Source organism: Paenibacillus sp. FSL H7-0326 (genome assembly GCF_001955535.1).
GTDB lineage: Bacteria > Bacillota > Bacilli > Paenibacillales > Paenibacillaceae > Paenibacillus > Paenibacillus shunpengii.
Map to the genome: position 1 here is coordinate 1 of NZ_MPVN01000013.1, position 48,672 is coordinate 48,672.

At 45.5% G+C, this 48,672-nt stretch carries 45 protein-coding genes, 1 tRNA gene, 3 rRNA genes, 1 other RNA gene and 1 riboswitch; of the genes, 11 read left to right on the top strand and 39 right to left on the bottom strand.

The window, feature by feature from the left end; translation table 11 throughout:
• The 14 genes from BK126_RS28010 to rpoE all read right to left on the bottom strand — a co-directional run.
• A 16S ribosomal RNA gene (locus tag BK126_RS28010) occupies nt 1-225 on the bottom strand; the annotation flags it as partial.
• Nucleotides 226-561: 336 nt separating this feature from the next.
• Nucleotides 562-828 carry a pro-sigmaK processing inhibitor BofA family protein gene (locus tag BK126_RS28015; protein ID WP_076315719.1) on the bottom strand — a complete coding sequence of 89 codons (267 nt, stop codon included), beginning with the start codon at nt 826-828 and terminating at the stop codon, nt 562-564.
• Nucleotides 828-1,094 (bottom strand): DUF2508 family protein, encoded by a 267-nt coding sequence (locus BK126_RS28020; protein WP_083656275.1) that lies wholly within the window; start codon nt 1,092-1,094, stop codon nt 828-830. Before BK126_RS28020 ends, BK126_RS28015 begins: the two co-directional genes overlap by 1 nt.
• A gap of 335 nt (nt 1,095-1,429) precedes the next feature.
• Nucleotides 1,430-2,029, bottom strand: a complete 600-nt coding sequence (gene recR / locus BK126_RS28025) for a recombination mediator RecR (protein ID WP_076315721.1) — start codon at nt 2,027-2,029, stop codon at nt 1,430-1,432.
• 24 nt (nt 2,030-2,053) lie between these two features.
• Nucleotides 2,054-2,365: a YbaB/EbfC family nucleoid-associated protein gene (locus tag BK126_RS28030; RefSeq protein ID WP_047914323.1), complete on the bottom strand. Its 312-nt coding sequence runs from the start codon at nt 2,363-2,365 to the stop codon at nt 2,054-2,056.
• A 45-nt stretch (nt 2,366-2,410) separates the two neighbouring features.
• On the bottom strand, nt 2,411-4,156 hold the full coding sequence (gene dnaX, locus BK126_RS28035; protein WP_076315722.1) for a DNA polymerase III subunit gamma/tau: 1,746 nt from the start codon (nt 4,154-4,156) through the stop codon (nt 2,411-2,413).
• 311 nt (nt 4,157-4,467) lie between these two features.
• Nucleotides 4,468-4,734: signal recognition particle sRNA large type (ffs, locus tag BK126_RS28040), an RNA gene on the bottom strand.
• Nucleotides 4,735-4,926: 192 nt separating this feature from the next.
• A complete protein-coding gene (gene rpmE / locus BK126_RS28045; protein ID WP_076315723.1) occupies nt 4,927-5,124 on the bottom strand; it encodes a 50S ribosomal protein L31 in 198 nt (65 codons plus the stop codon).
• Nucleotides 5,125-5,318: 194 nt separating this feature from the next.
• Nucleotides 5,319-6,668, bottom strand: a complete 1,350-nt coding sequence (rho, locus tag BK126_RS28050) for a transcription termination factor Rho (RefSeq protein WP_076315724.1) — start codon at nt 6,666-6,668, stop codon at nt 5,319-5,321.
• A gap of 302 nt (nt 6,669-6,970) precedes the next feature.
• Nucleotides 6,971-8,224 (bottom strand): UDP-N-acetylglucosamine 1-carboxyvinyltransferase, encoded by a 1,254-nt coding sequence (locus BK126_RS28055; RefSeq protein ID WP_076315725.1) that lies wholly within the window; start codon nt 8,222-8,224, stop codon nt 6,971-6,973.
• Between the two features lie 193 nt (nt 8,225-8,417).
• Nucleotides 8,418-9,272 carry a class II fructose-1,6-bisphosphate aldolase gene (gene fba / locus BK126_RS28060; protein WP_076315726.1) on the bottom strand — a complete coding sequence of 285 codons (855 nt, stop codon included), beginning with the start codon at nt 9,270-9,272 and terminating at the stop codon, nt 8,418-8,420.
• 232 nt (nt 9,273-9,504) lie between these two features.
• Nucleotides 9,505-9,885, bottom strand: a complete 381-nt coding sequence (locus tag BK126_RS28065) for a response regulator (protein WP_076315727.1) — start codon at nt 9,883-9,885, stop codon at nt 9,505-9,507.
• Nucleotides 9,886-10,092: 207 nt separating this feature from the next.
• Nucleotides 10,093-11,703 carry a CTP synthase gene (locus BK126_RS28070; RefSeq protein WP_076315728.1) on the bottom strand — a complete coding sequence of 537 codons (1,611 nt, stop codon included), beginning with the start codon at nt 11,701-11,703 and terminating at the stop codon, nt 10,093-10,095.
• A 333-nt stretch (nt 11,704-12,036) separates the two neighbouring features.
• Nucleotides 12,037-12,579 carry a DNA-directed RNA polymerase subunit delta gene (gene rpoE / locus BK126_RS28075; protein ID WP_076315729.1) on the bottom strand — a complete coding sequence of 181 codons (543 nt, stop codon included), beginning with the start codon at nt 12,577-12,579 and terminating at the stop codon, nt 12,037-12,039.
• Nucleotides 12,580-13,126: 547 nt separating this feature from the next.
• Between rpoE and BK126_RS28080 the strand changes: the two genes are divergently transcribed.
• On the top strand, nt 13,127-14,293 hold the full coding sequence (locus tag BK126_RS28080; protein WP_076315730.1) for a S8 family peptidase: 1,167 nt from the start codon (nt 13,127-13,129) through the stop codon (nt 14,291-14,293).
• 146 nt (nt 14,294-14,439) lie between these two features.
• Here the strand turns inward: BK126_RS28080 and argS are convergent, their stop codons facing one another.
• The 10 genes from argS to BK126_RS28130 form a co-directional block, all read right to left on the bottom strand.
• The gene (argS, locus tag BK126_RS28085; RefSeq protein WP_076315731.1) at nt 14,440-16,119 is read right to left on the bottom strand and encodes an arginine--tRNA ligase; all 1,680 of its coding nucleotides are present in this window, start codon (nt 16,117-16,119) and stop codon (nt 14,440-14,442) included.
• Nucleotides 16,120-16,122: 3 nt separating this feature from the next.
• Nucleotides 16,123-16,542, bottom strand: a complete 420-nt coding sequence (locus BK126_RS28090; RefSeq protein ID WP_076315732.1) for a YwiB family protein — start codon at nt 16,540-16,542, stop codon at nt 16,123-16,125.
• Between the two features lie 232 nt (nt 16,543-16,774).
• Entirely contained in the window at nt 16,775-17,644 is an 870-nt protein-coding gene (gene speB / locus BK126_RS28095; protein ID WP_076315733.1) for an agmatinase, read from the bottom strand.
• A 16-nt stretch (nt 17,645-17,660) separates the two neighbouring features.
• Nucleotides 17,661-18,488, bottom strand: a complete 828-nt coding sequence (gene speE / locus BK126_RS28100; RefSeq protein WP_076315734.1) for a polyamine aminopropyltransferase — start codon at nt 18,486-18,488, stop codon at nt 17,661-17,663.
• Nucleotides 18,489-18,699: 211 nt separating this feature from the next.
• Nucleotides 18,700-19,128, bottom strand: a complete 429-nt coding sequence (gene mnhG, locus BK126_RS28105) for a monovalent cation/H(+) antiporter subunit G (RefSeq protein WP_076315735.1) — start codon at nt 19,126-19,128, stop codon at nt 18,700-18,702.
• Nucleotides 19,112-19,396, bottom strand: a complete 285-nt coding sequence (locus tag BK126_RS28110) for a Na(+)/H(+) antiporter subunit F1 (RefSeq protein ID WP_083656271.1) — start codon at nt 19,394-19,396, stop codon at nt 19,112-19,114. Before BK126_RS28110 ends, mnhG begins: the two co-directional genes overlap by 17 nt.
• Nucleotides 19,396-19,872: a Na+/H+ antiporter subunit E gene (locus BK126_RS28115; RefSeq protein ID WP_076315736.1), complete on the bottom strand. Its 477-nt coding sequence runs from the start codon at nt 19,870-19,872 to the stop codon at nt 19,396-19,398. Before BK126_RS28115 ends, BK126_RS28110 begins: the two co-directional genes overlap by 1 nt.
• A gap of 4 nt (nt 19,873-19,876) precedes the next feature.
• A complete protein-coding gene (locus tag BK126_RS28120) occupies nt 19,877-21,361 on the bottom strand; it encodes a Na+/H+ antiporter subunit D (RefSeq protein ID WP_076315737.1) in 1,485 nt (494 codons plus the stop codon).
• Complete coding sequence (locus BK126_RS28125) at nt 21,354-21,692, bottom strand: Na(+)/H(+) antiporter subunit C (protein WP_047914341.1); 339 nt, start codon at nt 21,690-21,692, stop codon at nt 21,354-21,356. The genes BK126_RS28120 and BK126_RS28125 overlap by 8 nt, the downstream gene beginning before the upstream one ends.
• Nucleotides 21,693-21,694: 2 nt before the next feature.
• Nucleotides 21,695-24,610 carry a Na+/H+ antiporter subunit A gene (locus tag BK126_RS28130; protein WP_076315738.1) on the bottom strand — a complete coding sequence of 972 codons (2,916 nt, stop codon included), beginning with the start codon at nt 24,608-24,610 and terminating at the stop codon, nt 21,695-21,697.
• 151 nt (nt 24,611-24,761) lie between these two features.
• On the opposite strand from BK126_RS28130, the gene BK126_RS28135 reads away from it, so the two are divergent.
• Nucleotides 24,762-26,819, top strand: coding sequence for a transglycosylase domain-containing protein (locus BK126_RS28135; RefSeq protein WP_445321907.1), 2,058 nt, complete (start codon nt 24,762-24,764; stop codon nt 26,817-26,819).
• Between the two features lie 128 nt (nt 26,820-26,947).
• Here BK126_RS28135 and BK126_RS28140 read toward each other — a convergent pair whose 3' ends face one another.
• Entirely contained in the window at nt 26,948-27,454 is a 507-nt protein-coding gene (locus tag BK126_RS28140; RefSeq protein ID WP_076315739.1) for a YwhD family protein, read from the bottom strand.
• 103 nt (nt 27,455-27,557) lie between these two features.
• Between BK126_RS28140 and BK126_RS28145 the strand changes: the two genes are divergently transcribed.
• The 5 genes from BK126_RS28145 to BK126_RS28165 all read left to right on the top strand — a co-directional run bounded on the left by BK126_RS28145 (nt 27,558) and on the right by BK126_RS28165 (nt 32,395).
• The gene (locus BK126_RS28145; protein ID WP_076315740.1) at nt 27,558-29,540 is read left to right on the top strand and encodes a M1 family metallopeptidase; all 1,983 of its coding nucleotides are present in this window, start codon (nt 27,558-27,560) and stop codon (nt 29,538-29,540) included.
• A gap of 12 nt (nt 29,541-29,552) precedes the next feature.
• Nucleotides 29,553-30,374: a hypothetical protein gene (locus BK126_RS28150; RefSeq protein ID WP_076315741.1), complete on the top strand. Its 822-nt coding sequence runs from the start codon at nt 29,553-29,555 to the stop codon at nt 30,372-30,374.
• Between the two features lie 306 nt (nt 30,375-30,680).
• Nucleotides 30,681-30,822, top strand: a riboswitch (cyclic di-AMP (ydaO/yuaA leader).
• Between the two features lie 6 nt (nt 30,823-30,828).
• The gene (locus BK126_RS28155; protein WP_076315742.1) at nt 30,829-31,296 is read left to right on the top strand and encodes a C40 family peptidase; all 468 of its coding nucleotides are present in this window, start codon (nt 30,829-30,831) and stop codon (nt 31,294-31,296) included.
• Between the two features lie 125 nt (nt 31,297-31,421).
• Nucleotides 31,422-31,919 (top strand): GNAT family N-acetyltransferase, encoded by a 498-nt coding sequence (locus tag BK126_RS28160; RefSeq protein ID WP_076315755.1) that lies wholly within the window; start codon nt 31,422-31,424, stop codon nt 31,917-31,919.
• 113 nt (nt 31,920-32,032) lie between these two features.
• Nucleotides 32,033-32,395: a c-type cytochrome gene (locus BK126_RS28165; protein WP_047914349.1), complete on the top strand. Its 363-nt coding sequence runs from the start codon at nt 32,033-32,035 to the stop codon at nt 32,393-32,395.
• Nucleotides 32,396-32,488: 93 nt separating this feature from the next.
• On the opposite strand, the gene BK126_RS28170 is transcribed toward BK126_RS28165, so the two are convergent.
• Together BK126_RS28170 and BK126_RS28175 are read right to left on the bottom strand one after the other, a co-directional pair.
• Nucleotides 32,489-32,785 (bottom strand): 4a-hydroxytetrahydrobiopterin dehydratase, encoded by a 297-nt coding sequence (locus BK126_RS28170; protein WP_047914350.1) that lies wholly within the window; start codon nt 32,783-32,785, stop codon nt 32,489-32,491.
• 241 nt (nt 32,786-33,026) lie between these two features.
• Nucleotides 33,027-33,320, bottom strand: coding sequence for a hypothetical protein (locus BK126_RS28175; protein ID WP_076315743.1), 294 nt, complete (start codon nt 33,318-33,320; stop codon nt 33,027-33,029).
• Between the two features lie 147 nt (nt 33,321-33,467).
• Here BK126_RS28175 and motA point away from each other — a divergent pair, with 147 nt between their 5' ends.
• Both motA and motB read left to right on the top strand, forming a co-directional pair.
• Nucleotides 33,468-34,268, top strand: a complete 801-nt coding sequence (gene motA / locus BK126_RS28180; RefSeq protein WP_047914352.1) for a flagellar motor stator protein MotA — start codon at nt 33,468-33,470, stop codon at nt 34,266-34,268.
• Nucleotides 34,255-35,049, top strand: coding sequence for a flagellar motor protein MotB (gene motB, locus BK126_RS28185; RefSeq protein WP_076315744.1), 795 nt, complete (start codon nt 34,255-34,257; stop codon nt 35,047-35,049). The genes motA and motB overlap by 14 nt, the downstream gene beginning before the upstream one ends.
• A 90-nt stretch (nt 35,050-35,139) precedes the next feature.
• On the opposite strand, the gene BK126_RS28190 is transcribed toward motB, so the two are convergent.
• Both BK126_RS28190 and BK126_RS28195 read right to left on the bottom strand, forming a co-directional pair.
• Nucleotides 35,140-35,841 (bottom strand): pseudouridine synthase, encoded by a 702-nt coding sequence (locus tag BK126_RS28190; RefSeq protein ID WP_076315745.1) that lies wholly within the window; start codon nt 35,839-35,841, stop codon nt 35,140-35,142.
• 34 nt (nt 35,842-35,875) lie between these two features.
• A complete protein-coding gene (locus BK126_RS28195; RefSeq protein ID WP_076315746.1) occupies nt 35,876-38,179 on the bottom strand; it encodes a PAS domain S-box protein in 2,304 nt (767 codons plus the stop codon).
• 387 nt (nt 38,180-38,566) lie between these two features.
• On the opposite strand from BK126_RS28195, the gene tadA reads away from it, so the two are divergent.
• Both tadA and BK126_RS28205 read left to right on the top strand, forming a co-directional pair.
• Entirely contained in the window at nt 38,567-39,082 is a 516-nt protein-coding gene (gene tadA / locus BK126_RS28200) for a tRNA adenosine(34) deaminase TadA (protein ID WP_076315747.1), read from the top strand.
• Between the two features lie 3 nt (nt 39,083-39,085).
• Nucleotides 39,086-39,649 carry a GNAT family N-acetyltransferase gene (locus BK126_RS28205; protein ID WP_256703085.1) on the top strand — a complete coding sequence of 188 codons (564 nt, stop codon included), beginning with the start codon at nt 39,086-39,088 and terminating at the stop codon, nt 39,647-39,649.
• A 147-nt stretch (nt 39,650-39,796) separates the two neighbouring features.
• Here the strand turns inward: BK126_RS28205 and BK126_RS28210 are convergent, their stop codons facing one another.
• From BK126_RS28210 to BK126_RS28255, 10 genes are all read right to left on the bottom strand, one after another.
• Nucleotides 39,797-40,879 carry a hypothetical protein gene (locus BK126_RS28210; protein ID WP_076315748.1) on the bottom strand — a complete coding sequence of 361 codons (1,083 nt, stop codon included), beginning with the start codon at nt 40,877-40,879 and terminating at the stop codon, nt 39,797-39,799.
• Nucleotides 40,880-41,192: 313 nt separating this feature from the next.
• Complete coding sequence (locus BK126_RS28215) at nt 41,193-41,345, bottom strand: small acid-soluble spore protein P (RefSeq protein WP_047914358.1); 153 nt, start codon at nt 41,343-41,345, stop codon at nt 41,193-41,195.
• A 13-nt stretch (nt 41,346-41,358) separates the two neighbouring features.
• Nucleotides 41,359-41,700: a hypothetical protein gene (locus BK126_RS28220; protein ID WP_076315749.1), complete on the bottom strand. Its 342-nt coding sequence runs from the start codon at nt 41,698-41,700 to the stop codon at nt 41,359-41,361.
• 130 nt (nt 41,701-41,830) lie between these two features.
• Nucleotides 41,831-41,919, bottom strand: a tRNA-Ser gene (locus BK126_RS28225).
• Between the two features lie 134 nt (nt 41,920-42,053).
• Nucleotides 42,054-43,337 carry a serine--tRNA ligase gene (gene serS, locus BK126_RS28230; protein WP_076315750.1) on the bottom strand — a complete coding sequence of 428 codons (1,284 nt, stop codon included), beginning with the start codon at nt 43,335-43,337 and terminating at the stop codon, nt 42,054-42,056.
• Nucleotides 43,338-43,460: 123 nt separating this feature from the next.
• Entirely contained in the window at nt 43,461-44,045 is a 585-nt protein-coding gene (gene pdxT / locus BK126_RS28235) for a pyridoxal 5'-phosphate synthase glutaminase subunit PdxT (RefSeq protein WP_076315751.1), read from the bottom strand.
• A 533-nt stretch (nt 44,046-44,578) separates the two neighbouring features.
• Nucleotides 44,579-46,003 carry a D-alanyl-D-alanine carboxypeptidase family protein gene (locus tag BK126_RS28240; protein WP_445321908.1) on the bottom strand — a complete coding sequence of 475 codons (1,425 nt, stop codon included), beginning with the start codon at nt 46,001-46,003 and terminating at the stop codon, nt 44,579-44,581.
• A gap of 350 nt (nt 46,004-46,353) precedes the next feature.
• Nucleotides 46,354-47,817 carry an IMP dehydrogenase gene (guaB, locus tag BK126_RS28245; protein ID WP_076315752.1) on the bottom strand — a complete coding sequence of 488 codons (1,464 nt, stop codon included), beginning with the start codon at nt 47,815-47,817 and terminating at the stop codon, nt 46,354-46,356.
• Between the two features lie 340 nt (nt 47,818-48,157).
• Nucleotides 48,158-48,274: ribosomal RNA gene (gene rrf / locus BK126_RS28250) — 5S ribosomal RNA — on the bottom strand.
• A gap of 171 nt (nt 48,275-48,445) precedes the next feature.
• Nucleotides 48,446-48,672: ribosomal RNA gene (locus BK126_RS28255) — 23S ribosomal RNA — on the bottom strand; the annotation flags it as partial.

Sequence of the window (48,672 nt, forward strand, 5' to 3'; positions counted from 1 at the left end):
GATTGCTCCGTCTTTCTTTCTCCTCCCATGCGAGAGAAGAACCTATCCGGTATTAGCTACCGTTTCCGGTAGTTATCCCAGTCTTATGGGCAGGTTACCTACGTGTTACTCACCCGTCCGCCGCTAACCATCAGGAGTGCAAGCACTCCATCAAGTCCGCTCGACTTGCATGTATTAGGCACGCCGCCAGCGTTCGTCCTGAGCCAGGATCAAACTCTCCAAAAAAGAGAGCGATTAAGCTCAATTAGAAAAACTGACGAGAACGTAATGTTCTCTTTATTTTGCTCAATCATTCATACGGTCTTGCGACACGTACCGAATGATCTCGCTAAGCATTTTCTTCGAAAATGCTGCTCACTCGTTGTTCAGTTTTCAAAGATCAAATTTCTTTTTTGTTTAATCGCTTTGTTTCAGCGACCTTTATAATATATCATGTTCAGCATCTTGTCGTCAAGAGTTTTTTTAAATTATTTTTTTGTGTGTTATGCACACGAATTAATTTAGTTAGCTCTTAAAAGGGCCGAGATATAATGTACCACATATCTTCAATTTAAGTCAACACTAAAATAAAGTTATTTTTATTCCATACAGCAATGCCACTCCCGGCAGTCCAAGCACCGTAACCGTACCTATTGTAGCAGGGTTTATCGGAATACTCACCTCACCAACTAATCCAGAGTAGTTAACTACATATATACCTAGAGCTGCAAGCACTAAATGAATCCCAAAGGTACTGATCCATTTAAAACCGATTCTTCTTCTGAATAGAATGACGAGAATTAGCAGCAAGGATACGGTAAGCACTCCCCATAGAATGATACTCTTCATTATACCCCTCCTACTTCTTTAGTAAGACTTATTGCATTCATCTCTTTCACAGCATAATGACTTTTTCCATTCAAACCGGCCTGCTTCGCTCTTTTTAAGTGCATCTGGTATTTTCTCTCCGCAGCCTCAAGTGTAAAAATCGCATAATCGATCTGATCCTGCCCTACCGCCTCTTCAAACATATGATGCGCCTGCATCCACTCTTCATGTGCAGTCCGTATGTCATCCAAAATTTCCGTGCCTGCCCGCTTCTCTTGCAATACCATTTTGCTATCCTTTGCACCGAATGCTTTGATCCAACCCGTCACCATTATGTATCCCCTCCCGAAAATTAGCTCTTAACCTCTTTTGAATCCAGAAAGAACCATTTGAAACAGCTCAGTTTATTTAATAGGTAACTCAAAGGCTTGCAAAAAAAGCACAAGCACAGCTGAGCCGTCAGTGCAGTAAATCTTCTGCCTTCTGACTCTGCGCGGTCCATATTAAACTCACTGCGTTATTTCATACATATCGCGAGAGGGACAAACTTAGAACATACAAAAAAAGAAGCCCTGAGAGACTCAGAGCTTCTTACATTTGTACAGTTCGCTTATAAAATGATCTAGTGCAATTGCCGGCGGCCTTCCAGCGCCTTAGATAACGTTACTTCATCCGCATATTCGAGATCCCCGCCTACAGGCAGACCATGGGCAATCCGGCTCACAACCATCTCAAATGGTTTAACCAGTCTCGAGATATACATTGCCGTTGCTTCTCCTTCAATATTCGGATTCGTCGCCAGTATAAGCTCCTTCACCCGCTCATCACTCAAGCGAGTAAGCAGCTCCTTCAGCCGAATATCATCCGGTCCAATTCCTTCCATAGGAGAAATCGCACCTTGGAGAACATGATAATAGCCGTTGAATTCTTTGGTTCGCTCCATAGCCACGAGGTCCTTAGGATCCTGTACAACACAGATCACGGATGCATCCCTCGTCTTATCCTGACAAATGCGGCACGGATCTGTATCTGTAATGTTACAGCACACCGAACAATAGTGAAGATTTCGTTTCACACTTACCAGCGCTTTGGCAAAATCAATCACATCATCTTCTTTCATGTTCAGTACATGGAAGGCAAGGCGAGCGGCCGTTTTGGGACCGATGCCGGGCAGACGTGTGAAAGCATCTATAAGCTTCGCAATCGGTTCCGGATAATACAAGTTAAGAATTCTCCTTCTATTGGCTTAGAACAAGCCAGGGATTTTCATGCCATTCGTAAATTTACCCATGTCCTGGTTCGCCAGTTCATCAGCTTTGCTCATCGCATCGTTCACTGCAGTCATAACAAGATCTTGCAGCATTTCAACATCTTCAGGATCTACCGCTTCAGGCTTAATTGTAATGGAAATCAGTTTCTTGTGACCATTCACTTCAGCCGTTACAACACCGCCGCCAGAAGAACCTTCTACAGTCTTCGTGCCAAGCTCCTCTTGTGCCTTGAGCATTTGCTCCTGCATTTTTTTGACCTGCTTCATCATTTGATTCATATTGTTCATCTGTGTCATCTCCTTAAATTAATATAATGTTAATGTTAAACACGCTTATTCCTTAATGATAACCAAATTCTCGCCAAAAAGCTCGATTGCCTCATCAATCCAAGGCTCCTTCTGATTCCCATCCTGCTCAGGCTCCAGCTTGAACTCCTCTTCCTTCTTCGTCTCCTGCGTACCTTCTATTGCAGTTAACCAATCCCGCTGAAGCATCGTCACCAGTCTTACCGGTCTGCCGAGCTGCTGCTCTAGCACACCCTCGATCACTTCTCTGTTTGCCGGTTTCTCTGTCGTTTCACGGTGAATACTGTTCTTAAAGGCGACAAGCACAGCATCCTCTAAGGCAGATACAGGTTCTCCATCAACAAACCAGGCATGTACCGTCACTTTCTCTTCCTTGACTCGTTGAAGGATCTGTCCCCATTTGCTCGCAATATCGGTAAATTCCTTGCTACCCCTCTGATTAACGTATTGCTCCATGTTAGGAGGGAGCTTGGCAGGTCCAGATATTCTTGGCGCAGCTGTACGCTGATTAGACCTTGCAGAACCACTACCTGAGCCCTGACCTGCACTCGCAGCCCCAACACCGCCGTTCTTCATTGCCTTTTCCAGCTTTTTCTCAAGATCAGCAATTTGACGTTTCATCGCTGCGATCTCAGAGGAGTCAACACTGGACCCTTGGCCCTCGGAAGCTATTGCGGCAGCACCGCCCTGAGGTAGACTGCACAATTTGAGCAATGCGACTTCGAATAAGGTTTGGGGCTGAGCCGCATATTTCATTTCACTTTGATATCGATTGAGCGTATCAATTACGTAAAACAACTGCTCTTTGGAGAAGGCGTCTGCAATTGGCTTAAATGACGCAGGATCAAGGACCCGATCCGTCATCCGATCTGCATTCGGCACCATCTTGATCAGAAGCAGATCACGGAAGTAGTACAGCAGATTCTCCATACTCTTATCCGCACTCTTGCCTTCCTGCATGAATTCTTCAACCGTCTGCAGGACCTCGCCCACTTCTCCTTTAAGGAGGAATCCAGCCAGCTTGCCAAACTTATCTGACGGAAGCCCGCCTGTCATATCCAATGTCTGCTGATAGGAGACATGTCCTCCTGTAAAGGAAGAGACTTGATCAAGAATGCTCAGCGCATCCCTCATCCCTCCATCAGACAAACGCGCAATATATTGAAGAGCTTCGTCTTCTGCTGTAATACCTTCTTCTTTACAAATCGCTGCAAGCCGTCCTGTCTGCTCTTCCAGGGATACCCTGCGAAAATCAAACCGCTGGCAACGAGAAATAATCGTAGCAGGAAGCCGATGCGGCTCTGTTGTTGCGAGTATAAACATTACGTGCGGCGGCGGTTCTTCCAGTGTCTTCAGCAAGGCGTTAAACGCTTCTGTCGTCAGCATGTGAACTTCATCAATGATGTACACTTTATGACGGACTTCGGTAGGGGCATACTTCACTTTTTCGCGTAAATCCCGAATCTCTTCTACCCCGCGATTGGATGCAGCATCAATCTCCTGGACATCCATAACCGAACCAGACGTAATACGCCGGCATGCTTCACACTCGTTGCAAGGCTCTACCTGAGGACCCCGTTCACAGTTGACAGCCTTCGCAAGTATCTTGGCAGCGCTTGTCTTCCCTGTTCCACGCGGACCACTAAACAGATACGCATGCGAAATCCGCTCTTCACGTATGGCATTCTGCAAAGTCTGAATGATATGCTGTTGCCCAACCATGTCTTGAAACGACTGAGGCCGCCAAGCACGGTACAACGCAATATGTTCCACTGTGCTTTACCCTCTTTCCACATGTCTCATGACCTTTGTTTGTGGCTTCATTATACTATATTCCCTCTTGAATCAAAACTTTAAAAGTACATGAGCCGTATTTTCATCCCTATTTATGATTGAGTTCCATTTTGTGAGGTCAAAAGAAATATCCTGTTGAATTGTTCTGTTTTGACCGAGATATAACCAAAGGATCGTTACTTCTGAATTTGATCCTAAAAACCTCTTTAAAACCTCTCGTAAATACAAAAAAATCTTTGCATTTCTAATGCAAAGATATCTGTATGTCATCTATTTATTTAGAGTAAGAACCGTGCACCTGTTATTGATAATTGCGATCCAAGCGGCACCCCTGCATAACAACTCGGGTTAGGCCACCCTCCGGCACAAGAGTGGTCTTGCTTATGGCTGCTTCCTTCCGGACCTGACCAGATTCACAAGTACTCATTGCGGAGGACCCAACCGTCAACATTGCATGCAGGGACCAGCCTCACATCGACAAAACCTCTAACAGGAATTCAACCTCGCTATAGCGGATTGCGAGTTACAGGGCACCGCTACCTCCCCATCTAGCACGGTGAAAATAAGTATATCGCATGCAGTATTAAAATGCAACCGGACTGCAATACTTTCCAGCTGCACCTGTTTAACTAGCTATTCGGATCCACATTTAATTCAAGAACGTCCTGCAAAAAAATAAAACCCTCTGCCACTCAGGCAGAAGGTCAAAAACAAATGAAGCTGACGAAAGCTCGTCAGCTTCATATAAATTACATTCCGTATTTTTTCTTAAATCTATCAACACGGCCACCAGCATCCAGGAATTTCTGTTTACCAGTGAAGAACGGGTGACATGCAGAGCATACCTCTACACGCAGAGATTCTTTAACAGAACCCGTTTCGAACGTGTTACCACATGCACAAGTCGCTGTAGTTACGTGATATTTTGGTTGAATCGCTTCATTCATGACTTTCACCTCTTCTTGCCCTGAGCCGGCTAATGGACCCAGAGTTATTAAGAACACAAAGTTGATTATAACACGCTCTTCTACTCTGCGCAATGCCTATGCAAATAAATGGTAGCCGCAGAAATGAGGAGACTTGTGTTGTTTATAACCTGCTTTTTATACAGATTAGCATTCCAATTCACAATAAGCTGTGATTAGGTTGTCGTAGCGGACGCCGCTGAAGTTCTGTTCGTACGTCTTGCAGGCGCAGAGCTTGAGCCTGATCCAGAAGTACTGCCAGATTGTGTCTGACCCGTATTGCCTGCCACATCCAGTGATGCGAGGAACTCCGCATTCGTCTTGGTATTGCGCAGCTTCTTAAGGAAGCCTTCCACAAAGTCATGACTTTCATTCATATTCTTACGCACAGCCCATATCGCATCCAGTTCATCCTTCGTAAGCAGCACTTCCTCACGACGTGTACCGGAACGGCGAATATCGATGGCTGGGAAGATCCGGCGTTCAGCAAGCTTACGATCAAGATGTAATTCCATATTGCCTGTGCCCTTGAACTCCTCGTATATGATGTCATCCATCCGCGAGCCGGTATCAATAAGTGCTGTAGCTAGAATCGTTAAGCTGCCTCCCTCTTCCACATTCCGGGCCGAGCCAAAGAAACGCTTCGGACGATGAAATGCAGCCGGGTCAATACCACCGCTGAGTGTCCGGCCAGATGGCGGAATTACCAGGTTATATGCACGCGCAAGACGCGTAATGCTGTCCAGCAAAATAACAACATCCTTCTTCGCCTCGACTAGACGAAGCGCACGCTCAAGAACAAGCTCAGCTACTTTAATATGATTTTCCGGAAGCTCATCAAATGTTGAGGCAACAACTTCCCCTTTTACAGAACGCTGCATATCCGTCACTTCCTCAGGACGTTCGTCAATCAGCAGTACAAACAATTCAATCTCCGGATTGTTGGTTGAAATGCTATTTGCTATCTCTTTCAGAAGGAGTGTCTTACCCGCCTTGGGAGGTGCAACAATGAGTCCGCGCTGTCCCAATCCTACGGGAGCAAGCACATCCATAATACGGGTTGATAAATGCGCTGGGGATGTTTCAAGTACTAGCTTTTTCTGTGGGTATAGGGGAGTTAAGGCTGGAAAATGGAGTCTTTCAGCTGCAAGCTCAGGGCTTTGACCATTAACGGCATTGACCTGAAGCAGTCCGAAATATCTTTCATTCTCTTTAGGGGTACGGCACTTGCCGGATACGAGATCCCCAGTCCTTAAATCAAACTTACGAATTTGTGAGGAAGATATATAAATATCTTCTTTACTCGGCAAATAGTTAATGGGGCGGAGAAAGCCATAACCCTCTGGGAGGATTTCGAGTACACCTTCCATGAACATAAGGCCGCTTTGTTCTGCCTGTGCTCGAAGAATGGCAAAGATTAGTTCCCTCTTCTTCAGCTGGCCGTAATAAGGGATCTGGTACTTCTTCGCCAACTTGTATAAGTCAGTCAGCTTCATTTCTTCCAGATCAGATATTTGTAGATCCATGCAATAACCACCTATTCAATTAATAAGTCCGTAAAAATGGGAAGACTGACGGTCCAGTCGTATGTGTGCAAACTAAGTAATGATTATCTTCAATAACACTGCTTAGCATCCATTGTACGGAATTTACCTGTCTGAATGCAAATCGCAGTATATTGGCAGTATGATTGCCGTTGTTATGCAAGAAATCAGTATTAGAATAGGTTTACCCATTTTTCGAAGAGATATTCATATAAATTATAGATCGGATCAAAAGAACTATTCTTTAATATGTTTATCTCTTCGAATATAAAAGTATTATTTCTCTACAGTGTCTGACGCCAAACATCGGCACCCAGCTCGCGCAGATTGGTGACTAAGTTGTCGTATCCACGATCAATAAACTCTACACCACCAACCTCAGTGACCCCTTCTTCCACCGTTAATCCAGCGATGACAAGAGCTGCACCTGCTCGCAGGTCGGCCGCCTTTACCTTGGCCGCATTCAGCGAATGACCCTCGATAATTGCCGATCTTCCTTCTACCCGAATCTTAGCACCCATTCGGATGAGTTCAGGCACATGCTTAAAGCGGTTGCTATACACAAAATCGCTTAGTACACTCACGCCTTGTGCCTGGGTCAGCAAGCTGGTCATTGGAGACTGCAGGTCGGTGGCAAAGCCCGGATATACCAATGCTTTGACATCGACATGTTCATAGCTTGGTTTGCCGATCACTCGAATGCTCTCATCAAGCTCCTCAATGCCAACACCCATTTCAATCAGCTTAGCTGTCAATGCCTCTAAATGCTTGGGAATGACATTATCAATGAGTACATTACCGCGAGTTGCAGCAGCTGCAATCATATATGTACCTGCTTGAATGCGATCAGGAATAATGGAATGTCGGCAGCCATGAAGCTCCGATTTGCCCTCGATACGAATCGTTTCGGTGCCTGCACCTTTTATCGATGCTCCCATGGAATTCAAAAGTGTTGCTACATCTATAATCTCAGGCTCTTTGGCCGCATTTTCAATAATCGTAGAGCCCTTGGCTCTTGTCGCCGCCAGCATAATGTTTATGGTTGCTCCTACACTGACAACATCCAGATAAATTTTGGCACCCTTAAGCTCTTTGGCATGAAGATGGATGGCACCATGCTCATTTGTCACCGTTGCTCCAAGAGCTTCAAAACCCTTGATGTGCTGATCAATAGGCCGAGGTTCAAAGTTGCAGCCCCCTGGCAGTCCAATGGTCGTTTCTTTGAAGCGCCCTAGCAAAGCACCCATCATATAATAAGATGCGCGAAGCTTCTTCACTGGTCCGTTAGGCATAGGCAATGAAATAATATGAGAAGGATCAATCCTCATCGAATTTCCATCCCAAGATACCGTAGCTCCAAGTTCCTCTAGAATTTCGGAATAAACAGCAACATCGCTGAGTAAAGGTAGATTATCAAGAATAACTTCCGACTCGGCAAGAATTGCCGCCGGAATGAGCGCTATGGCACTGTTCTTAGCTCCGCTAATGGTAACCGTGCCTTGGAGTGGCCTTCCACCACTGATCATTAATTTTTCCATAAGGTAAGAGGTCCTCCTAGAAATCACTTCTAGCCGAATTGAATAATTCTTATGGCAATGCATCACTACGGATTTACGGATTATATTATAACGATACTTTCAACTTTAAAATACTTATTATGAAATGGAAAAACACCGACTAAGCGGTGTGATTCCCATTTCATCTATTAAATTGAATCGGTTGTCAAAAAACTTACGCTTGGTTGCTGGAACCAAACTCACGGATTTTGCCGATAACTGTTGCTTTGATCGCGTCACGACCTGGAACGATATATTTACGTGGATCGTATTCATTTGGTTTAGCTGCAAGCACTTCACGAACAGTCTTCGTGAAGGAGATTTGGTTCTCTGTATTCACGTTGATCTTGGAAGTACCCAGGGAGATTGCTTTCTTGATGTCATGAGTCGGGATACCTGTACCACCATGAAGAACAAGTGGAAGTGTAGTTGCGTTACGGATCTCTTCCATTTCTGCAAAACCAAGGTTAGGCTCGCCTTTGTAAGGACCATGAACGGAACCAAGAGCTGGAGCAAGTGTATCGATACCTGTTTCGTTAACGATACGAACACAATCGTCAAGCTTAGCATACATTACTTCACCGACAACATCATCCTCTTGTCCGCCCACGATACCAACTTCAGCTTCAACGGAAACGCCTTTGGAATGTGCGTACTCAACCACTTTTTTAGTGATTTCGATGTTCTCGTCGATTGCATGGTGGGAACCGTCGATCATAACGGAAGTGAAGCCTGCATCAATTGCTTCTTTACATTTATCAAAGCTGGAACCATGATCAAGATGGATGGCTACAGGCACGGTAATTTTCATATCGTGGATGAGGCCCTCAGTCATTTTCACTACAGTGTAGAAGCCGCCCATGTGACGAGCTGCGCCTTCGGATACTCCAAGAATGACTGGAGATTTCTCTTCTTCTGCTGCAGCAAGAATAGCTTGAGTCCACTCAAGGTTGTTGATGTTGAATTGACCAACTGCATACTGACCTTTAAGCGCTTTGTTTAACATGTCTGTCATTGATACTAATGGCATGGTTTAAATCCTCCTAGTGTCTTTGTTTGTCTATGGTTATTAGCCGACATCACATACAGCCATTATTATACCACATCCGATGTTAAATACTAAACAAGGGTTTGAAAAATAAATAAGCTGCGGAAACGTCCTGCCATCTCGAATTCTAGCAGAAGACAAGGCACTGGCAAAGTGATGTCATTTACAGGAGGCTACAAAAAATCCTGCCCGTTAAGACAGGACCCTATACATCCTATATTTCGTTCTTTACCCCGCCAAGCTGCATATTAACCGCGATCCGCATCTCATCAATGTCAAATGGTTTGGTGAAGTGCATTAGCGCTCCCAGCTCGGTAGCTTCTTTTATCATGTCAAGCTCGCCATATGCGGTCATCATAATGACCTTGATTTCAGAGTTCATCTCTTTGATATGCTTCAGTATTTCCAGACCATCCATTCCTGGAATCTTCATATCCAGCAATACAAGATCCGGGGAATGCTTCTGAACAATCTCCAGTGCAATTTTGCCGTTAGCCGCCTGGTATGTTGTATACCCTTCACTGCTGAACACTTCCATAAGCAAAATACGAATTCCATTCTGATCATCAACTATAAGTACTTTTTTGTTATTCAAAGTCTTACCTCCCGCAAATCAATCTACGCAAGCCGCACATGATTGTACCTAATCCAGCGATTTTTAGGTTGTTAGATATAAGATTCTACTTCGCTCAGTTAAATCCTGCTTACTCAAACCATATTACATATAAATGGGACACCATCCAATTTTCATATGTTAAAAAAGATCCCGAGAACGGGATCTTAAGGTTATATAAATTTGAAGTTACATATTCTCTGAATGAGTAAGGGACGCCTTCACAAATTCACGGAACAATGGCTGTGGACGGTTCGGACGAGAAATGAATTCCGGATGGAATTGAACGGACAGGAACCAAGGATGTCCTGGAAGCTCAACAATTTCCACCAAACGTCCATCTGGAGAAGTACCCGAGATAAGCAGGCCCGCCTTCTCAATCACTTCACGGTACTCGTTATTAAATTCATACCGGTGGCGATGTCTCTCGTAGACCAGCTCATCCTGATAGCAAGCTGCTGCAAGGGAGCCTTCCTGCAATTTACAAGGATACAACCCAAGACGCATCGTACCGCCAAGATCCTCGATATCCTTTTGCTCTGGAAGCAGATCAATGACTGGATATTCGGTAGAAGGGTTAATCTCCGAGCTGTTAGCACCTGTGAGACCAACGATAGAACGAGCATACTCAATGACAGATACCTGCATGCCCAAGCAAATGCCGAAGAACGGAATGTTGTTCTCACGCGCATAGCGAATAGCCGACACTTTACCTTCAATACCGCGATCGCCAAAACCGCCAGGTACCAGAATTCCGCCGATTCCGTGCAGCAGCTCATCTACGTTCTCATCCGTGATCTCTTCAGCATTTACCCAGCGGAGCTTCACTTCTGCATTGGCAGCAAAGCCTGCATGAGACAGCGATTCAACCACACTAAGGTAAGCATCATGAAGCGCAACATATTTACCAACAATGGCGATTTCCACTGTTCTCTCCAGCTTGCTGATCCGATCAACAAGACCTTCCCACTCGGTCATGTCCGGCGCAGGTGTTGTCAGCTTCAAATGATTCACTACAATCTCATCCAAGCCTTCATCACGAAGGTTGAGTGGTACCTCATAAAGTGTGCTTGCATCACGGCATTCTACCACAGCATGCGGGTCAATATCACAGAACAGGGCCAGCTTAGCCTTCATATCAGCAGAGAGCTCTTGCTCTGTACGGCACACGATCACATTCGGCTGGATACCGATTCCGCGCAGTTCCTTAACGCTGTGCTGCGTCGGCTTCGTCTTCACTTCACCCGCTGCTTTGATGTAAGGAATCAACGTAACATGAATGTACATTACATTATCCCGGCCTACATCGCTCTTGATCTGACGAATCGCTTCAAGATATGGCAAGCTCTCGATATCACCTACCGTGCCACCAATCTCCGTAATAACAACATCAGACCCGGTTTCACGACCGGCGCGGAATACGCGTTCTTTAATCTCGTTCGTAATATGAGGAATAACCTGAACCGTACCGCCCAAATATTCTCCGCGGCGCTCTTTGCTAATAACCGTAGAGTACACTTTGCCTGTAGTCACATTGCTGTTCTTGGAAAGGTTAATATCAATAAAACGCTCATAATGCCCAAGGTCAAGGTCTGTTTCCGCTCCGTCATCTGTTACAAACACTTCACCATGCTGGTAAGGACTCATCGTTCCTGGATCCACATTAATGTATGGATCGAATTTCTGAATCGTCACCTTAAGCCCTCTGTTCTTCAGCAGTCTTCCCAGAGATGCAGCTGTAATCCCTTTGCCCAGGGAAGACACAACCCCGCCCGTCACGAAAATATACTTTGTTGTCACTTTATAATACCCTCCTACATAAAAGTCCGTAAAATTCAGGCGACATTATGATGTTATCCTAACCCATTTTTCAGGTTATCATCGTCTAAAAAGGGAATAAGCAAAATTTGCTTGTCAAAAAAAACATCCCGCCTCACAGATCAAGGCGGTACATGTTATTTCTATCTATAGTTCCCTATAAAAAAGAAAAAAGCACACCCGAAAAAACGGGGCACTTTTTTATATAAAACACGTGTAATATTCATCGCTCAATCATAAGCCCAAGCAATAGTTTACCTGCTTCAATGAGCTTTTGTCAAGGATGTTCATCGACTTTATACAACCAGTTTTGGACTAGATTTCCTCGTCCTCATCTTCGTCGTCTGACAGCTCATCGTCATCGTCTTCTACGTCTTCTTCATCATCCAGCTCTTCATCACCGATAATCTCATCATCGACATCATCCTCGTCTTCTTCCGAGTCATCATCGAAGAGATCATCATCCTCGTCCTCATCACCAGAATGATCGAAATCTTCATCCTCGTGTTCTTCATCAATGTACTCTTCATCCTCATCATCGTCATCGTTGATGATTCTTGGACGCTTCGTGCCAGTGACAGAATCTTCGGCTTTATCGATCGGATACCAGCGCTTGAGTCCCCACAGATTGGTTCCCACATAGGCAAACCGGCCGTCGATATTAATTTCAGTATATAGCTGTGCAATGACATCGTTGATCTCTTCGTCGCTAAGGCCACGCAGCTTCGCTACTTCATTCATCAGGTCACGATAGTAATAAGGCGTGTTGGCAGCTTTAAGCACCATAAAAGCCAAATCGACCATCGGCATTTCACGGATCCTTTCTGGATCCAATTTTAAATTGAGTGAGGTACTCACTAACGGACACTTCCTCTCACACATTAATTCGCATAACGGTTTATAGAATGACCTAAACACTCCGCTTTAGCTCAATCTATATAACGCTTTAACTATAACTAACATATCCATTAACAAACCTAAGTAAAACCTATTTAGCCTCAAAATGCAAGTTTTATGTGCATAAGTAACGAGATAAATCGAGCAGAAAAATTCCAATCTCTATCTATATAACCCACGATGATGTTCTCTTCAATATGTATTCCCTCAGTATTCCCTCTTCGGCTATAACTCTTCCGTAGCGCTTTCACTTACATTCAGCTGAAAAAATTTAAAAAAGACGGGGGTCCCTCCCCCGCCTTCTGACTGTATCCGCCCTGAAGGATTGCTCCTTCGACGGGTCCCCGCAAGAGCCATGGAGCTCTCTATGTATATTATGAATTTCTACCCCATTTGACACGATTTATCGGGCCTATTTGCAATAAAAAAGGGCTGGTTTCTCATGCCGTATCACCTGCACGTACATACAATACCTCAAGCATGGCATCCAGAGGGGGACTGCCCAAAAATGGATTACTCCGTATTCTTATCCCTGCTGAATGATGAGATGAATCAAGCTTCCCAGACATCCAGCGGACACCAGATCATTCGTTTCGCAAAACCGCAGCAGTATTATGAGTGTTTGCTTGCACTTGCCAAGCTCAAGCCAACCTTAAAAAATCTCCGGCATGTCAGAGCATCCCGCCTGATCAGGGCACTGATCGTTCCTCTAACTCCATCTGCCAGACTTCACAGTTTGAGTAATCCATCCTTAACCATTGAGAACGACAGTAAAATAAAGGTTCACTCCACGATAAAAAACATCAAAACGCCCCCTTCAGGAGGCGGTCACGGCATCCCATGGGGGGTGAGAAAGATTCGTGCTCATAAGGCTTGGTCCAATTCTACAGGACATCGAATCAAAATTGCTGTCATTGACACAGGCGCCGATTATCAGCACCCCGACCTCCGCCATTCCCTCGCCAGAGGCATTAATCTTCTCAACCGAAACATGCTTCCCTTCGATGATAATGGTCATGGCACCCATATTGCAGGCACCATTGCCGCGGCAAACAGCACAGAAGGCATTATTGGCGTTGCCCCTAGATCCATCATATACCCTGTAAAAGCATTCGATCATCAAGGATCAGCCTATGTCTCAGATATCATCCTTGGCATTGATTGGTGTGTCCGGAACCGGGTAGATATCATCAACATGAGCTTCGGCATGCGCACCAAGAGTAAGGCTCTTCTTGATGTCGTCAATAAAGCAAGCAGGGAAGGCATCGTCATCGTCGCCTCTTCGGGAAATGACGGCAAGCGGCGCAGCATTGATTATCCGGCCAGATACGCACAGACCATCTCTGTGGGTGCAACCGATGAGAACAGACGCATCGCTGAGTTCAGCAATCGCGGCCCTTATGTAGATGTGTATGCTCCAGGCAAAAATATATACTCCTGCTGGACTCATGGAAAATATCATGAGATGAGCGGTACCTCTATGGCTACCTCTCATGTCAGTGGTGCGATTGCATTATTGCTGTCAGAACGCCCTGGTTTATCCCCTGAGGAGATCAAGACGCTAATCAAGAAAAGCGCAACCCCCCTTCGTTCCGGAAAGTCAGCCCGTTCCAGCGATCAAGGCGGGGAGCTTCATGCACTGCGATTGCTTCAGGAGGGAACCAAGTCTAGTTAGGCATGCGGTGGTCTCTCTAGTATCGAAAGATCTAGACCTTATTTGTATTTGGGATCTTATCTGAGTAAAGAAGCCTCCCGAGATTATCTTGGGAGGCTTCTGCATTATTTAAGGACAGCCGATTATTCGGCAGCTGCTATGACAAATTACATTTTTTCGGGTGCACTCACGCCGACAAGTCTGAGGCTGGTAGCAATGACTGTGCGAACCGCACCAAGAAGAGCCAGTCTCGCTTGAGTCTGCTCCGCATCATCGGTAATGACACGCTCAGCCTTATAGTAGCTGTGGAACAATGCCGACAACTCATACACATAACGGATAATACGGTGCGGTGCGTATCCATTCGCTGCGGCTGCAACCTCTTCAGGGAACTCGCCCAGCTTGCGCAGAATGTCATATTCATGCTCTGCTGTCAGCTTGGACAGGTTCACATCACGTACAGGATAGATGACGATCCCTTGCTCTTCTGCCTGACGGTATACACTGCATACCCGGGCATGTGCATACTGTACGTAGAACACCGGGTTCTCGTTGCTTGTAGAGATGGCAAGATCCATATCAAAATCAAGATGAGAATCCATGCTGCGCATCGTGAAGAAGTATCGAATCGCGTCTACGCCAACTTCGTCCATCAGATCTTCCATCGTAATGGCTTTGCCCGTACGCTTGGACATCTTCACCTTCTCGCCGTTCTGGAACAAGCTTACCATTTGGGCAATGAGTACAACCAGTTTGTCAGGATCGTTGCCGAGCGCTTCCATAGCAGCCTTCATTCTTGGAATGTAGCCATGGTGGTCTGCACCCCAAATATTGATCATCGTATCGTAGCCGCGGGCATACTTGTCGCGATGGTATGCAATATCCGGTGTCAGATAGGTGTATGTGCCGTCATTTTTAATGAGAACACGGTCCTTATCGTCACCATATTTCGAAGTATGCAGCCAGGTCGCCCCGTCCTTCTCGAAGATCTCGTTTCTTTCCCGCAGCTCGTCAAGCGCGTTCAGAACCGCTCCGTTATCATAAAGTGAGGTTTCACTGAACCAATTATCGAATTCAACACGGAAGCGTCCAAGGTCACGTTTGATCTTATCAAGCTCTTTCTCAAGACCGTAATCTCTAAAGAAGGCTGCACGGTCACCCGGATTGAGCTCAAGCAGGGAGTTCCCCTTCTCAGCAACCAGTTCTCTGGCAAAGCCGCGAATATCCTCGCCATGATAGCCATCCTCCGGCATGTCTACTTCCTGTCCCAGCTCCTGAAGATAACGTGCCTCAATGGATTTACTCAGGTTAAACACTTGATTGCCGGCATCATTAATATAGTACTCACGCGTTACTTCATACCCTGCAAAATCAAGCACGTTGCATAATGCATCGCCAACAGCTGCTCCCCGGGCATGTCCAAGATGAAGGCTTCCGGTCGGGTTCGCACTGACAAACTCCATCTGGATTTTGCGTCCCTCACCCATATTCACACGTCCGTAGTCCTCACCCTGCTCGTGAATGAGTTCAATTACGGGGTACAGATAGCTCTTACTCAGACGGAAATTAATAAAACCTGGGCCTGCGATCTCAGCGGACTCAATTCCAGCCTTCGATAAATCGAGATGTTCAATCATTTGTTCAGCGATCATGCGCGGATTCTTCTTAGCAATCCGAGTCAGCTGCATTGCAGCATTCGTCGCGAGATCCCCGTGACTCTTATCCTTCGGTACTTCCAGCACGATTGCCGGTATCTCTTCCTCAGCCACAATACCTGCTGATATTACAGCTTCTTTAATTGCTGCAGTCACTTGCTCATTAATAAGCTCTAATGGATTGCGTGTCATGAATTAATGTTCCTCCTGTATTTCCATACTGATATCAAAACGTCCTGATTTCTCTTCAAACATATATAGATCATAGCGAAAAGCAAGCTTGGCCGACATTCCTGCGGTGCTAATCTCAAGCTTCTTCGTGTCCGTAGACAAAGCAAACGAAGTGTAGGGTGATTTATAGAATCCGGGCAGCCGTTGGCCCAGCTCAAAATTCTGCTCTGATTCCACTCCGCCATGGCGGATCAGCTTCAAGCTGTGCTCTGTGACCTTAATGGTATTTCGAATCCTGCTCCCCCCGGGAACCTGCTCTTCTTCTTCATATCGTACATAGAGGGCGCTGCCTTTCCTGATCGCCTCTCCGGTAAATGTCTGTATAACCTTCTCGCCGTCAGCCATACTGTAAATATGAACCTTGACGGGATTCCATCCTGACATGATTCTATCGTCCCCTATCTACCTTAAAAAAGCGTTCCTTTCGCTTCTTTCCTTAGTTCATTCTATAGATTTTGGTTCTATTGTTCAAATCAAAATCCTGCCTGTCTATCTAAATGATGCCGTAAAACGGCAGCTCGCATACAAAAGCACCCCAACAGCCCTGATCATATCTTCTTCAATCAGGGGATGAAAGGGTGCTTCACAAACCATAAGCTTGTAATATTGTACAAATCTACTTGACGAAGCCAAGCAGCATTTCACGGATCAGCTTGGATGCAACGATTGGCGTCTGCTGGGTTGGGTCATAGATCGGCGCCACTTCAACGACGTCAAATCCCACGACATTCACACTCGATCTTGCAATCGCATGAACAGCCTCAAGCAATTCCTTCGACGTAATTCCGCCGGCTTCTGCAGTTCCTGTGCCTGGAGCTGCGGAAGGGTCAAGCACGTCGATATCAATCGTCACGTAAACCGGACGGCTGCCCATGGACGGCAATGCTTCCTTCATGGGAGCTGCCACTTCAAATGGATAGAAGTTAATGTTCTCGCGTGCATAGGCAAACTCTTCTCTCGAACCGGAACGGATACCGAATTGATAAATGTTCTTGCCTCCCATCAATTCTGCCGCTTTGCGGATTGGAGTCGAATGGGACAGAGGCTCACCCTCATACTGCTCACGAAGATCGGCATGAGCATCAATATGAATAATCGCAAGATCAGGATATTTCTTGTACATTGCTTCAAGTACTGGCCAAGTGACCAGATGCTCTCCGCCAAGACCAACTGGAATCTTACCGTCAGCCAAGAGACCTTCCACATACTCCCGGATGATATCCAGGCTGCGGCCTGCATTACCGAATGGCAGCAGCAAATCGCCTGCATCGAAATACTTCAGATCCACGATGCTTCTATCCAGGTAAGGACTGTACTCTTCAAGTCCTACAGAAGCCTGGCGAATATGTGCCGGACCGAAACGCGAGCCCGGTCGGAAGCTGACGGTGTAATCCATCGGCATGCCGTAGATCACGGCTTTGGAATTCTCATAATCCTCGGAACTGCAAATAAACACATTTCCAGAGTATGCTTGATCAATTTTCATATTAAGCTAATTCTCCTTATTTAATCAGATCTTCCACGAATCTTGGCAGCACAAACGCTGCTTTGTGAAGACGCGGAGTATAATATTTAGTATCGATTTCTGGGATCGCTGTCTCATCAACTTCGAGCGGATCATACTTCTTGCTTCCCATGGTAAACGTCCACAGACCGCTTGGGTAGGTTGGAATATTCGCTCCATACACACGAACGATCGGGAACACTTCCTTCACGTCTTTGTTCACACTCTGAATCAGATCTGCCTTAAACCAAGGGTTGTCCGTTTGAGCAACAAAAATGCCGTCTTCTCTTAATGCTTCGTAAATTCCTTGGTAGAAGCCGCGTGTGAACAGATTGGCTGCAGGGCCTACCGGCTCAGTGGAATCTACCATGATGACATCATAAGCAGCCTTGTGATCATGAATGTGCATAAAGCCGTCACCTACGAGCACTTCGACCCGAGCATCCTCCAGCTTGCCTGCTATGCTTGGCAAATATTTTTTGGAATACTCGATTACCTTGCCGTCGATATCAACCAGAACCGCCTTTTTCACTTGAGGGTGCTTGAGCACTTCACGGATGACTCCGCCGTCACCGCCGCCAACCACAAGTACATGCTCAGGGTTAGGATGCGTATATAGTACCGGATGCGCAACCATCTCATGGTATACGAATTCGTCTTTTTCTGTCGTCATTACCATACCATCAAGGAGCAGCATATTGCCGAACTCCTCGGTTTTGACCATAGCCAGATCTTGAAATTCCGTCTGTTCATTCACATAAGTTTCGTGAATCTTCATTGTAATGCCGAAATTCTCGGTTTGTTTCTCCGTAAACCACAATTCCATCGTTATTACCTTCTCTCGATTAGAATAAGTGTTCAGCCGGCAGCTTTCACCTGGATTTCTATCTAAACAGCATATACAAGCGAAGAGGAGCTTCAGATTTTCCGTCTATATTGCACTAAACCCATGGCACAAATTGACGCACTTTTGCATTATACGTTAAATCTGAAATCGCTGTAAAGATACTGTTCTATTGCGTTATTTTCAGGATAGCTCACTCATGCTTGGTATGATTTCTATTCGGCTCCGGCTCAAGTGAATCTACAGAAATTTCCTCGTTCTCGGGGATATGTCGTTTCTTCCCTTTAAGAGCCTTTGCCAGTTCATCAAGCGAGCTCCCCTTCCATAATGGAACATCGGTACGATAAGCAGCACGACCATTCAAATGCCCTGCAACAGGAGCGGTCAAAAAAACAAACAGAATGCCAAGAAGCAGCCTTGCACTCACATAGCCGTCATACACGATAAAAAACAAGAAACTGCCGGACAGGATACATAAAATGCCAAGCGTATTACTCTTTGTTGCTGCGTGCGCTCGGAGGTATACATCCGGAAGCCGGATGAGTCCGTAGGCACTCAGCACACTCAGAATCGCACCAAACAAGACAAGGAGCCCAACGATTACACTAAAGATCATCGTCATTTTCGAGTACGAGCCCCCTTTCAATAAATCTGGCAAAGGCAACTGTACTGATAAACGCCAAGATGCCAATTAAGAGGATGATATCCACATAAGCCTGAGTATGAAGCAGCATAGACAATACAGCTACACTTCCAATCAAGTGAATACCAATCGTATCGAGTGCCGTGATGCGGTCAGCCATGGAAGGCCCCTTCAGGACCCGATACAGACACCCGAGAATGGCGATACCCAGCAGCAACAGCGACATGCTAAGAACAATGGTCAGCATTATCTCGTCACCTCCATAATCGCTTTCTCAAATGTATTCTTGATACCCTCTGCAATCTTCCCTTCGTCCGGGATATGGAACGCGTGAATGTATATGGTTCTCTTGTTTCTGGAAATCTCAAGGGGCATCGTGCCTGGCGTCAGTGAGATGAACAGAAACAGCAGCATAATCTCGAATTCGGAACGAAGATCCGTCTCATATTTAAAAATTCCGGGCGAAATGTCGAGCTTCGGCTTTACAATATGGGAAATAACTTCAAACGAGGAACGAAAGAGCTCTACAATAAGCAGCTTGATCAGCTTTAAGGTGGCCCATAGCTTTTTTAAATAGAAGGGCTCAGGGAAGAACCTACGGAATGCAAAAATGATCAGCAAACCAAGGGTGTACCCTACAAAGAAGCTGGCTCCGCTCCATGAATGATTGAGCATCATCCATAGAAAAGTGATGAGTAGATTGAGAATAATCTGCCTGGACATTCAATCACCACCCCTTTAATACCTTATTGACATACAGGCTGGGATCAATCAGTACATGTGCCGCCGTCGAAAAGGAAGGATACAGCACCTCTGCAAACAGCCCCATACCGATCACAATAACAAACAGCCCCCCTGCCGGAATGAGCATCCGGTTAATGGAGTAATGAGCTTCATCCGAATGGATGGTCTGCCCCTTTCCCCAGAAAGCATAAATGAAGATTCGCAGAAGCGAGTACAGCATCAGGAAGCTGGCAATTACCGCAATTGTGGTCAGCCCGTACAGCCCCGCGGCAATGCCCCCTTCAAAAAGCATCAGCTTACCCGGGAATCCGCTTAGCGGAGGAACACCTGCCAGAGCAAGTGCAGCTACGAAGAACATCCAGCCGAGCAGCGGGTAGCTGCGGATGAGCCCGCCCATATTGTTAAGACTTGCGGTCCCGGCAGCGGCAATTAATGCTCCGCCTAGCAGGAACAAGAGTGTTTTGATAATCATGTCGTGCAATAGATAGAACATAAGCCCTTCAAGCGCGAGCTTGTTATCTGCTGCCATCCCAAAGGCCACAAAGCCTACCCCTGCCACAACGTTGTACACCAAAATCTTATTTACGTTCTTATAGGCAATAGCACCGATTACCCCTAGTATCATGGTAGCGCCTGCCATCCAGCCAATGATCTGACGAGTAAACTCTGGATCGTGATAGAACACAAGTGTGAACATCCGCACAATGGCGTATAAACCCACCTTCGTCAGAAGACCGGCAAACAGTGCGGTTACGATGGCCGGCGGAGCAGCATAAGAACCGGATAGCCAGAAGAACAAGAACAGCCCGGCTTTGATGCTGAAGATAAGCAGGAATAGGACCGAGATGACTCCCAGAATACCATCCTGCCCTACCTCAGCCACCCTCACCGATAAGTGAGCCAGGTTGACGGTTCCTACAACGGAATACAGGTAACCTATGCCAACAACAAAGAAGGAGGAGGATACCATATTGATCAGCACATATTTTAACGACTCCATCAGCTGTCTTTCCGTATTCCCCAGCACCAGCAGTGCATAAGAAGAAATCAGCATCAGCTCAAAGCAAACGAATAGATTGAACAGATCTCCGGTTAGGAAGGAGCCGTTGACGCCAGCCATCAGAAATTGAAAGAACACGTAAAAGTGGTATTTCTCTCTCTCTTCTGTGAGACTTCTAAATGCATAGAAGATACAAGCCACCGCAATAATGGAGGCTACGAGTACAAGCAGAGACGCAAGAGTATCCGCTACAAACACGATGCCATATGGTGCTGCCCATCCTCCCATATTGAGCAGCTGGAGGCCTGAAACGGATACTTGTGCGAACAACAGGATCGCTATGCCAAGAGCAATGACAGTACCAATTCCGCTGATCCAGCGCTGTATTCTGACCGACTTCATAAACAGAATAAGAAGAATCCCTGTGAGAACAGGGATGAAGATCGGCAGAACAACAAGGTTATTCATATTTCGGCCCCCTTACTTCCTCCATATCGTCGGTCTTCAGTTTGAGATACGAACGATAGGCAAGCACGAAGAAGAAGGACAGCAGTCCAAAGTTAATGACAATCGAAGTCAGGATCAGTGCTTGTGGAAGAGGGTCCACATATTGCTCGGCGTTCTCTCCCAGCAGCGGAGGTGCACCTGTCTTCAGACGAGCCATTGTCATAAGCAATAGATGCACTCCGTGTGACAAGATGGATATCCCCAGCACAAGCCGCAGCAAGCTTCGAGACAGTATCAGGTACACACCTACGGCAAATAGAATGCCCACGGTAACACTCATTATAATTTCCATCGTCATCGATCCTCCCCAATTTGCAAAATGATGGTCATCGTGACACCAACCACGGCCATGAACACGCCTGCTTCAAAGATGAGGGCGGTCGTCAGTTCAACCTCGCCCAGTATCGGAATATTGAAATAACCAAATGTCTGGCTCATAAACGGAACCCCAAACAGGAAAGATCCCGCAGCGGTTGCTAGTGATATAAGAAGGCCCCATGCAATGACATAACGGTAGTCGACCGGAAGTATTCTGCGCAGCGTATCTGTATTGAACGCGATCGCCATAAGTACGAGTGAGGCAGAGGTTACGAGACCGCTGATAAATCCGCCACCCGGCTGATGATGTCCGGCGAAGAAGAGATACAGAGCAAAGATTAAGATAATAAACACAATGATCTTTGTACTCATCTGTAAGAAGACATCGTTACTTCGCAAAGGAACGGTGTTCCAATTATCCGGCTTGACCATTCGACTCTTATCCTTTGCTTGATCCTCCTCTTCCTTCTTCGGCAAAGCTTGATGCTTCGAGCCAAGATCTCTGCCCGTCAAATTGAGATTGATCATCGAATAGATCGCCAGGGCAGCAACACCAAGCACCATAATTTCAAGCAGCGTATCAAAACCACGGAAGTCAACCAGAAGCACGTTGACAATGTTCTTGCCCCCTGCCAGGTTATAGCTCTCCCTTGTAAAGAACTCGGAAACGGAAGCGAGCTGAGGTGTTCCGCTTGCTGCCAGAGCAATCAAGGTAACCATGACACCTACCCCGATAGCAATAACCAGGTTCAAAGCCTGATATTTCCTGCTTGATTTGGGCGTCAGCTCGGGAAGGTGATAGAAGCAGAGCAGGAAAAGTGCGACCGATACCGTTTCAACCACCATTTGAGTCAAGGCCAAATCTGGCGCTCTGAAGAGCACAAAGAACAAGGTAACAAGATAACCCACAGCCCCTGTTAGGATGACAGCAGACAATCTGTGTTTGGCTAATGGAATGCACAATGCCGTAATAATTAAGCCCGCGAGCAAAATATTTTCATAAGCCATGAACGATTCATAGCCGCTGAAATCCCACTGTATATCGCTGGCACGCCAGAATGCATAGAAGATCAGGATCAGCATAAAGCCGAAGATGTAAATTAAATAGTTGCGCAGCGATCCATTCATGTAGGTCTGAGTCCATCGCTTCGCAAACCGGTGCAGCCCTCTAAATGCCGTTGAATAAAAACGGTTGATGGTATATCTGGGGATGTAATCCTCATATTGAGTCTTCCATCTGGGCAGGAATTTGTAGATGACTCCACCGAGAACAACAACGCCTAAGGTCATCCACAGCTCGGGTGTGATTCCATGCCATAGATACAGATGCACATCGAAACGTTCTCCTTCAGCTAGAAGGGGAGACAGAACCGAGGCCATCGCCGGCTCAATCAGCCCGCCAGATAACAGATCCGGATATACTCCTGTGACCAGTACCATCAGCGCCAGAATAGATGGTGGAATTAACATTCCTATAGGTGCTTCATGAAGCTTATGTACAGGAATTTCAGTCTTGTTCGTTCCAAGAAATGTCCGAAATACGATAACCATGGAATAAATAAAAGTCATTACACTGGCAATCCAGGCCAAGATGGGAAATAGCATTCCCCAGGCTTCGAGATTGAATATGCCCAGTTCCGTAATTTCAAGCGTCGCCTTGAAGAACATCTCCTTACTAATGAATCCGTTGAATGGCGGCAGACCTGCCATGGAGAACGTGCCAATGAGAGCAATCGAGAAGGTTATCGGCATGACGGATATAAGTCCGCCAAGCTTTCTAATATCCCGTGTGCCTGTCTCGTGATCTACAATCCCTGCCATCATAAATAGTGAGCCCTTGAACAGCGCATGATTAAACAAATGTAATATGCCTGCCGTTGTTGCTGTTGTATATAATAAGGATTCCGACCCATATCCAAAATAAAGTGCAGCCGAGCCTAACCCAAACAGTGACATGATGAGCCCAAGCTGAGATATAGTTGAATACGCCAAAATGGCTTTGAGATCCGTCTTCTTAATCGCAATAAGTGAGCCGTAAGCCATCGTTATAATCCCTACAAGCGAGACAAGCCAGAACCATACAGCTTCACCACCAAAGACCGGTGTATAACGGGCTACAATATAAATGCCGGCTTTGACCATTGTGGCTGAATGCAAATAGGCACTTACTGGCGTCGGTGCTTCCATCGCATCGGGCAGCCAGATATGAAACGGGAACTGTGCGGATTTGGTAAAGGCCCCGATCAGAATGAGAATAAGCGCAGGGATGAACAGCGAATGATCGTCTATATTAGAGATAGACTCGATCGTTTCTCTTATGCTGTATGAGCCGCTGATCAAATACAACATGATGAACCCTGTCAGCATCGCGAATCCGCCAAAGACCGTGACAAGAAATGACTTTTGTGCACCGCGGATCGACTCTACCTTACTATGATGAAAAGCAATCAACAGGAAAGAAGCGATACTCGTCAGCTCCCAAAAGCCGTATAGCACCATCATGTTGTCTGAGAGTACAACGCCAAGCATCGCTCCCATAAACAGGAGCAGATACAAGTAGAACTGATGCAATGCCTGACCACGTTCCATATAGTAAACAGAGTATAGAACTACCAGAGTGCCTATCCCTGTAATCAGCAGCGAGATTAGTAGGCTTAATCCGTCTAAGTAAATTGTAAAATAAATGCCAAGCGATGGAATCCACGGAATGGATTCATAGAATACAGCGTAGTTCCTCACATCAGGAATGAGGCTCAGAAAATAGGCAAACAGAATCAGCGGTACGAACAAAACCGCCCATCCCAGGTGGAAACGGTGTGACAAACCTTTCATAAATGCAATCCCAATCCCTGCTGCAATGGGAAGAAGAATAGAAATATGAAGCAGATACACAAGTACACCCCCTAGTAGCACGAATTAGAGTTTATGTTAACCTTTACCCGTATCTGCTATGCACAGAATCTTTGATTGCGATGAATAATGAATAGGACCTAGTCCCATACTGGTACATAAGGTTATTTTTGGAATGAAGGGAGGGCTCCATTTGTCACAAACTGAAGAATCCACGAAAAAGAAAACAAGCCGCACCATGAAGGTTCTGAAAGTACTAGGCATTCTGGCGCTCACGGGCATTGTGCTAACTACAGTGCTTGTCATCTATCTATATGCTACGAGCCTCCCTCTCGCAGATAATGACCGAAATTCAAGGCTGTTTGATATCAACGGTGAGGTCATCGCTACATTTTCCTCCAGTGGGAAGGATTCGACTCCTGTGAAGCTGGATCAGATTGCCCCTGAATTAAAAGAGGCTACCATTGCCGTCGAGGACCGCAAATTTTATGAGCATTATGGCTTTGATATTGTAGGCGTGGGACGAGCTATTCTCGTAAACATCAAGGAAATGAGCATGGCACAAGGTGCAAGTACATTGACACAGCAGCTTGCCAGAAATCTGTATTTAACCCATGAGAAGACATGGTCACGAAAAATAAAAGAGGCGGTCTATACAGCCCAGCTTGAAATGAATTTTACAAAAGACGAAATTCTACAAATGTATCTGAACGAAATCTACTATGGTCACGGAGCCTATGGAATTGAAGCGGCATCTCAGCTCTATTTCGGCAAGTCGGCGGCAGATCTTACGCTTGCGGAGAGCTCACTTCTCGCCGGTGTCCCCAAGGGTCCTACTTACTACTCGCCGTACAATAATATGAAGAAAGCAAAGGATCGGCAGAAGATTGTTCTCAGCGCTATGGTCGATACAGGTGATATTACACAGAGTGAGGCTGACACCGCATACAATGAAATGCTGGATATCAAGCCGCAAAGTGAACGGAAAACAAATGAAGAGGCTCCGTATTTCCGTGATTATATCCGTAATGTGGTCGTTAATGAGCTGGGCATTGATTCTTCACGTCTGGATCACGGAGGACTTAATATTTACTCGACCATTGATATGCGGATGCAACAAGCTGCTGAAGACACAGTGGCCCGCATAATGGATCCGAAGAGTCAGCTTCAAGTCGGCCTGGTCTCCATTGACCCGCGCGATGGATATGTAAAAGCAATGGTGGGCGGCACCAATTATCTGACGAGTCAGTATAATCATGCACTGGCCAGTAATCGCCAGCCGGCCTCCTCCTTCAAGCCGATCATGTATCTAACGGCCATTGAATCCAAACAGCTCACCAGTGTTTCTCTATTCGAGAGCAAACCGACGGTATTCCATTACGATAATGACCGAAAGACCTATGAGCCCAGCAATTTTGGCGAGAAATATCTTGGCTGGATTGATATGCGCAAGGCGATTGCCGTTTCGGATAATATTTATGCAGTCACTACACTGATGCAAATCGGATATGAGCCGGTTATTGCCATGGCCCACAAATTAGGGATAACCAGCTCGCTCAGCGGAGTGCCTTCGCTTGCCCTCGGCACCTCCCCTGTGAGCGTGTTTGAAATGGCCTCAGCATACAGTGTGCTTGCCAATGAAGGACAGCGAAATGCCCCGATTGCCGTGCTTAAGATTACGGATGCGGCTGATCGCATCGTGTATAAAGTTCCGGAGCAGGCACCCGAACAGGTCGTTGACCCGGCCTCAGCGTATGTAATAACCAATCTGCTGGAGAGCGTATTTGATACGGGAGGTACAGCTCACCGGGTTGCGGGCAAGCTTGCAAGGCCTATCGCGGGCAAGACAGGCACCACGAGCTCCGATGCCTGGATGGTGGGATATACACCGGAACTCGCGACCGCTGTGTGGGTTGGCTACGATGAAGGAAAAGAGATTACAACAACGGAGAGCCGCAGGGCTGCTCCGATCTTCGCCGAATACACAGAGAAGGCGCTTGAGAATGTGCCTCCAAAAGTATTTCCTGTGCCTGAAGGCGTGACCAGTGTTTATGTCGATCCGACAACTGGCAAGCTTGCCGGCAATTATTGTGAGAATCGCAGGCTCGAAGTATTCCTTCGCGGCACAGAGCCGGCCGAATATTGTACCGAGCATTATGCTGAGCCGGAACAAGACTCGACGGAGCAGGATATTGAGAGAGAACGAGATGATACTTGGTGGGATCACTTTAAGAATTGGTGGACCAAATAAGCCTGAAACCTGGGTTTTACGTACGTGCTTGGTGACTCCGTGCCCGGGCAACGGCACGATTAAACAGCAAAGAACCGCAGAGCTGATGAACTTCAGCCCTGCGGTTCTTTTAGATTTGAACAATATTATCAGCTTTCCAGCGCTTGCTTCAATTCTTCTGGAGAAGCATTCCACCAGTCCTCATTATGAGCTATAAGCAGCTTCTTCAATGCTGCTTTCTCTTCTGCTCCCAGCCCATCCAGCATGATCCGGCGCTTCATTGCATAATCCATCTTGTTCACATGATCGGCGAGAATCTTCCAGCCCCTTCTCGCTTCCGTATCAATCCACATTTCGCATGCAGTGGCGCCTGCATACAGCTGCCCTTCCGGAGTACGGTCCACTGCCACCCATACGAGCCACACCTGGCGGCCGTTCGGCACATCTGCCTTATCCGCAGAGAATTTAATCCCCCGCTCCACTTTGCTCTTCGCATGCATGGCGCCAATATCAATCTTCGCCTCTCCAGCATCAATAATGACAGGAGATAAGTTGTTCAGATCAATGGATCCTGCACCAAATCCTTTATGCTTGCTCTTACTGCTTACAATATTCAAGGCAATTTGTTTCTTGCCGCTTTGACCGTTTTGTTCCATTGATTATGGCCTCCAAAAGTTGATACCAATATTTTAACTAATATTTGTCCCGTTGCAAACATATACATGCCTTAGATGCTTGTCAACGGGAGGTATATAATGTATGACCCCAGTTCGCGCGAAAGTTATTCTATCTTCTATTATTGCTGTCTGTGTCCTTGGCGGCACACTGCTGCTCAGTCTAAGCGGCTCCCCGGATGCTCTACCTGCTCTCGCACCAAATACGGCCAAGCCTGGGGCTAATCCAGCACCTGCACCGGTACAGGAAAGCGTTCAAACTCCTCGAGCTGAAGTGCTGAGCGACCGCATTGTCGAATATCACATTGACGTGCAGCTGACCGAAGAGAACACCTTAAAAGGCACCTCCATCATGACTTGGACACATCCGGGAACCAAAACCGTAAATGAATTATATTTTCATCTATATCCCAATGCTTTCTCCTCTGATCAGACAACCTTTATGAAGGAGTCCGGCGGAAAGCTTCGAGGTGATGTTATGCCGAAGGACGGCTATGGCTCCATGAAGCTTACCGAGATCAAAACGACAGAAGGATTGTCGCTATTGCATCGCATTCAGTATGTCCAGCCGGACGATGGCAATATGAACGACCGCAGTCTTGTGAAGGTTCGTCTGCCCAAGCCTGTCAAAGGGGGCGAAAGCATTACATTGAACATAGCCTTTGAAGTCGAGCTGCCTAAAATTTTTGCCCGGATGGGTACAGCCGATGAATTTGTCATGGCAGGTCAGTGGTTTCCTAAAATAAGTGTCTACGAGCCTGCTGGCAGACGTAATCGGACAACCGAGGGATGGAACCTTCACCAATATCATGGGAACTCAGAATTCTATTCCGACTTCGGCATTTATAGTGTACGGATAAAAGTCCCTGAGGATTATATCGTCGCTGCAACCGGATTCCCGACCAAGCCATACACGAAGCAGGATGGCCAGAGGATTTACCAGTTCTATGCTGATGATGTTCATGATTTTGCCTGGGCGGCTTCACCGAACTTTATCGTAGCTGAGGAGCCATTCTCCTCACCAAATGTTCCGGGAGTACGCATTAAGCTGTATCTTGATCCGGCTCATGCGGATCTGAAGGATCGCTATTTTTACGCAGCCAAATCTGCACTTTCTAATTACAGCGACTGGTACGGAAGGTACCCTTACTCTACCCTGTCCATCGTTGTTCCTCCTATAGAAGCGAATGGCGCGGGAGGAATGGAATATCCGACACTGATTACTGCCTTTGGCGCGGATGACACCTCTCCTGGTTATGAGCTCGAGAGAACCGTCATTCACGAGATTGGCCATCAATATTTCTATGGCATGATCGCGAGCAATGAATTTGAAGAAGCTTGGCTGGATGAAGCATTCACCTCCTATGCAGAAGATCGCCTAATGGAACAGGAATATGGTCTAACTCCCAATCTGCCGCTGCAATCTGCATCGATGAGCTCGCCTGCTCCACTTACACAGGAAGCCTGGAAGTATGACTCTCATAATCACTATGCAGAGAATGTATACACAAGAGGCAAACTCGTCCTCCTGGGTATAGAACAGCAGGTTGGTACCAAGAAGATGGATCAGATTATGGCTACCTATGCAGCCAAGTATCGGTTCAAGCATCCGACGACTGCTCAATTCCAAAAGGTTGTAGAGCAGGTTACCCGCAGATCGTGGGACACCTATTTTGACCAATATATTTATGGCAGCCAAATGGCTGATTTCTCCGTAGATTCCATCGCCATCAAGGAACAGGGGACATCCGAGGAGCCAAGCTATATTTCCTCGATCAGAGTGGCGAAGAATGCAGGCGATTACTCAGAAATTCCTATCGTATTTACTTTTGCAGACGGGCATATGATTCGCAAGGTATGGGACGGTAAAGGTGGAGAAATCATCTACAACCTGACTTACAAATCTCCGCTGGATTGGGCAATGGTTGATCCTGAGTACTCCATCACACTTGAGAACAAGCATATGAACAACTACTTAAAAGCTGAAGGAGATGAAGTTTTGGAGACCCGGTTTAATATCAGTATTACCAAAGTGTTGGAGCTCTTGCTCGGAAGTCTGTCATGGTGAGGTGTATAGTGGATGAAATCTTATCTCTCCGAAGGTTTTAAGTTAGTGAAGCGTCATTTTCTAATCGTTATCTTCTTGTTTCTGTACCAGCTGCTATGGGGTGTTCTTCTGTACAAAGTCGTGTCCTCTGCGGTCATCCCCTTGCTTATGCGCTATCCAGATCCCCCTCCTCATGAGCTCAGCCAGATCTTGTTCTGGTTAGAGGGGCAGATCAGCTTGAGCACCAGCTCCACAGTCCATGAATATGTATGGCTGCTTGTCCTCATGTTCATTTTAAGGATGCTCATTACTCCACTGATTCGGGCGGGTCTGTTCCACAGCCTTCATGAAGAGTCAAGCACCAAAGGCTTCTCCTTTTTTCGAGGGACACTTAAGCACTGGAAAAAGACATCGTTACTCTATCTCATTGAGATCATATTGCTGCTGCTGCCTGCCTACTGGATCCTTCCAAAGGTGCTCCCCATTCTCATGAATGCAGTCTACAATCAGAATCTTCTTCTGCAGGCGGCTCCTTACGTCATCTTATGGATCGTTTATGCCTACATCATCAAGCAGCTGCTCCTATATGTCCAGTTTGGACTGACAGGCAATCGAAGCGGCCTTGGTGCTGTATGGATCTGCCTCCGTCATGCACTTCCTGTCACTGGAGTTGCCCTGACACTTAGCACACTTGCCATTCTGCTGTTCAGTGCTTTCACGGCCGTATCTCTCATATGGACAGGACTTTTAGCCCTGATTCTTCAGCAGTCTTATCATCTCGTTCGATCACTCATCAATGTATGGAAGATTAGTTCTCAATTCAGTATTTGGCGATCCAATAGCGAAGATGCCTGAATTTATTGTCTCAATTAATATCCTACCTCTCTTGTCCAAACCGCACTCCAGCGCGAATACAACGCTTTCATAGCAGAAATTAAGTCCGACTGCTTAACGTCAAAAAAGTTCACAAGTCTCGCTCTTTTCCTAGAGTGAGGCTTGTTTTTTGTAATATTTTATCTAAAAAACGATTGCCAAATTTACACAATCTCTGTTACAATAGGCCCAGAACTTCTAGTAACAACTTTGTAATAATTGTTGTAACTTTTACCAACTAACTAAGTACATAGTCTTACAAGAGTGAGCGACTTTCACAGGTGCACATCATTAGAACAGCCAAATTCCTGGCATCTGGGAAGCGGGGGAACCACTTTTATGGGTGAATTGATCTCGCAACGTAAGTGATCATAGGGGAACCTTCTACCGAATCCTTAAGCTAACCTCGCAGGCATTGGAAGGGGATTATTTTTTCTTGAAAAAGTCACTAACTGCTGCAGCACTGAGTCTTGCTATTGCATTCTCCATCGGAACAGGAAGTGCATTCGCCGATTCCAAAATGGACAAGGTCATTGATAACGCTAAGGGAACCGAATATAAATATGGCGGTACGACTTTAAACGGATTTGATTGCTCTGGTTTTACCATGTATGTATTTGATAAACTCGGCATCGATCTGCCTCATCAATCTGGTTCTCAATACAAAATGGGCAAGTCTGTATCCCGTTCTGAGATGAGACCTGGCGACCTTGTATTTTTTAACACAAGCGGAAATGGTGTATCCCATGTCGGCATCTTCGTAGGTGACGGTAAATTTGCACATGCTTCCTCCTCCAAGGGAGTTATTATCAGCAAGCTGGACGAGAGCTACTATGAGAAACGTTACATTGGTGCAAAACGTATCATGAGTACGGAAGAATACGAAACTGCTGCATTAGATTAAGCAACATTGTGCTGGAACGACCCTATAGCTCGAAGATTAGATTACTAAATAGTAATCCATCTTCGGGCTTTTTATATTATATTAAGGATGACTATTGGATGAGGGATGGCAAAGGAGACGATGACATGACGCAGAAAGGAACGACCTTTCATGCCCTTCCTATGAGTGAAGAGCATGCAGCTGAGATCTGCACTTGGCAGTACGAACCTCCTTATAACATATACGGCTGGCTGCCCTGGGAGCAGATGAAGGCACTTGAGATTGAATTCGGCGACCCTAAGCTCCGAGATACACAGTATTTATCCATTGTAAATGATACTGGTGAGCTATATGGCTTCGCACAATTATTTCCTCTAGCCGGTGTGACCCGGCTTGGTCTAGGCTTGAGACCTGACCTGTGTGGGCAGGGGTTAGGGGCTCCCTTTGTAAGCACCATTGTACAGGAGGCTGCTTCCCGGCAGCCGCAGAATGAGATTGATCTTGAAGTTCTCACCTGGAATAAAAGAGCGATCCGCACTTATGAAAAAGCGGGATTTACCATTCATGATACCTATGAGCGTCTTACTCCAGAGGGCCCCAAGTTGTTCTTCTGTATGGTGTATACCGGAGTAAAGCTCAAATAGACATGATTGTCTCTCCTAACTTTTGTTTAAATATTTACCATAAAATACTATGAAGCAGGTTCATGATCCTTTATAATAAATGAAGGATTGTACATAGTAGGAGGACACAACGAATGAAGAAATGGATCATGAGTGGGTTATTTTTCTTCGCTTGCGCTTTTGCCCTCGTGTTAATGTTTACGGTTCCAGGAAGAGAACATGTGGCTGAAGAGGAACAGCCTCCGGCAATGCCCGAGGTAACGCTAGACGCTGCGGCTGCTGAGGAGAAGGCGAAGGCAAGCTGTATTACTTGTCACGGTAACCAACTGGAAGGCGGTATGGGACCGTCACTGCAAACCATTGGTGCAGAACATGATGCCAATAAGCTGTACCAGATTATTAGTGAAGGCACAAGCGGCGGGATGCCGGCGTTTGAAGGTCAACTCACAGAAGAAGAGATTGCGAACCTTGCTTTGTGGCTGGCCGAGAAGAAGTAGAATCATATAACTTAAATAAAACACGCCTGCAAGAGTTTGTATCTGTCATCAGAACGCACTCCTACAGGCGTGTTTTGTTAATTCCATTGCAGCTTAATTTTGCATCATTCTATCGTAAGCTTCATTATATTGTTGTGCTTCTTTAATATCGATCGCTGTTATTCCTCCATCATCCCATGAAGTGAGCCGCAGTGTGACCACTTTATGATCGATGGTGATAAAAGGGTGATGATTGAATGCTTCGGATATTAATCCGACTTCATCAACAAAGGCAATCCCCTTCATGAAGCTGGTAAACGTGAATTTACGGACAATCCAGCGCCCCTCTTCGTATTCCCAGCCCTCAAGTTTATCTAGATGAGCTTCTACTTCCTCTTGTGTAAAGACCATCGCTTCAATCTAACCTCCTTGATAAGACGTACTTACATTCAGCAGACCCGGTGCCTCACGTAAATACAGGCACTGCAATAAATGCAGTAAAAGAATGCTAAGCATATCAGCAAGCTTAGGTGCAATTCTATCTCTATATTTACTGATATCTTACAATAAGGAACCGTTTGCTATCTGGTAAACGGCTTATCGTGTTCCATCTTATCATGTAAGCGATCCTAATTCCAGCGCCCCAATAGCCCTAAATCAGGGTTACGAAGTCCAGTTCATCCTCTCCTATCAATATATTCAGACGATGATTTTCCTTATCGTGAATCACGACTCCACTTCCAACCGTGATCATGGATTCGCTTCCCAGCGCGTAGAACAAATCTTCTGCAAGCGCTTCATCCACCTCGCGTCGGTCTGCGGCTCCAAGCCGCTCCCAGTCCTCTTCTTCCATCTCGAAGAAAGTATATCGATCCGGAATTTTTGCAATAGCCTTTATCAAATCTTCTAATATGTCGCTATACTCACGTCCATGTTTTACGCCCATATGTGTGTTCACTCCATTTTTAGTATCGTGTTTCTATTATACCGGAAAATTAACCCTTCACAAAAATGAATAACGTGTCGATAAATATTATAAATCAAAGGGATATCTTGAAAGGATTCAGATTAAATCTCATGGATGAGGTGTATGATGGAAATTTCAACAATTATTGGACTGATACTAGGGTTAGTGTCCCTAGTTGTAGGTATGATCTTTAAGGGTGCACCACTTATTAATTTGGTGAACAACCCTGCAGCTTACCTGATTATTTTTGGTGGTACGGCGGCTACTATTTTTATGGCATTCCCCATGTCAGAGGTCAAAAAAATACCCAAGCTGTTTAAGATTGTCTTCATGAAGCAGAAGATGATTGATAAGGTATCACTGATCAGCATGTTCTCCGAGTGGGCATCCATTACGCGTCGCGAAGGACTCCTCGCACTCGAGGCAAAAGTAGATGAAATCGACGATAACTTCCTGCGCAGCGGGATGCGCATGATTATAGACGGCAATGATCAGGAATTTGTCAGTGACGTCTTGATGGAGGACATCCACGCGACAGAGGAACGACACAAGACAGGCGCATTGATCTTTTCTCAAATGGGTATGTATGCTCCTACGCTTGGTGTTCTTGGCGCGGTTGTCGGTCTAATCGCAGCCCTTGGCGATCTCAGTGATATGGACAAGCTGGCTCACGCCATCGCAGCTGCCTTTATTGCGACCCTGTTAGGTATATTTACAGGATATGTGCTCTGGCATCCAATTGCGAATAAGCTCAAGCGTATCTCCAAAAAAGAAGCCGAGCTTAAATTAATGATGGTCGAAGGTCTGTTGTCCATCCAATCCGGTGTATCCACCATTGCGATCAATCAGAAGTTGTCCGTATTCCTGACCCCGAGCGAACGTGCAGAGCTTGCAAGCAAGGAGGGAAGTACAGGTGAAAAAGACTAAGAAAAGACATGAAGAGCATGAAGAGCATGTAGATGAGAGCTGGCTGCTGCCCTACTCTGACCTCATGACATTGCTTCTTGCCTTGTTTATCACTTTGTTCTCCATGAGCTCCATTGACGCTCAGAAGTTTGAACAAATGGCGAGTGCTCTAAGCAGTGCACTTAATGGCGGTACAGGCGTTCTGGATAACAAGTCTGCCTTCCCCACCGATCCCAGCATGGACTTAGGCAATGAATCGACTCCGCCCAAAAATCCGGAGACTTCTCAAGAGGCTCAGCTCGCGAAGCAAGAGCAGGAAGAGCTGGAGAAGCTGAAGAAGCAGCTCGATCAATATATAAGCAAGAATGGTCTCACTGATCAGCTGGATACCAAGCTCAATCAATCACAGCTTATGATCACCATCGCGGACAATGCTGTCTTTGCTTCAGGGCAAGCGATAGTGAAGCCCGAGGCAAGAGTTCTAGCTAAGAATATATCCCGCATGCTTCAGCAATTTCCTGACTATGATGTCATTGTTACCGGTCACACGGATAATATGCCTATCAACAATGCACAATACAATGACAACTGGGATCTGAGCAGCGACCGGGCATTAAATTTCTTGAAAATTATGCTGCTGAACACGAATTTGGATCCTTCGAAATTTACACCTAGCGGTTATGGTGAATATCACCCTGTCGCTTCTAATGATACACCAGAAGGGCGAGCCCAGAATCGACGTGTCGAAATTTCAATTATTCGAAAATACACAGGCAGCTCTAACACGATGAGTGTGGAGTAATTAATCAACCGAACAGCGAATAGGTCAAATAAATGAGAAAGCCTCCACTCTTGATGGAGGCTTTCTTATATGGTCATTGCTCATACTTGTTTAGAACAACTTGTAATTCAATAGCTTCCCTAACTCCGATTTCTCCTGCTCGCTTAATTCTCTCCAGGTACCTGTCGCCTGCGACCCGAGATGAATGTTCATGATTCGAATTCTCTTCAGTTTACGCACTTCATATCCAAACGCACTGCACATCCGCCGGATTTGCCGATTCTTTCCTTCCGTCAGAATGATGCGAAAGGTCTTCTCGGAGATGCGAGTCACCGTACAAGGCAGTGTTCTCTCACCTAGAATCTTCACACCGCTGGACATTCCTCTCAGGAAAGACTCTGTCACCGGCCTGTTCACAGTCACGATATATTCCTTCTCATGCTTTCCTTCAGCGCGCAGAATTTTATTCACGATGTCTCCATCATTCGTCATTAAGATCAGACCCTCTGAATCCTTGTCCAACCGTCCAATAGGAAAAATGCGTTCTTTATGACCTACAAAATCGACGATATTCCCTTCAATGTGCTGCTCTGTTGTACTAGTAATGCCGACAGGCTTGTTTAATGCAATATATACTGTGTTGCCTTTGGCACGCAGCGGCTTCCCATCAACCAGCACTTCGTCCCCTTCCTCTGCCTGACTGCCCAGCACAGCCACAACTCCGTTAATTGTTACTTTACCGCTGTCTACCAGCTTGTCTGCCTCTCTTCGGGAACAATAGCCCGTCTCACTAATAAATTTATTAATTCGCATTGATTCACTCACCTAACATTAAAAATCTGGATACTTACATGACAACATCAGAAAGGTCGGTATCACCATCTTCGACCTCGGGTAAAAGAATCGTTACCGTTGTTCCTTTGCCCTTCTCACTTTCAATTTCCATCGTGCCTTTATGAGCCTGAATTAGTCGCTGACAGACCATAAGTCCGAGTCCGGTTCCTGTTTCCTTATTCGTAAAGAACGGCTCCCCAAGCTTATGCATAATTTCCTCCGGAATCCCGATGCCTTGGTCCGTTATTTGGATTCTAATCTGCTCATCCGGAGTCTTGGAGATCGCAATACGAATGGTTCCTCCATTCGGCATAGCTTCCATTCCATTTTTTAATATATTGATGAACACCTGCTTTAATTGATTCTCTCCGCAATGCACAATCGATGGTCCTTCTGCCTCAATATCGAATTCAATGCCGTGCATATGAGCCTGGCTGTCGAGCAGAGAAATGACATCTCCCATAATAAACCGGATGTCCTTCTGCTGGAAATTAACCGCCTGAGGCTTAGCCAATATGAGGAACTCACCGACAATCAAATTAATCCGATCCAGCTCTGACAGCATAAGGTCAATATGCCTCGGATTCAGCTTCTTGGTCTGCTGCTGCAGCTGAATGAAGCCACGAAGTGTTGTCAGAGGATTACGAATTTCATGGGCTACACCTGCTGCCAGCTGTCCAACGGTCGTCAGCTTCTCTGACCTGCGGAGCATTTCCTCCATCTGCTTGCGTCCCGTAATATCTCTGGAAATACTAATAAATCCGGTGATTCTGCCTTCGTTGTCCCTGATTGGTGCTGTGCTCACACTGACTTCAATTCTACTGCCATCCTTGGCTAAACGATAGGATTCGATATAAGGAACGGTTCGGCCCTCATGAAGCTTCTGTATCCGTTCCTTTTCTTCGACGATTAATTCATCAGGTACATTGGTCAGCGGTTTGCCGACAATCTCCTGACTAGTCCAGCCATATAATTGTTCAAAAGCCCGGTTTACCTGAATTACATTGCTGTTCTCATCTGTAATATGAATGGCATCTGCCGTCTGGTTAATAACCGATTCAAGATGCTCCTTCACTGCTCGATTTTCCTCATACATCTGCTTAAGACGATTCGTGTAATGACCGAGATTGCGAATCATCGCATTAATCCCGTTAGACAGCTGACCGAGCTCATCATGACGCTTCAGCTGCAATCCAATATTGAAGTGTCCGTCTGCCACCTCATTTACCTTAGAGAGTACAATTTGAATAGGTTTTGTATATGCAGAGGCCAATAAATAGCTGCCAAATATGACAATCTCCAATAACACGAGTGAAACGGCAATATGACTAACCAGCTGCTCTGTTATAACACCCTGGATCTCCTGATAATCAGTAATAATACTTATGATGTAAGAGCCGCCTTCTGGGTTCGGTATCGGAATCATATTCTTTAATACTTTCTTATTATCCACGTTCGCTACATAAGACACATTATTACCGGTTTCCATCGCTTTATGAATCGCTGTGCCATCTTCCTTGATCTGCCCATACTCATACGAGCCGAACATAATTGGCCGAGTCCCAAATTTATAGTTGAGCTCATCTGTCCCATCAGGTGCCATAGAGGGCTGTCCAAATGTGGACGGATTAATCCCTGCAATGGATAGAATGGATGGATTCACATCCTTTACCTTCTCAATCATTCCATCCGGACTTGAGAACACAACATAGTCTTCCACCTCAGACGCATTTAGAAAAGGGTTAATGATATAATTGCGTTCTCCGTCGTGATAATATCCCCAAATATTGATGTTATCCGGGTCAGAAGTAGCATATTCGAATCCATCGGACCAGTAGTGATCATAGGTAATTCCCTGAGGTATTGTTACTTGATTGAAGGCAAACAGCTGTTTAAAAGCCTCGTACCAATAGGTCATTTTCTTGGTAGATAGGCCAATCTCATTCGGGTCAGAGGATTTACTCACAATGATATCGTCCTCTGTTTGAATCATGAGAGAAATATCGGTAACTCCGGTTTCTTCACTTAACTGTTCTAGCTGCTCTATCGTGACGTTCTTGATATCGGGATCTAATTGATTGGCTGCTATAATGGAAGCCAGCCATATGTTTTTGGATATCTGCTTCTTAATGGACTCCGTGCTATTCTGATTCTGCTCCACCGCAAGTGCAATTTGCTTGGCAGCCGAAACGGCCCGCTTCTCACTATCCTGCTGTAAATTCTCCTGGGTTGTGTAATAGCTTAATGCAATGTTGAGCCCGAGTATAATGAGTACCGAGAATGACATTACTAAAGATAATTTTATTTTAATGGACAAGACTTCAGCTCACCTCTTGGCTCATATCCTGGCGAAATGTGACTTTATTTACTACTTCTTAGGACTTTATGTATTTATAAAACCATCATACCTTTAAGTGGTCTATTTGAAAAGGAATCTGATTCGTAACTATGCAGTAATTTATAGGAATTTTCTCTTTATTGATTTGATATATCCTGAGGTTAAATCTACAATTAATTAAATAGGCTCGAAACGCGATATGAAAAATAATACACATATTTGTGCACAAATCCACAGGCCTTTGGATAATATGTGTACAAACTTGTTAGCAACTACAAGGTTATCCACAGAGTTATGCACAACATGTTAACAATCGAATATTTGTTCGTTGGATAATTGGAATAAGGAAAGGCAGGAACCGCATAAATGAACGAATTTCAGTCCCAAATCGGTAAAGACGAGGATTTTTTATTCACAGATGAGTATTGGATGAGAGAAGCCATAAGTGAGGCAATAAAGGCAGAGGCATTAGGTGAAGTGCCTATTGGAGCGATTGTAGTTAAAGACAATGAGATCATTGGCCGGGGATACAATCTTAGAGAGCTTCAATACGATGCGACAGCACATGCTGAGATCATTGCCATTAAACAAGCAAGCGAGCATTTGAAAGCATGGAGATTGCTCGACTGTAAACTGTATGTCACGCTCGAACCATGCCCTATGTGCGCGGGTGCCATCGTACAATCTAGAATCCCTCATGTTGTGTATGGAACAACGGATCCGAAGGCCGGCTGCGCTGGTACGCTCATGAATTTGCTTCAGGAATCTCGATTTAATCATCAGACCGAGATTACAAGTGGAGTGTTACAGGAGGAATGCGCTGCGCTGCTTACGTCCTTCTTTAGAAAGCTTCGCCGCAAGCCACGTTCGGAGGAGGAATAACGAGTGGACACGATCCTTCGAGATACACAACACGGCATCTATATCAGACCTTACGTGACAGAAGATACGGAAGCTTTACAGGCTATGTATATGGCCAGCAGAGAGCATCACGCCCCCTTTGAACCCATTAGGGGAGATGAATTTTACACCCTGGAATCCCTTAGAGATCGAATCCGATCCCGGCAGCAGGAAATCGATCAGGACCAAAGCTATTATTTTGGAGTTTTTGAGGGAGATACCGATAAGCTGATTGGACAGGTCAGTCTCACCAATATCGCACGCGGAGTGGCTCAGTATGCAGATTTAGGTTATTTTACGCATGTAGATTATATGGGTAAAGGCTATATGAGCGCAGCGGTTAAGCTGATCCTCTTATTTGCCTTCCGTTCGCTTCAGCTTCACCGGATCCAGGCCTCCATTCTTCTTCATAATAAGGCGTCCCGCCGAGTCCTGGAGAAGAACGGCTTTGTAGCAGAGGGCATTGCCCGGGGATATCTGCTGATTGCTGGCCGCTGGCAGGATCACCAGATCTATTCTTTGTTAAATCCCAACGATGGACTTGACTAATGCCCCAATGAACTGCATGACCATCTGAGCAGCGCTAAAATCCATAATAAAAAACCCGTCGAGCTGACGGGTTTCCTTGTGTATAAAACCGATGAATCTCAATCGGATCATCATTTATAATAGCAATTTCATTATAACAATTCGGGATTAATAGCTGTAGTAAGACTCGTTCAATATCTCTTCGAACTCTTCCATGGTTACTACATCATCTCCCGCAGGAATACCAATGACGAATTCAGGCGTTTCGTTAATTTTGGAATAATGATTTGTGCCTGTCAGCGCAAGGTTAATAACCTCTTTTGTGTCGGGATCGTTGATCACGATATCCACAATTGCTTCTTGGTACGCAGGGATATTATCTTTATTAATCGCTGTATTGATGTTAAATGTGTTGATCGTCAGATAATTCTTCAGCTCTTCCAGATCTGCTGCCATTTGGCTTTGATCTGTAGCTGTAAGAGCTTCCTTCGCTTCTGCAATATCCTCATCTGTCAGCTGGAGCATCTCTTTATATTCATCCTTGCTGATGATATCGAGTACTTTAGGCAGCGCGTTGTTTACCAAGACGGTAATGGCTTCCTTCACATTATCATTAGTAATCGCAAATTGTACGATTTGTTTGGCATCTACATCCTCAGGAAGTGTAACTGCATCCGCCTCCAGGTTCTTGAAATACGTTTCCTGGTCGTATTCTGCAAGGACTGCCTCGCTAATCTCATTCGTCAGCGCCTGGGATTTAGCAACATCCATCGCTTCTGGATTCCACTCAACGCCTTCTTCCTCAGCAAGCTTCTTCATATCCAGCTCAATGTATTTACCAATTAGTGTTTCTGGCATTGGAAGCATAGGGATGTTCGGTACCTTAACGTATACCTTCTCCGTAGTCACAACCATTGGGATGTTATAGGTCATCTCCATGTCGCCCTTGATTGCAATGCCTAGTGTAAACTCTGCTTGCATCGGATCATTCTGGAACACCCCATCAACCGTAAGCTCTGCATCCTTCAACATGGACATAATCATTGCCATATCATCGGAATTTTCTGCAGAGCTAAAGCTTAAGTTGTCAATTTTCACTTTGCTTGTCATTTCGTAAGAGGTCATTTCTGCCGCTTGTGTCGCCGCACTTTGTACCGCCTCTTTCGGTTCTTGCTTGGTTCCGCAGCCTGCCAGAATTAACACCATAGACAGCATTAATGCAAACAAGCCTTTCGTGAATCCTTTTCTCATTTGTTGTTTTTCCCCTTTCCAAAGCCACCATTTCCATAATCACACCATAACATAATAAACCATTAGCTCATAAGTATAAACACTTTTGGTCAATTTTGGTTCTATAGATTTATAAAAATCTAATTTAGTTAATTTCGTCTTTTTTCGACACCGTTTTATAAGCGTTTTCAAATTAAGGGTTACGACGATTTCTCTTGGCACCATGCGGATTTTCATCATTATGCAAAATAAAAAAGGCTCTGCTTTAAAAGCATGGCCTTTTCACAAAAATGCATTTATTATTACTCACTTACTAGCTACAAGCTATCCATAACTATCCTTCCGGATTGTTATGGTCCACATGATTGCGGTTCTTCACCTTTTTGGAGCCAGACAACGGCGCGGGACCCGAAGCATGATCACGCTTCTCTTTGCCCCCTTGTGAAGTCTGTGCTTCAGGGACAGGAACTGCTCTTGGCTTACCCATTCGTGAATTCCTCCTAAGGATTGGTTAGCTGCTGTACCGCTTGGGCACATTCATGGATATGACGAGTGTAATCCTGCGTCATCTGCTGTATTGCATCGGTGCGTTCATCAATATGAAGCCCGTCTTTTTCTACATCAATGAGATCTACCTTCACTTCACGGTTGTCCACATACGCACAGCGAAAATCAAATGAGTACAATTGACGTCCTGCCGCATCAATATGAATACGAATTGCTTGCTGATCCGCCTCATCGGCATGCACCTGAGCTTGATCTCCCTGATTCAGGATGACAGGCAGTCTTTCTTGCCAGGCATGAACAAGCTGATTTTGATCAATATCAAAACTTTGGCTCATTTATATTAGCACCTCCACACCTTATAAAGTGCGAAATACAGCTGCTTTTTATGCATTGCCCGTGTCATGAACCGATATAAAAACAAAAAAGCCATCTCTATAAAAGAGAATGGCTTGATTATGTTATGTATGGCGGAGAGGATGGGATTCGAACCCATGTGGGCTTGCACCCTAACGGTTTTCAAGACCGCCCCGTTATGACCGCTTCGGTACCTCTCCAGGATAAAATAATGCTTTATTTGGCGTTACATTTATATAACGCGTAACAAAAATTATTTTATCACAGCTAGTACACAATTGCAAGTTGTTATTTATAATTTATATCCTAATCAGCAATATAGAAGACATCATCTTTACTTCTTAGATGTAATTTTCTCTACTCCACCCATATATGGAACGAGTACTTTTGGAATGATGACACTTCCATCTTCCTGCTGATAATTCTCCAGAATAGCTGCTACCGTTCTGCCTACCGCTAGTCCAGATCCGTTCAGTGTATGCAAAAATTCAGGCTTAGCCTTTGCTTCTCTGCGGAAACGAATATTTGCCCGTCTAGCTTGGAAATCCTCACAGTTAGAGCAAGAGGAGATCTCGCGGTACATCCCGCTCTCAGGCAGCCATACTTCAAGGTCATACGTCTTCGCTGACGTAAAGCCCATATCTGCCGTACAGAGCGCCATAACGCGATAAGGGAGCTCCAGAAGCTGTAGAACACGTTCTGCGTTGCGGGTCATCTCTTCGAGTTCTTCATAAGAGTTCTCAGGCAGCGAGAATTTCAGCATCTCTACTTTGTTGAATTGGTGCTGTCTGATCAGACCTCTTGTGTCACGCCCTGCCGATCCGGCTTCAGAACGGAAGCAGGAGCTGTAAGCAACAAATTTCTGAGGCAGTTCTTCTGCAGGAATAATTTCCTCGCGGTGATAGTTCGTTACCGGTACTTCTGCAGTTGGAATCAAGTAATACTCGGTATCCTTGATCTTGAACAGGTCCTCTTCGAATTTGGGCAGCTGCCCTGTACCATACAGACTATCCTGATTAACAATCATCGGAGGCAGAATCTCTTCATAACCATGATGATTACTATGAAGGTCCATCATGAAGTTAATCAATGCCCGTTCAAGACGTGCACCTAGACCTTTGTAGAAAGTAAATCTAGAGCCTGTTACCTTAGCAGCAGCTTCAAAATCAAGTATTCCCAGCTCCCCAGCCACATCCCAGTGCGCTTTCGGTGCGAAGCTGAACTCTCTTGCTTCAGACCAGCGGCGAACCTCAACATTGTCATCCTCAGAAGCACCTATTGGAACACTCTCATGAGGCAGGTTTGGAATTGCCATCGTCATATCATTGATATCGGATTCAAGCGTACGAATCTCTTCATCCATTTGCTTAATACGATCAGATACTTCGCGCATCTCCAGAATTAGCTCTTCTGCATCTTCTTTGTTCTTCTTACGCTTAGCCACTTCACCGGATACCGTATTCCGTCGATTCTTTAGGTGTTCTACCTCTTGCAGCAATTCGCGGCGACGCAGATCCAGTTTAGGGAATTCTGCAATAAGCTCCACTGATTTACCTCGGTTTTGAAGTGCTTGCTCTACTCGACCGAAGTCATTTCGTAATATTTTAACATCTAACACGAATAATCCCTCCTACGAAAACAACCTTGTCTGAAAAATAGCAAAAGCTTCTCCCGCATAGCTTATACAAGCCTGTGGGAGAAGTGTCCGTGCCTTACCCGGGCAAGATCGTTCAAAGTACACTTATCTCAAACGTTGCAGGCTGCCCTCTACCATCTGCACAAAATACTGATGTAATCGGTAATCATCCGTGAGCTCCGGATGGAAGGAGCATGCGAGCAAATGCCCTTGACGGGCTGTCACGATTTCATCTTGATACGTAGATAGAACCGTAACCTCATCTCCAATAGATTGAATGAGCGGAGCACGAATAAACACTGCACGTACCGTCTCTTCGATGCCAACCATCTGCAAGTCAGTCTCAAAGCTCTCACGCTGACGGCCAAAAGCATTTCTTGAAACCGTCATGTTCATCAGTCCGAGATGTGGTTCTTCACCGCCGGCAATCCGCTCAGCAAGCACAATCATACCAGCACAAGTGCCGAATATAGGCTTACCAGCAGCGGAAAAATGCCGAATTGCATCAATGAAGTTATACTTCCTCATCAGCTTACCGATGGTTGTACTCTCTCCACCAGGAATAATCAAACCATCTATTTCGTTTAATTGCTCCACCTTCTTAACAGAGACGCCTACACCACCAGCAAGCTCTACGCTTCGAATATGCTCAGCTACTGCACCTTGTAGCGCCAATACACCAATCTTCATCTCGGTTTCCCTTCTCTCTTACCATTCGCGATCGGATATACGTTCTGCTAGATATTTCAATCCCTTTCATAGGCGCACCGACTGCACGAATGTCTGAACTACCGCTCAAGAGCCATAACCGCAGTTGCACCTGATGAACTTTGCCTGCTCTGCGTTTATGACGCCCATGATAACGCCGCCTTCTTGCATTTATGCCATGCCTCTTTTAACACGAGATGTTCTTTGTTTCCATATCCTTTTTTAGGCCCCCATAATATGCAACAGTTCTTCCACATAGGTCCCTATAAATAAGGTGTGTATACTTCGAAAAACATATTATATTTATCGACCATAAAATAGAATTCTAACTTGATATTTTACCTTAAACAACCTTATTATACAACAATTTTACTGGAATTGATGTTATAACCGATGATCACCTGGCCGTGAAAATGAACGTAGTGCATCTTGCTCTCATTGCCTGTCTAATTGTCATTATCTCCGCTGTGCACGATTTTATTTGACTTAAGTGATTTGGCTTGAGGTACCATCACTTAGAACAAATTTTTGATACTGTCGAACATATCACCGAAGAAGTCACCAATTGCACGGAACATTAGACTGAACCAGCCGGCTTTTTCTACAGGCCCTGAGGTTACCAGATTTACTGTTTGTACCTGTTCACTTGCCATTCCTTCAATTTTGTAAGTGTACGTGATCGTGCCTGCTTTGGCTCCAGCCTCTACAGGTGCAGTTAGTCCTTCTCCTTCAAAGCTTGTCTCAAAAGTTGGTGTCGGATTCTCTGTCCCTTTAGGTACGAGGAAATTCACTGCCTGTTCCGTTACGACTGGTGCTTCTTTCTCCTTACCTTTTAGCACTGGAGCTGTTTCTGCACCTGGAACGACGCTCTTGGCAGCTACGACCTGCTTCACCTCAAAATTATCGAAGCCGTAATCAAGCACCTTCTTCGTTTCAGTAAACCGGCTAGATTGTGAATCAGCACCCATAACGACACTAATCAGGCGCATCCCATCTCGTTCAGCCGTACCCGTAAAATTGTTGCCTGCTCTTGCCGTATGTCCTGTCTTTAATCCATCCAGACCCTCGTAAGCAAACTGCTTGAAGTTCGTAATGTCTTTGTTCGATTCAAGCATCCAGTTCCAGTTCACCATCGGCTCTTGATCCGTTTCACGGAATTTTAGAGATGGAATCGCTGTATATTTGGCAAAATCGGGATGGTCAGTAATGATGTATTTAGCCAATATTGCTGCATCCATTGCTGACATCGTAATTTCCTGATCTTCAGCTGGACGGAATTCCTCAGGCATATCTGCACGGTCAAGGCCCGTCGAGTTGATGAAATGGGTTTTCGTTAATCCCATCCGCTTGGCTTCTTCATTCATGAGCTTAACAAACTCTTGTTCAGAGCCAGCGACATGCTCTGCAAGCGCCACGGTTGCGTCATTAGCTGATCCTACAGCCATCGCTATGTACAGCTCTTCTACTGTATGCGTGTCCCCTTCTGCCAGGAAGATCCGTGAGCCCTCACTGCTGGCTGCGTTTTTCTTGACGGTAACTTCTGTATCCCACGAAAGCTCCCCTTGTTTGACCTTCTCAGCTACAATGTACTCCGTCATCATCTTGGTCATACTCGCAGGCGCCAAAGCCTCGTCCGCATTGACAGATAGAAGCACCTCTCCTGTAGTTGGCTCCAACAATACTGCTGCCTTCACGTTAAGTTTAACCGAGTCTGGAGACGGAACCTTAGCTGTTGCTGCTGTTGTTGCCGCAGTCGTTTCAGCTGTCGTATCTGTATTTGTTGTCGTTGCTGTGGCTACCGGAACGGAAGCTCCAAACACAGCTGCTGGAAGCACCGCCATGGAGAGCATGTTTATGACCATAACCGTAGCAATCCTCTTCTTCATTTTCGCCTTCTTTCCCTTAGTGGAATGCTCTAATAATTGGTTGTATTTCTTCAATGGAATAAATCCTCCTCTAATTTCTCAATCAATGTTGTGCAAAACCCAATGAAACAATCTAGTTACTTCGTATGCATGAATGCAATCGTGCCGAGATTAAGAATCTATATTCTATAACGCAGTCATCCCAAGCCACAGGAGATGCATTGAATGGTAGGCAGATTTATCACACTGTTGAAATGAGTTTAAAATAAGCGTTTCAACAGCGATTCATATAGCGGAACAAGCACTGTTTCATTTTAACACACGATATTGTGCAAAAAAAGACAGGTCAGGTTAATTTCAACCTGCCTGTCTATATTCATAAGATTCTATATGATGAAGAAATCATCCGTATAGAGAATTATATTCTACAAAGCGTAGTTAGGCGCTTCCTTCGTAATTTGTACGTCATGCGGATGGCTCTCGCGCAAGCCTGCATTCGTGATCCGAATGAACTGCGTGTCGTTACGAAGCTGATCCAGATTTTCTGTTCCGCAATAACCCATACCTGCACGAAGACCACCCATAAGCTGATGAACCGTGTCGCTTAGTGGACCTTTGTAAGCTACGCGTCCCTCAATTCCTTCCGGTACAAGCTTCTTGCTCTGATCATTATCTTGGAAGTAACGGTCTGCACTACCTTTCTTCATAGCGCTGATCGAGCCCATACCCCGATATCCTTTGAAACGACGGCCTTGGTAAATTTCAAACTCACCAGGGCTTTCTTCCGTACCTGCAAACAAGCTTCCCAGCATAACAGCATGGGCTCCAGCAGCAAGTGCCTTCGTAATTTCTCCGGAGTATTTAATACCTCCATCTGCAATGATAGGAACGTTATATTCTCGTGCAACAGAAGCACAATCGTATATCGCAGTAACTTGAGGTACGCCGATACCCGCTACGACACGAGTCGTACAAATCGAACCTGGACCAATACCGACCTTAACTACAGATGCGCCGGCTTCGATAAGCTCACGAGTCGCTTCGCCTGTTGCCACGTTACCTGCAATGATCGTCAGTTCCGGGTATAGACCACGTAGTTTGCGAACCGCATCAATAATGTTTTTGCTGTGTCCATGTGCTGAATCGATGGAGATCAAGTCTACTCCGGCCTTAACCAGAGCTTCTGTACGCTCGTACAGATCTTGAGAGATACCAACCGCTGCACCCACCACAAGACGTCCTTGTGCATCTTTGGCTGCGTGAGGGAACTGGATTGCTTTTTCAATATCTTTGATCGTAATAAGCCCTTTGAGTGTATTCGTTTCATCAACCAAAGGAAGTTTCTCAATTTTATGCTTTTGCAGGATCTCTTCAGCCTGATCCAAAGTTGTACCCACCGGTGCAGTAACCAAGTTCTCGCTTGTCATTACTTCGGAGATTTTGATGTTGTAATCATGGATGAAACGCAAATCGCGGTTAGTAAGGATACCAACAAGCTTCTGCTGATCATCCACGATAGGAACACCAGAGATACGATATTTAGCCATAACTCCTTCGGCATCGGATACCAAATGATCTCTAGTCAATGAAAAAGGATTTGTAATGACGCCACTCTCGGAACGCTTAACACGATCCACTTCCTCTGCTTGCTGCTCTGCTGTCATATTCTTATGAATAATACCAATACCGCCTTCTCTTGCGATGGCAATAGCCAAAGGAGCTTCTGTAACAGTGTCCATTGCAGCACTAATGAGTGGAATATTAAGCTTGATATTCTCGCTCAAACGAACCGATACATCAACTTGTTTAGGCAAAACCTCAGATTTACGAGGCACCAACAATACATCATCAAACGTTAAACCTTCTTTACCGAACTTATCTTCCCACACCAGGATGTTCCTCCTTTATTTATATAGCCTTAAAGATCCGAAAATCAGCCCCATTTGAGAACTTTCGACCGTTTTCTGAAAATATATTATTGCCATCTTAGCAAAGGCCCATTTGGACTGTCAAGGAAAAGTAACCTGCTATGAAAGAGTGTATTGCACTAGAAAAACAAGTGTATCTGACATGCGGACAAAACCTAATTTAATCCAGTACTGACACTCTTACTTCGAAGAATTGTATTTCAATGAGCTTACACCATCTATGATATAGAATGCATCTTTTTCATGTAATTTATCGCTAAAAAAATAAAAAAACCACCGTCGTAATCGACAGTGGTTCTTTGCTTGGCGACGTCCTACTCTCCCAGGACCCTGCGGTCCAAGTACCATCGGCGCTGGAGGGCTTAACGGTCGTGTTCGGGATGGGTACGTGTGGAACCCCTCCGCTATCGCCACCAAACATGATTTTTGCGCTGTGATATCTTCGGCGAATCATCACCAGCAAAATATCAATCCTTAAAAAGGACATGCAGCTTCAAATCTTTACAAGGATTTGCTCCCTGAAAACTAGATACGAAACAATTCACGATTTATGCTTATGCTTTCGAAGCAAGTTTTCTTCGAAAACTCTTAGGATAAGCCCTCGACCGATTAGTACTGGTCAGCTCCATGCATTGCTGCACTTCCACCCCCAGCCTATCTACCTCGTCGTCTTCAAGGGGTCTTACTAGTTGGGAAATCTCATCTTGAGGGGGGCTTCACGCTTAGATGCTTTCAGCGCTTATCCCGTCCGTACATAGCTACCCAGCGGTGCTCCTGGCGGAACAACTGGTACACCAGCGGTACGTCCATCCCGGT

Excerpts from the sequence above, each read along its gene's own strand:
- BK126_RS28015 (WP_076315719.1), bottom strand. The coding sequence starts at position 828 with ATGAAGAGTATCATTCTATGGGGAGTGCTTACCGTATCCTTGCTGCTA.
- BK126_RS28020 (WP_083656275.1), bottom strand. The coding sequence starts at position 1,094 with ATGGTATTGCAAGAGAAGCGGGCAGGCACGGAAATTTTGGATGACATA.
- BK126_RS28030 (WP_047914323.1), bottom strand. The coding sequence starts at position 2,365 with ATGAACAATATGAATCAAATGATGAAGCAGGTCAAAAAAATGCAGGAG.
- rpmE (WP_076315723.1), bottom strand. The coding sequence starts at position 5,124 with ATGAATGAAGCGATTCAACCAAAATATCACGTAACTACAGCGACTTGT.
- rho (WP_076315724.1), bottom strand. The coding sequence starts at position 6,668 with ATGGATCTACAAATATCTGATCTGGAAGAAATGAAGCTGACTGACTTA.
- BK126_RS28055 (WP_076315725.1), bottom strand. The coding sequence starts at position 8,224 with ATGGAAAAATTAATGATCAGTGGTGGAAGGCCACTCCAAGGCACGGTT.
- fba (WP_076315726.1), bottom strand. The coding sequence starts at position 9,272 with ATGCCATTAGTATCAATGACAGACATGTTAAACAAAGCGCTTAAAGGT.
- BK126_RS28080 (WP_076315730.1), top strand. The coding sequence starts at position 13,127 with ATGGATTACTCCGTATTCTTATCCCTGCTGAATGATGAGATGAATCAA.
- argS (WP_076315731.1), bottom strand. The coding sequence starts at position 16,119 with ATGACACGCAATCCATTAGAGCTTATTAATGAGCAAGTGACTGCAGCA.
- BK126_RS28090 (WP_076315732.1), bottom strand. The coding sequence starts at position 16,542 with ATGTCAGGATGGAATCCCGTCAAGGTTCATATTTACAGTATGGCTGAC.
- speB (WP_076315733.1), bottom strand. The coding sequence starts at position 17,644 with ATGAAAATTGATCAAGCATACTCTGGAAATGTGTTTATTTGCAGTTCC.
- speE (WP_076315734.1), bottom strand. The coding sequence starts at position 18,488 with ATGGAATTGTGGTTTACGGAGAAACAAACCGAGAATTTCGGCATTACA.
- mnhG (WP_076315735.1), bottom strand. The coding sequence starts at position 19,128 with ATGACGATGATCTTTAGTGTAATCGTTGGGCTCCTTGTCTTGTTTGGT.
- BK126_RS28110 (WP_083656271.1), bottom strand. The coding sequence starts at position 19,396 with ATGCTGACCATTGTTCTTAGCATGTCGCTGTTGCTGCTGGGTATCGCC.
- BK126_RS28115 (WP_076315736.1), bottom strand. The coding sequence starts at position 19,872 with ATGTCCAGGCAGATTATTCTCAATCTACTCATCACTTTTCTATGGATG.
- BK126_RS28120 (WP_076315737.1), bottom strand. The coding sequence starts at position 21,361 with ATGAATAACCTTGTTGTTCTGCCGATCTTCATCCCTGTTCTCACAGGG.
- BK126_RS28125 (WP_047914341.1), bottom strand. The coding sequence starts at position 21,692 with ATGGAAATTATAATGAGTGTTACCGTGGGCATTCTATTTGCCGTAGGT.
- BK126_RS28140 (WP_076315739.1), bottom strand. The coding sequence starts at position 27,454 with ATGGAACAAAACGGTCAAAGCGGCAAGAAACAAATTGCCTTGAATATT.
- BK126_RS28145 (WP_076315740.1), top strand. The coding sequence starts at position 27,558 with ATGACCCCAGTTCGCGCGAAAGTTATTCTATCTTCTATTATTGCTGTC.
- BK126_RS28150 (WP_076315741.1), top strand. The coding sequence starts at position 29,553 with ATGAAATCTTATCTCTCCGAAGGTTTTAAGTTAGTGAAGCGTCATTTT.
- BK126_RS28160 (WP_076315755.1), top strand. The coding sequence starts at position 31,422 with ATGACGCAGAAAGGAACGACCTTTCATGCCCTTCCTATGAGTGAAGAG.
- BK126_RS28165 (WP_047914349.1), top strand. The coding sequence starts at position 32,033 with ATGAAGAAATGGATCATGAGTGGGTTATTTTTCTTCGCTTGCGCTTTT.
- BK126_RS28170 (WP_047914350.1), bottom strand. The coding sequence starts at position 32,785 with ATGGTCTTTACACAAGAGGAAGTAGAAGCTCATCTAGATAAACTTGAG.
- BK126_RS28175 (WP_076315743.1), bottom strand. The coding sequence starts at position 33,320 with ATGGGCGTAAAACATGGACGTGAGTATAGCGACATATTAGAAGATTTG.
- motA (WP_047914352.1), top strand. The coding sequence starts at position 33,468 with ATGGAAATTTCAACAATTATTGGACTGATACTAGGGTTAGTGTCCCTA.
- BK126_RS28190 (WP_076315745.1), bottom strand. The coding sequence starts at position 35,841 with ATGCGAATTAATAAATTTATTAGTGAGACGGGCTATTGTTCCCGAAGA.
- tadA (WP_076315747.1), top strand. The coding sequence starts at position 38,567 with ATGAACGAATTTCAGTCCCAAATCGGTAAAGACGAGGATTTTTTATTC.
- BK126_RS28210 (WP_076315748.1), bottom strand. The coding sequence starts at position 40,879 with ATGAGAAAAGGATTCACGAAAGGCTTGTTTGCATTAATGCTGTCTATG.
- BK126_RS28215 (WP_047914358.1), bottom strand. The coding sequence starts at position 41,345 with ATGGGTAAGCCAAGAGCAGTTCCTGTCCCTGAAGCACAGACTTCACAA.
- BK126_RS28220 (WP_076315749.1), bottom strand. The coding sequence starts at position 41,700 with ATGAGCCAAAGTTTTGATATTGATCAAAATCAGCTTGTTCATGCCTGG.
- pdxT (WP_076315751.1), bottom strand. The coding sequence starts at position 44,045 with ATGAAGATTGGTGTATTGGCGCTACAAGGTGCAGTAGCTGAGCATATT.